General features: G+C 39.9%; 49 protein-coding genes and 2 tRNA genes (1 of these 51 only partly in view). 35 read left to right on the plus strand and 16 right to left on the minus strand.

The features are described 5' to 3' along the window. Window positions 1-406 precede the first annotated feature (406 nt). The 3 genes from FDF36_RS16415 to FDF36_RS16425 are packed head-to-tail and all read right to left on the minus strand — an operon-like array spanning window position 407 to window position 3,062. A complete protein-coding gene (locus tag FDF36_RS16415; RefSeq protein WP_220392076.1) occupies window positions 407-1,504 on the minus strand; it encodes an endonuclease/exonuclease/phosphatase family protein in 1,098 nt (365 codons plus the stop codon). Between the two features lie 3 nt (window positions 1,505-1,507). Beyond that, window positions 1,508-2,407, minus strand: coding sequence for a rhomboid family protein (locus FDF36_RS16420; RefSeq protein ID WP_220392077.1), 900 nt, complete (start codon window positions 2,405-2,407; stop codon window positions 1,508-1,510). After that, the gene (locus FDF36_RS16425; RefSeq protein ID WP_220392078.1) at window positions 2,388-3,062 is read right to left on the minus strand and encodes a rhomboid family intramembrane serine protease; all 675 of its coding nucleotides are present in this window, start codon (window positions 3,060-3,062) and stop codon (window positions 2,388-2,390) included. The genes FDF36_RS16420 and FDF36_RS16425 overlap by 20 nt, the downstream gene beginning before the upstream one ends. A 247-nt stretch (window positions 3,063-3,309) precedes the next feature. On the opposite strand from FDF36_RS16425, the gene FDF36_RS16430 reads away from it, so the two are divergent. Beyond that, window positions 3,310-3,582, plus strand: coding sequence for an HU family DNA-binding protein (locus tag FDF36_RS16430; RefSeq protein ID WP_220392079.1), 273 nt, complete (start codon window positions 3,310-3,312; stop codon window positions 3,580-3,582). A gap of 87 nt (window positions 3,583-3,669) precedes the next feature. After that, a complete protein-coding gene (gene argS, locus FDF36_RS16435; RefSeq protein ID WP_220392080.1) occupies window positions 3,670-5,463 on the plus strand; it encodes an arginine--tRNA ligase in 1,794 nt (597 codons plus the stop codon). A gap of 105 nt (window positions 5,464-5,568) precedes the next feature. Here the strand turns inward: argS and FDF36_RS16440 are convergent, their stop codons facing one another. The 6 genes from FDF36_RS16440 to FDF36_RS21340 all read right to left on the minus strand — a co-directional run bounded on the left by FDF36_RS16440 (window position 5,569) and on the right by FDF36_RS21340 (window position 14,639). Then, window positions 5,569-6,546 (minus strand): DUF4842 domain-containing protein, encoded by a 978-nt coding sequence (locus FDF36_RS16440; RefSeq protein ID WP_220392081.1) that lies wholly within the window; start codon window positions 6,544-6,546, stop codon window positions 5,569-5,571. A 173-nt stretch (window positions 6,547-6,719) separates the two neighbouring features. Further along, entirely contained in the window at window positions 6,720-9,065 is a 2,346-nt protein-coding gene (gene topA / locus FDF36_RS16445) for a type I DNA topoisomerase (protein WP_220392082.1), read from the minus strand. A gap of 120 nt (window positions 9,066-9,185) precedes the next feature. Continuing rightward, window positions 9,186-10,889 carry a TonB-dependent receptor gene (locus FDF36_RS16450; RefSeq protein ID WP_220392083.1) on the minus strand — a complete coding sequence of 568 codons (1,704 nt, stop codon included), beginning with the start codon at window positions 10,887-10,889 and terminating at the stop codon, window positions 9,186-9,188. Window positions 10,890-10,895: 6 nt separating this feature from the next. Then, window positions 10,896-13,904, minus strand: coding sequence for a tetratricopeptide repeat protein (locus tag FDF36_RS16455; protein WP_193683328.1), 3,009 nt, complete (start codon window positions 13,902-13,904; stop codon window positions 10,896-10,898). A 39-nt stretch (window positions 13,905-13,943) separates the two neighbouring features. Next, window positions 13,944-14,465: an NUDIX domain-containing protein gene (locus FDF36_RS16460; protein WP_181999679.1), complete on the minus strand. Its 522-nt coding sequence runs from the start codon at window positions 14,463-14,465 to the stop codon at window positions 13,944-13,946. 48 nt (window positions 14,466-14,513) lie between these two features. After that, window positions 14,514-14,639 (minus strand): hypothetical protein, encoded by a 126-nt coding sequence (locus FDF36_RS21340; RefSeq protein ID WP_005791201.1) that lies wholly within the window; start codon window positions 14,637-14,639, stop codon window positions 14,514-14,516. A 25-nt stretch (window positions 14,640-14,664) separates the two neighbouring features. On the opposite strand from FDF36_RS21340, the gene FDF36_RS16465 reads away from it, so the two are divergent. From FDF36_RS16465 to FDF36_RS16495, 7 genes are all read left to right on the plus strand, one after another. Further along, window positions 14,665-16,323, plus strand: coding sequence for a 6-bladed beta-propeller (locus FDF36_RS16465; RefSeq protein WP_220392084.1), 1,659 nt, complete (start codon window positions 14,665-14,667; stop codon window positions 16,321-16,323). Window positions 16,324-17,215: 892 nt separating this feature from the next. Next, a complete protein-coding gene (locus tag FDF36_RS16470) occupies window positions 17,216-18,358 on the plus strand; it encodes a DUF4221 family protein (protein ID WP_193683325.1) in 1,143 nt (380 codons plus the stop codon). Window positions 18,359-18,525: 167 nt separating this feature from the next. Continuing rightward, on the plus strand, window positions 18,526-19,719 hold the full coding sequence (locus tag FDF36_RS16475; protein WP_220392085.1) for a 6-bladed beta-propeller: 1,194 nt from the start codon (window positions 18,526-18,528) through the stop codon (window positions 19,717-19,719). A 482-nt stretch (window positions 19,720-20,201) separates the two neighbouring features. Then, complete coding sequence (locus FDF36_RS16480) at window positions 20,202-20,561, plus strand: LytTR family DNA-binding domain-containing protein (protein WP_005803941.1); 360 nt, start codon at window positions 20,202-20,204, stop codon at window positions 20,559-20,561. Between the two features lie 169 nt (window positions 20,562-20,730). Then, window positions 20,731-22,041: a 6-bladed beta-propeller gene (locus FDF36_RS16485; RefSeq protein ID WP_220392086.1), complete on the plus strand. Its 1,311-nt coding sequence runs from the start codon at window positions 20,731-20,733 to the stop codon at window positions 22,039-22,041. A gap of 184 nt (window positions 22,042-22,225) precedes the next feature. Further along, the gene (locus tag FDF36_RS16490; protein WP_220392087.1) at window positions 22,226-23,476 is read left to right on the plus strand and encodes a 6-bladed beta-propeller; all 1,251 of its coding nucleotides are present in this window, start codon (window positions 22,226-22,228) and stop codon (window positions 23,474-23,476) included. Window positions 23,477-23,693: 217 nt separating this feature from the next. Continuing rightward, complete coding sequence (locus FDF36_RS16495) at window positions 23,694-24,809, plus strand: 6-bladed beta-propeller (RefSeq protein WP_220392088.1); 1,116 nt, start codon at window positions 23,694-23,696, stop codon at window positions 24,807-24,809. A 60-nt stretch (window positions 24,810-24,869) separates the two neighbouring features. Here FDF36_RS16495 and FDF36_RS16500 read toward each other — a convergent pair whose 3' ends face one another. Next, window positions 24,870-26,219 carry a glycosyltransferase family 8 protein gene (locus FDF36_RS16500; RefSeq protein WP_220392089.1) on the minus strand — a complete coding sequence of 450 codons (1,350 nt, stop codon included), beginning with the start codon at window positions 26,217-26,219 and terminating at the stop codon, window positions 24,870-24,872. 194 nt (window positions 26,220-26,413) lie between these two features. On the opposite strand from FDF36_RS16500, the gene FDF36_RS16505 reads away from it, so the two are divergent. The 13 genes from FDF36_RS16505 to FDF36_RS16565 all read left to right on the plus strand — a co-directional run bounded on the left by FDF36_RS16505 (window position 26,414) and on the right by FDF36_RS16565 (window position 41,616). Continuing rightward, window positions 26,414-26,995 (plus strand): hypothetical protein, encoded by a 582-nt coding sequence (locus FDF36_RS16505; RefSeq protein ID WP_220392090.1) that lies wholly within the window; start codon window positions 26,414-26,416, stop codon window positions 26,993-26,995. Continuing rightward, window positions 26,992-28,221, plus strand: coding sequence for a glycosyltransferase (locus tag FDF36_RS16510; protein WP_220392091.1), 1,230 nt, complete (start codon window positions 26,992-26,994; stop codon window positions 28,219-28,221). Before FDF36_RS16505 ends, FDF36_RS16510 begins: the two co-directional genes overlap by 4 nt. Then, window positions 28,218-29,435 (plus strand): hypothetical protein, encoded by a 1,218-nt coding sequence (locus tag FDF36_RS16515; protein ID WP_220392092.1) that lies wholly within the window; start codon window positions 28,218-28,220, stop codon window positions 29,433-29,435. The genes FDF36_RS16510 and FDF36_RS16515 overlap by 4 nt, the downstream gene beginning before the upstream one ends. Before the next feature lie 292 nt (window positions 29,436-29,727). Continuing rightward, entirely contained in the window at window positions 29,728-31,143 is a 1,416-nt protein-coding gene (locus FDF36_RS16520; RefSeq protein WP_220392093.1) for a radical SAM peptide maturase, read from the plus strand. Continuing rightward, on the plus strand, window positions 31,140-32,255 hold the full coding sequence (locus FDF36_RS16525) for a 6-bladed beta-propeller (protein ID WP_220392094.1): 1,116 nt from the start codon (window positions 31,140-31,142) through the stop codon (window positions 32,253-32,255). Before FDF36_RS16520 ends, FDF36_RS16525 begins: the two co-directional genes overlap by 4 nt. Before the next feature lie 5 nt (window positions 32,256-32,260). Continuing rightward, complete coding sequence (locus FDF36_RS16530) at window positions 32,261-33,508, plus strand: hypothetical protein (RefSeq protein WP_220392095.1); 1,248 nt, start codon at window positions 32,261-32,263, stop codon at window positions 33,506-33,508. Between the two features lie 299 nt (window positions 33,509-33,807). Beyond that, entirely contained in the window at window positions 33,808-35,613 is a 1,806-nt protein-coding gene (locus FDF36_RS16535; RefSeq protein WP_220392096.1) for an aminotransferase class I/II-fold pyridoxal phosphate-dependent enzyme, read from the plus strand. Continuing rightward, window positions 35,610-36,236 (plus strand): LicD family protein, encoded by a 627-nt coding sequence (locus tag FDF36_RS16540; protein ID WP_220392097.1) that lies wholly within the window; start codon window positions 35,610-35,612, stop codon window positions 36,234-36,236. Before FDF36_RS16535 ends, FDF36_RS16540 begins: the two co-directional genes overlap by 4 nt. Window positions 36,237-36,267: 31 nt before the next feature. After that, the gene (locus FDF36_RS16545) at window positions 36,268-36,870 is read left to right on the plus strand and encodes a hypothetical protein (RefSeq protein WP_005811673.1); all 603 of its coding nucleotides are present in this window, start codon (window positions 36,268-36,270) and stop codon (window positions 36,868-36,870) included. Continuing rightward, on the plus strand, window positions 36,861-37,622 hold the full coding sequence (locus FDF36_RS16550; RefSeq protein WP_220392098.1) for a galactosyltransferase-related protein: 762 nt from the start codon (window positions 36,861-36,863) through the stop codon (window positions 37,620-37,622). The genes FDF36_RS16545 and FDF36_RS16550 overlap by 10 nt, the downstream gene beginning before the upstream one ends. Before the next feature lie 140 nt (window positions 37,623-37,762). Continuing rightward, the gene (locus FDF36_RS16555) at window positions 37,763-38,956 is read left to right on the plus strand and encodes a 6-bladed beta-propeller (RefSeq protein WP_220392099.1); all 1,194 of its coding nucleotides are present in this window, start codon (window positions 37,763-37,765) and stop codon (window positions 38,954-38,956) included. An 8-nt stretch (window positions 38,957-38,964) separates the two neighbouring features. Then, window positions 38,965-40,098 (plus strand): 6-bladed beta-propeller, encoded by a 1,134-nt coding sequence (locus FDF36_RS16560; RefSeq protein ID WP_220392100.1) that lies wholly within the window; start codon window positions 38,965-38,967, stop codon window positions 40,096-40,098. Between the two features lie 27 nt (window positions 40,099-40,125). Continuing rightward, window positions 40,126-41,616 (plus strand): glycoside hydrolase family 27 protein, encoded by a 1,491-nt coding sequence (locus FDF36_RS16565; RefSeq protein ID WP_220392101.1) that lies wholly within the window; start codon window positions 40,126-40,128, stop codon window positions 41,614-41,616. A gap of 83 nt (window positions 41,617-41,699) precedes the next feature. Here FDF36_RS16565 and FDF36_RS16570 read toward each other — a convergent pair whose 3' ends face one another. Then, on the minus strand, window positions 41,700-42,404 hold the full coding sequence (locus FDF36_RS16570) for a hypothetical protein (RefSeq protein WP_005797459.1): 705 nt from the start codon (window positions 42,402-42,404) through the stop codon (window positions 41,700-41,702). 123 nt (window positions 42,405-42,527) lie between these two features. Between FDF36_RS16570 and FDF36_RS16575 the strand changes: the two genes are divergently transcribed. Together FDF36_RS16575 and FDF36_RS16580 are read left to right on the plus strand one after the other, a co-directional pair. Further along, window positions 42,528-43,334: an inositol monophosphatase family protein gene (locus FDF36_RS16575; protein WP_220392102.1), complete on the plus strand. Its 807-nt coding sequence runs from the start codon at window positions 42,528-42,530 to the stop codon at window positions 43,332-43,334. A 31-nt stretch (window positions 43,335-43,365) separates the two neighbouring features. Continuing rightward, complete coding sequence (locus FDF36_RS16580; RefSeq protein WP_220392103.1) at window positions 43,366-44,058, plus strand: ComF family protein; 693 nt, start codon at window positions 43,366-43,368, stop codon at window positions 44,056-44,058. Window positions 44,059-44,104: 46 nt separating this feature from the next. Here FDF36_RS16580 and FDF36_RS16585 read toward each other — a convergent pair whose 3' ends face one another. Next, window positions 44,105-44,386 carry a putative quinol monooxygenase gene (locus tag FDF36_RS16585; RefSeq protein WP_005822326.1) on the minus strand — a complete coding sequence of 94 codons (282 nt, stop codon included), beginning with the start codon at window positions 44,384-44,386 and terminating at the stop codon, window positions 44,105-44,107. Window positions 44,387-45,072: 686 nt separating this feature from the next. Beyond that, window positions 45,073-45,312, minus strand: coding sequence for a type II toxin-antitoxin system Phd/YefM family antitoxin (locus FDF36_RS16590; RefSeq protein WP_220392104.1), 240 nt, complete (start codon window positions 45,310-45,312; stop codon window positions 45,073-45,075). A gap of 286 nt (window positions 45,313-45,598) precedes the next feature. On the opposite strand from FDF36_RS16590, the gene FDF36_RS16595 reads away from it, so the two are divergent. The 6 genes from FDF36_RS16595 (at window position 45,599) to FDF36_RS16620 (ending at window position 50,445) form a co-directional block, all read left to right on the plus strand. Beyond that, window positions 45,599-46,825, plus strand: coding sequence for a site-specific integrase (locus FDF36_RS16595; RefSeq protein ID WP_220392105.1), 1,227 nt, complete (start codon window positions 45,599-45,601; stop codon window positions 46,823-46,825). A 71-nt stretch (window positions 46,826-46,896) separates the two neighbouring features. Then, window positions 46,897-47,232 (plus strand): hypothetical protein, encoded by a 336-nt coding sequence (locus FDF36_RS16600; RefSeq protein ID WP_220392106.1) that lies wholly within the window; start codon window positions 46,897-46,899, stop codon window positions 47,230-47,232. A 178-nt stretch (window positions 47,233-47,410) separates the two neighbouring features. Continuing rightward, window positions 47,411-48,049: a hypothetical protein gene (locus FDF36_RS16605; protein ID WP_220392107.1), complete on the plus strand. Its 639-nt coding sequence runs from the start codon at window positions 47,411-47,413 to the stop codon at window positions 48,047-48,049. 123 nt (window positions 48,050-48,172) lie between these two features. Continuing rightward, window positions 48,173-48,667, plus strand: coding sequence for a hypothetical protein (locus FDF36_RS16610; RefSeq protein WP_259281467.1), 495 nt, complete (start codon window positions 48,173-48,175; stop codon window positions 48,665-48,667). 382 nt (window positions 48,668-49,049) lie between these two features. Continuing rightward, complete coding sequence (locus FDF36_RS16615) at window positions 49,050-49,829, plus strand: hypothetical protein (RefSeq protein WP_220392109.1); 780 nt, start codon at window positions 49,050-49,052, stop codon at window positions 49,827-49,829. A gap of 181 nt (window positions 49,830-50,010) precedes the next feature. Further along, window positions 50,011-50,445 (plus strand): DUF1810 domain-containing protein, encoded by a 435-nt coding sequence (locus tag FDF36_RS16620; RefSeq protein WP_220392110.1) that lies wholly within the window; start codon window positions 50,011-50,013, stop codon window positions 50,443-50,445. Between the two features lie 301 nt (window positions 50,446-50,746). Here FDF36_RS16620 and FDF36_RS16625 read toward each other — a convergent pair whose 3' ends face one another. Further along, the gene (locus FDF36_RS16625) at window positions 50,747-51,391 is read right to left on the minus strand and encodes a hypothetical protein (protein ID WP_220392111.1); all 645 of its coding nucleotides are present in this window, start codon (window positions 51,389-51,391) and stop codon (window positions 50,747-50,749) included. Window positions 51,392-51,543: 152 nt separating this feature from the next. On the opposite strand from FDF36_RS16625, the gene FDF36_RS16630 reads away from it, so the two are divergent. The 3 genes from FDF36_RS16630 to FDF36_RS16640 are packed head-to-tail and all read left to right on the plus strand — an operon-like array spanning window position 51,544 to window position 54,560. Continuing rightward, window positions 51,544-51,843, plus strand: coding sequence for a helix-turn-helix domain-containing protein (locus tag FDF36_RS16630; protein WP_220392112.1), 300 nt, complete (start codon window positions 51,544-51,546; stop codon window positions 51,841-51,843). A gap of 1 nt (window position 51,844) precedes the next feature. Beyond that, window positions 51,845-53,509, plus strand: a complete 1,665-nt coding sequence (locus FDF36_RS16635) for a DNA primase family protein (protein WP_220392113.1) — start codon at window positions 51,845-51,847, stop codon at window positions 53,507-53,509. A 52-nt stretch (window positions 53,510-53,561) separates the two neighbouring features. Then, on the plus strand, window positions 53,562-54,560 hold the full coding sequence (locus FDF36_RS16640; RefSeq protein WP_220392114.1) for a BT4734/BF3469 family protein: 999 nt from the start codon (window positions 53,562-53,564) through the stop codon (window positions 54,558-54,560). A 588-nt stretch (window positions 54,561-55,148) separates the two neighbouring features. Here the strand turns inward: FDF36_RS16640 and FDF36_RS16645 are convergent. Continuing rightward, window positions 55,149-55,222, minus strand: a tRNA-Asn gene (locus FDF36_RS16645). A gap of 28 nt (window positions 55,223-55,250) precedes the next feature. Further along, window positions 55,251-55,324, minus strand: a tRNA-Asn gene (locus FDF36_RS16650). 82 nt (window positions 55,325-55,406) lie between these two features. Here FDF36_RS16650 and FDF36_RS16655 point away from each other — a divergent pair. Then, window positions 55,407-56,396, plus strand: coding sequence for an adenosine kinase (locus tag FDF36_RS16655; RefSeq protein WP_220392115.1), 990 nt, complete (start codon window positions 55,407-55,409; stop codon window positions 56,394-56,396). 44 nt (window positions 56,397-56,440) lie between these two features. Next, on the plus strand, window positions 56,441-57,671 hold the 5' portion of the coding sequence (locus FDF36_RS16660) for a S41 family peptidase (protein ID WP_193683310.1). It continues 455 nt past the right edge of the window; 1,231 of the gene's 1,686 nt are visible here — the first part of the coding sequence; it begins with the start codon at window positions 56,441-56,443; its stop codon lies beyond the right edge, outside the window.

A 57,671-nucleotide genomic window follows, 5' to 3' on the forward strand; every position in this document is an offset into this window, starting at 1 on the left:
TAAGGTCCGGATAAGTGTTATTTTTCGGGACAATAGATGTAATTTGAATAACATATAGAGATGTGGGGGAAAAGAAGTAAGCATTTTCCGAAAATGCTTACTTCTTTTGGGGTAAATGCTTACTTCTTTTCCCGAAAAGAAAGGGTCTTTTTGCTCTAAATCCCGGCTCATGTCGACGTAAACCCCGGCTTTCCGGTTCCAATTCACCGTTTTTTCTTCTGTCCGGCTCCTGGTTTGAGACTTTTTTCACCGGGTATGGTTAGCGAATGGCGCTTTTTTCTGTCTTTTTGTTACTGAATCGGATTGCTGGGAAACAAAAGCGCATATTCCGCTTGTTGTGTCCCAGAGGCAGTGCTGATGCGTACAGGGCTGTGTGGATGCTGTCGGAACGAGCTGTTTCCTACGATTAATCGGGGAGCGTGATGTAGCACCAGATAGGATAATGGTCCGAGTCTTTGATCGAATTGTCTACCGTACATCCCGATGCTTTCAGATTCTTGCTGATCAGGATATTGTCGATCCGGAAGTAGAATTTATTCTGGTTGTACGAGATACCCAGTCCCCGTCCCGATTCGGTGAATGCGTCATCCAGATCTTGCGAAATAACCCGGTGGGCATACGATATGGGAGAGTCGTTGAAGTCGCCGCAAACGATGACCGAGGGGTAGGGCGAACGGGCTATTTCCTGAGCAATGGCGCGTGCCTGTGCCGAGCGGATAGCCGAAGCTTCAGCCAGTTTATTGACGAGTTGCCGGATACCGCTTTTCACTTTTCCGGCTTTCGGGTCTTTCAGCATGTCTTCGTATACTACTTTATCTTCGCGGGTAAGCTTGTTCGATTCAAGATGATTGTTTATCAGCAAGACGGTGTCTTTTCCTATTTTTATATCATAAACCATGCTGCCGTTGTAGTTGCTCTGATAGTCGAGCATACGGGCGGAAAGAATAGGGAACTTGGAGTAACAGGCTATCTGGCTGCCGGCTCCCGTCTTTCCCACCTGTTTGATGTGACGATGCGGGTAGTCTTTTAAGGCTTGCCTGATCTCCTTATTGTTGAGGTGTATCTTGGCTGTTTCGGAACCCGCATACTCCTGCATGCAGACAATGTCGGCTTTGCTGTTTTTTATATAGTTCAGAATAGGGTTCTGTCCATTCTCTTTCTTCATGTTGCCGAAGGACATGATGTTGTACGAAAGGAGTTTAATGCTGTTCTCCGGTTGTCCGGACGGCCCCATGTTGATGGGCATATACGTCCTGATCTGCGGATAACAAAGCAGGAATCCTAAAAGAGGTACCAACGCGAGACGGTAGCGCACGATAAGCCAAAAGACCAGAAAGCAGAAGTTGATGACGAGAAAGATGGGGAATGTCAGTCCCAGACACGACTGCACCGGGTGTACTTCAGGGTTGATGTACGGACTGTAAGCTGTCAGCAGCAACATTCCGATAAAGAATGCGTTGACGGCCAGGAACAGAAATAGGGCTAATCTGCCTATATGCTTCATACGTTATCTTTTGCTTGCGTCGAACAAGCTCTTTTTTTCTTCCGTAGTCAGGCTCTCGTAACCCGATTTCTTCAGTTTGTCGAGAATGCGGTCTATTTCGTCCGACTGTGCCTTTTTACGGGCATTGTAGTCGTAATCGTCCTGACGGGTCTTGGTTCCGTAATGCACCTTCATTTTGGGCTTCCGTTTCCAGGTCTTGGCACTGAACAGAGCGGCGATTCCGTCGAGCGCTTTGTTAACCCACGAAGTGATGTCCTTTCCTTTCTTCAAGCTGGCCGCAAACCAGAGTCCTGCCAGGGCTCCGCCTAAGTGGGCGATGTGTCCGCCTGCATTGCTTGAGGTGATAAAAAATAAATCGGTCAGCACAACGATCAGGGCCAGATACTTCAGACGCACATTGCCGAAAAAGAGAAGGCGTACGGGATAATTGGGCTCCCGATAGGCTGTTGCCACTACGATGGCCAGTACCGAAGCCGATGCACCTACCATGGTGGAGTAGGCGGTCATTGGACGAAAATACGGGAAAACATTATAAGAGATCATATAAAGCAGCCCGCCGCAGATTCCACCTACAATATAAAGGCCTCTCAGGTGTTTGCCCGAAAAGAAATAGAGGAACAGCGAACCGAACCAGTAAAGCCAGAGCATGTTGAACAGGATGTGCAGGAATCCTGCATGCATAAACATATAAGTAAAGATGGACCATGGCTGCCACACAAACCGTGTGAAGGATGCCGGCAAAGCTAATAATTCAAAGATTCCTGTTGCACTCCGGTTGAACAACTGCAACAGGATACTGATCAGCGTGGTAACAACAAACACTCCGACGTTGATGAATATCAGTTGAATATAGACGTTCCCCCTACGAAACGCTTCTTTCAGGTCAGTTATAATATGTCCCATTGTTTCTGTTCTTTTTTCTCCAGTACATAATCAGGATAAATCCGAATATCATTCCTCCGAGGTGTGCAAAGTGTGCCACGTTATCACCCGGATTGTTGGCAAAGCCTGCGTACAACTCTATCAGGGCATATCCGATAACGAAGAACTTTGCCTTGATGGGGAAGGGCAACGGGAAGATGAACAACTGCTGGTTGGGGAACAACATTCCGAAAGCCAGCAAGATGGCATATACGGATCCCGAAGCTCCCACTGTAGTCATCATGTTCAGGTATTCACTCATGGGGATAATGCCCGTACCGATGTTTACACTGGTGTATTGTGACAGTTCGGTCGCGTACTGTATGTATTGCACCACCTCCTGAAGTAAACCTGCGCCCACGCCGCAGAGGATATAATAGAATAAAAAACGCTTCGGTCCCCATACTTGTTCAAGAATCCGACCGAACATCCATACCGCGAACATGTTGAAAAAGATATGGCTGAATCCTCCGTGCATAAACATATAAGTGAATAACTGTACCGGATTGAAGTTGTCGGCGAGGAAAAAGTGGAGACCCAGATAATCGGATAAGTCAATCCCGTAGCTTTGTGCTACAAGTTGACCGAGGAATAGGAGGACATTGATAATTATCAGGTTTTTTGTTACAGTTGGCATTCTTTTAATTTGTTAATGTAATTAATGTGATAATGTGTGCATTAGCTCCTTGGCACATGATAATGAACGCAAAAATACGAATAAATTCTGTTCTACAGCAGAAAAATAATCTACTATTAGTTCTTTTTCAACAAATTGATGTGTTTTTTTGATGTTTTTATTTGATATGTTGTTTTGTTACTCTATATTTGTGAGGATTTTAAGGATATCTTTTGTGTAACATATATTAATTAATCATTTACGTATTATGAATAAGGCTGAACTTATTAACGCAATGGCAGCAGAATCCGGTTTAAGTAAAGTGGATTCTAAGAAAGCACTCGACGCTTTCTTTTCTTCGGTAACAAAAGCTTTGTCAGCTGGTGACAAAATCTCTTTGGTTGGTTTCGGTACATTCTCTGTAGCTGAAAGAGCCGAAAGAGCTGGTATCAACCCTTCTACTAAGCAAGCGATCACCATTCCCGCAAAGAAAGTTGCTAAATTTAAACCGGGTGCTGAGCTGACAGAAGCTATAAAATAAGCATTTATAGTTGAAAAGAAATTAAGAGAGGAGACACTGACGCGTCTCCTTTTTTTGTATCTTTGCGCGCAGAATAATAACTTGGATATGAAGATAGAAGATAAACTTGTGGCGTCCGTAATCAGCGGACTCAAAGTGCTTTACGGACAGGATGTGCCTGCCGCACAAGTGCAGTTGCAAAAGACAAAGAAAGAGTTTGAAGGACACCTCACCCTTGTGGTATTCCCTTTCCTGAGAATGTCGAAGAAGGGCCCGGAGCAAACCGCACAGGAAATCGGTGAGTATCTGAAAGCCAATGAACCGGCTGTAGCAGCTTTCAATGTGATCAAAGGCTTCCTGAATCTGACCATCGCGTCGGCTACCTGGATCGAGCTCTTGAATGAGATTCATGCCGATGCACAATACGGCATTGTCTCAGCGGATGAAAATGCTCCGCTGGTAATGATTGAATATTCGTCACCCAATACCAATAAACCTCTTCATCTGGGCCATGTGCGCAATAACCTGTTGGGTAATGCACTGGCCAATATCGTCATGGCGAACGGAAATAAGGTAGTCAAAACCAATATCGTCAACGACCGTGGTATCCATATCTGCAAGTCGATGCTGGCATGGCAGAAGTATGGCGATGGTGAAACACCCGAGTCGTCGGGTAAAAAAGGCGACCATCTGGTAGGCGATTATTACGTCGCTTTCGACAAGCACTATAAAGCTGAGGTAGCGGAGTTGATGGAGAAAGGTATGACCAAGGAAGAAGCCGAGGCAGCCTCTCCGCTGATGAATGAAGCGCGTGAGATGTTGGTGAAATGGGAGGCGGGTGATCCTGAAGTGCGCGCACTCTGGCAGATGATGAATAACTGGGTATACGAAGGCTTTGATGAAACCTACCGTAAAATGGGAGTGGGCTTCGATAAAATCTATTATGAATCCAATACATACCTGGAAGGCAAAGAGAAAGTGATGGAAGGTCTTGAAAAGGGTTTCTTTTTTAAGAAAGAAGATGGCTCGGTCTGGGCTGACCTGACGGCGGAAGGATTGGATCATAAACTGCTGCTTCGTGGAGACGGAACCTCGGTATACATGACTCAGGACATTGGTACGGCCAAGTTGCGTTTTGCCGACTATCCTATTAATAAGATGATTTATGTGGTAGGAAACGAACAGAACTATCACTTCCAGGTATTGTCCATCTTGCTTGATAAGCTCGGATTTGAGTGGGGCAAGAGCCTGGTACATTTCTCTTATGGTATGGTGGAACTGCCTGAAGGCAAGATGAAGTCGCGTGAGGGTACGGTGGTAGATGCTGACGACCTGATGGCGGAAATGATTGCGACAGCCAAGGAAACTTCTCAGGAATTGGGCAAGTTGGACGGGCTGACACAGGAAGAGGCAGACGACATTGCACGTATCGTCGGACTGGGAGCACTGAAATACTTTATCCTTAAAGTGGATGCCCGTAAGAACATGACCTTCAACCCGAAGGAATCTATTGACTTTAACGGTAATACAGGTCCTTTTATCCAGTATACTTATGCACGTATCCAGTCCGTTCTGCGTAAAGCAGCCGAAGCAGGCATTGTGATTCCGCAAGTGCTTCCGGCCAATATCGAACTGAGTGAGAAAGAGGAGGGATTGATTCAGATGGTTGCCGACTTTGCCGCAGTAGTGCGTCAGGCCGGTGAAGACTATAGTCCGTCAGGTATCGCCAACTACGTTTACGATTTGGTGAAAGAATACAATCAGTTCTATCATGACTTCAGCATCCTGCGTGAAGAGAATGAAGACGTGAAACTGTTCCGTGTCGCTCTGTCTGCCAATATTGCCAAGGTTGTTCGTTTGGGAATGGGATTGCTGGGCATTGAAGTACCGGACAGAATGTAAGATATTCTTTGAATTGAATAAAAATATAAACTACGGGATTTCTTTAGTCAGAACAATTGCTAAAGGAGTCCCGTAGTCGTTTTTGCCTCATAAGTTCCGAAGAAATTATTGCAGATCCTGATAGTCCCAGATTTTATGTGACTTGCCATCTTCGCTTATGATGCCACCGGAACAATATTTGTAAACGAGTTCCTTTTGGAAGCTGCCGATGGAACTTGCTTTTCCGTTTATCCAGTCACTAAAGCCGGGGTAAGTCTCAAAAAGACTGTTCTTTTCCTGCGGATAACTGAACGTACCGTTACCACTTGCTACGGCAAGGCCGTAAGGCATATTTTCTTTATTTACCATGTCATAAGCTTTGTAGTCGATATCTGAACTGGCAGCGTACATCCGTTTTCCGTCTACTTCGATAAACCAGGCTACCCATGCTGAGGCCTTTTCTTTTTTGGGCATGGCATAGTTTACTATATCGGTTGAAGCCAGTTTGTAACGTATCGGGTCATTGTCATTGACCGTATTGATGAATCCCTGTTTGCTTCCGAATAAATCGGCTCTGACATCATTGCTGATAATGTGTGTTGAGCCGTCGGATAGGATACAACCCAGTTTGATCGTTTTGATACTTCCTAATGCGATCGGCTGGATCTTTATTGTTTGCCAGGTTTCCTCAGGATGCTGATAAGCGTGATTACTGGCGATATTCTGTACATGGATAATCAAGTCATTATAATCATAATCACCGTTTTGCGTATCTTCAAACATGACTGCCTGCCAGGTCTTGGCGTAAGTGGTCTCGGCACCTTCTTTTAGAACATCATAACTAATGTTGATACCATCTCCCGCACGGGTCGAAACTGCCGTATTTTTAGGTATACGGATGGTGATGGGTTCATTGGCTACGGCTATAGTGTCTTCTCCGTAAGTCACAAAGGTCGTATGCCCTTCTTTGATAGGCACGTTGAAATCTTGGGAGGTTTCGCAGTTTGCCACGCGTGTTTCAATAATCTGAGAATAATCTTTCTCATCTTCGATGCAGGAAGCCCACAATGCAATAGAGGCAACTGCTAAAATGACTTTCTTCATAGATTGTTTGTTTTGTTTGTCCGGCAAAGATATGCAATAAAAGTGATAACTTGCTGAATAATAGCCGGAAAAATAAAAAAAAAGCACAAATGATACAGATGCCGCACACTTCTCGGGGAAGTTGGCAGATTCTGTATCATCCGTGCTTTTTAATCGGGAAGCCTTGATTACGGCTATTTTTTCTTGGCATAACGTCCGCGTTTCGGGGCGCTTTCTGCCTTTTCGCTTTGCAGTTTTATGATTTCCAGACAAGTCTGATAATTCAGGTCGACCGGTACTACGTCTTTGGGAATTTTGTAATTACTTCCTTTATAAGTGATATAGGGTCCATATCTGCCATTAAGGATTTCCATTTCTGCATCTTCATCAAACTTCTTGATATGCTTTTTCGCTTCCGCTTCACGTTTAGCCAGAATTAGTTCGACGGCTTCGTCCAGTGTGACTTCCAGCGGATCGTAAGTTTTGGGCAAAGACACGTATTTAGAATTATGATATACATAAGGTCCGAAGCGTCCGGTACCGATCGTTACGGTTTTATCTTCGAATTCTCCGACTTTGCGCGGCAGTTTGAATAAATCCAATGCTTCTTCCAGCGTGATAGTTTCCATAGACTGTCCTTTCTTCATCTGTGCAAAGCGTGGTTTGTCTGTGTCATCGGCCGTGCCGATCTGTACGACCGGACCGAAACGTCCGATTTTCACCGATACAGGCTTTCCGGTTTTAGGTTCCTCCCCCAAAATCCGTTCGCCTACTTTGTGCTCGGTCTTGGTGGCCAGTGTCGTTTCTACTGAAGGATGAAAGTCCTTATAGAAATCTTTCATAATACTTGTCCATTTCTTATCGCCTTCAGCTATTTCGTCGAATTGTTTTTCTACGTTAGCTGTGAAGTTATAATCCAGGATGTTGGGGAAGTATTCGGTCAGGAAGTCATTGACTACGGTGCCGATGTCCGTTGGCAATAGTTTTGATTTTTCTGCTCCGACAATTTCCGTATGTTTGATATCTGTAATCTGATTATCTTTTAAGGTCAGTATATCGAATGAGCGCTCTTCTCCCGGTTTATCTCCCTTCTCCACATATTCGCGTTGCTGGATGGTAGAGATGGTCGGTGCATAGGTTGACGGACGTCCGATTCCCAGTTCCTCTAACTTGCGTACCAGGCTGGCTTCGGTATAGCGTGACGGGCGTTGTGTGAAACGTTCGGTAGCTACGATTCCCTGATGTTCCAGCATTTGCCCTTTCTTCAGCGGTGGAAGCAGGTGGCTTTCGTCTTCTTGCTCGTTATCGTCATCATACGATTCTTTGTATACGCGCAGAAAACCATCGAATTTGATCACTTCTCCGGTAGCGGTAAATTTATCGTTACCATTGCTGATACCAATGGTTGCCGTTGTTTTTTCCAATTCAGCGTCTGCCATTTGTGAGGCTATGGTACGCTTCCAGATCAGGTCGTATAGTTTTCTTTCCTGAGCCGATCCTTCGACGGTCTGGTTTTCCATGTAAGTCGGACGGATAGCTTCGTGCGCTTCCTGAGCTCCTTTAGTCTTCGTGGCGAAATGGCGTGGATGCACATATTGGTCACCCATCATCTGTGCGATGGCAACTTTGCTTCCTTCTGTGGCATATTCAGACAGATTCACCGAGTCGGTACGCATATAAGTGATTAATCCCGATTCATAAAGTTTCTGGGCAACCATCATGGTCTGTGCTACAGTGAATCCGAGTTTGCGGGCTGCTTCCTGTTGCAGGGTAGAAGTCGTGAAGGGAGCCGCCGGACTTTTCTTTACCGGACGGGTTACGATATCTTCAATAGAGAATGTGGCAGCCTTGCATGACTCGAGGAACTTTTGGGCTTCCTTCTTTGTCTTCAGGCGGCGTGCCAGTTCCGCTTTCATTTCTACCAACTTGCCATCGGCATCCGGTACCAGGAAAACGGCAGTGACACGGTATGAGGCTTCGCTTTTGAAAGCCTGTATCTCGCGTTCGCGTTCTACAATCAGTCGTACTGCTACCGATTGTACCCGGCCTGCAGAGAGCGCCGGTTTCACTTTCTTCCACAGCACAGGTGAAAGTTCGAAACCTACGATGCGATCTAAGATGCGGCGGGCCTGCTGAGCATTCACGAGGTTTATGTCAATGTCGCGCGGCTGTTCGATAGCTTTCAGTATGGCTGTTTTGGTGATTTCGTGAAAAACGATACGCTTCGTATTTTCAGGTTTCAGTTTCAGTACCTCGTAAAGGTGCCATGAAATAGCTTCTCCCTCACGGTCCTCATCGGATGCGAGCCATACGGTTTCCGCTTTGCTTGCTTCCTCTTTCAGTTTATCGACCAGCTCTTGTTTCTCTTCCGGTATTTCATATTTGGGTTTGAAATTCTTTTCTATATCGATAGAAAATTCTTTTTTCTTCAGGTCGCGAATATGTCCGTAACTTGAGAGAACTTTAAAATCTTTCCCAAGAAACTTTTCAATCGTTTTTGCTTTTGCTGGAGATTCGACAATGACAAGGTTTTTCTGCATATCTGTGATATTAAAACATATAAATTGCCCGCAAAAGTAGAAAAAAACGTTTTCTTTACCTTATAATATAGAGAGAATCTGATATTTTTTGCAAAAAAAGACCTTTTTTATAAGAATCTTTTAAAACTGGAAGCTTAGTCCTCCTACAAAATTGATTCCCTCAACCGGATAATACAAGTAGTACTGATATTTCTTATTCAGCAAATTGTCAGCCTTTACATATGCCGAGATTCCCTTGAAAATTTTATATGTAGCTCCCAAGCTCAGATTGCTGACGGCAGGAATACTTTTTCCGTAAAATCCAGTATAGCGTTCGGCTCTGCGGGTATATTGGTAGCCTGTGTTTAGCCAAAGTGCGGGTATCGGATGAACTTCTGCATGAATACCGAAATCAAATTCCGGTTTCATCAACAATACCTCATTGTAACTGAGCGCTTTCGAATCGGTTCCTTTGTTGTCCGTATTCCAGTGATAATAGGTTCCTCCTGCCGAGAGGGCGAATAGGTCTTTGTATTCGTAGCTGGCTTTGATGCCTGCGTAAAAGTTATCCGTATTGGTCTGTCCCAAACCAATGTAGTTTGCTCCCCTTTCTCCATCCCAGGCATCTATCGATTGATACAGATCATCTTTCAGATTCTGGTATCCGCCGAAGATGTCGAACCAGAGGCCCGGTGTCGGACTGGCTTTGAATCCTAATCCGGCATTCAGTTGCTCATAAGTGTCTCTGACTTCCTGTCCCGGATTGAGGTATGGATTGTAAGTCTCCAATCGGCGGAAATCATTCAACTGTCTGCCTCCGGTTGCTTTGGCGTATAGTACGTAACTGTCGGAAAACACATATTGAGCTTTTACGTCCGGAGAGACACGTACTGCTTTTCCATTTCCGAAAGAGAGGTCTACGTTGGCTCCGACATGTACTCTCCAACTGTCATCATTCAATTCGTAGTAGGGATTCAGATCAAGCGTTGTACGGCTCTTGAAAATATTCTTTATCCGGTCTTTATTTTCTTTCAGTTCGTTCCCGTAGATCAGATTGTTCATGGCAAATCCGATAGCTACTGTCTGCTCGTCGCTGATTGAACCGCTTACGGTTGCCAAGGTGCGTATCAGCGTTTCGTTTACTCCTCCGAAGAGCTGACATTGTTGGCGTCCGTATAACATCAGGTTGGTTTCCGCCCGGTATTGCAGCGGTAGGGTTTCGTCAGTCGATTTCACTCCGAAGTGCACATCACCGGAAGTAAACTTCTGCTTCTTGAATCCGTAAGGTTCGTAATTGAAATTGCTCAGGCCGAAATTACCGGCTACGTTCAAATCCAGTTTTGCAAATTGGTGAACATAATCTACGTTTGCCCGTGTGCGGTAATAGAAGGCGTTCCATTTTCGGGTATCACCGAAAGGCATATCTAACTTTCCGTCCATTCCGTCCATCTTGAAGTTTACGTTCAGTTTGTCCTGATCCGAGAGCCGGAACAGATAGTTGGCCAAAATATCCAGATTGCCATAGTTACCGTATCCCAGACGGACGTATCCCGGAATGAAGCCCGGTTGTATTTCCTTGCCGGTGTAAGCTCCTATTGTCCCCATCGGAATTGAAGTGGCAGGCGTAGTAAATGTGGCATATTCCACCTCTTTTTTGCTGACAGTAGGCTCTTCTACTTTAGGTAGGACATTTACTTTGGAAGCATCCATTATGTCCGGGTTATATTGCTGCTCTACCACTACGGTGCGGTTTACAGTCGTATCTTTGGGTTGCGTCTGAGCCAGTATCGAAACAGGCAGCGCGGTAAAAGCAATTCCTAAAAGGATATAATTGTTATATTTCATACTCTGTTACTTATTAAGGTTGTTCAGTCTGCTCTCAATCATATTCTCGATATCATCATCAGCATGGTAATTCTGTTGCAGGCTCAGCAAGTACTGACGGGCATCCAGCTTTTTATCCATAGCTACATATACATCCGACAGGAGGATGAACCCGCGTGCCAGCCAGTAGGCATGTGGTGTACTTTGGTCGATGAAGTTCAGTAACTCTTTCTCTGCGGCTGCATAATTCTGCGTGTTGTACAATTCTTGTGCAACCAGGAATTTTGCTTCCGCGCCATACAGGTTGCGTGTATCTTTTGCCAACTCTTTTAAATCTGCCATGGCTGCCTTATCTCCTTTCTGGTTCAGGTAAGCCTTTGCCCGATAATACAAAGCTTCATTCTTGAGTTCAGGACTCAGTTTGGCTTCGGATAGCAAGGCCGTTGCCGCATGGATGGTTTCCGTATCGTCTTTCAGCAAATAAGCTGCACGGAGCATACCCGTTTCAGCCAGCAATCTTCGTTCGGCAGTGGTTGCTTTCTCTTTCAGCATTTTGTAACTTGCCAATGCATCGGCAAACTGCACTTTGTTGAACTGAACTTCCGCACGCATAATCAGTGCTTCTTCCGAGAACGGATTGTCCGGATATTCAAGCAACTTGCCCGAGTGTTCCAGAATCATATCATAATTTTTCTGTTCCTTACCTATCAGGCAGAGATAATAGTGGGCATTCAGTCCGAATGCTCCGTCCGGGAAAGTCTGCAGATACTTTCCGAAGCTTTCTTTAGCCTGCTCCACCCGTCCGCGCATGTAAATCTTCTCAGCTGCCATGTAGGTCAGTGAATCCTGTTCGCTGGCATCGAAGCGGATGTTGCCCGGCATGGCCGAAGCCAGTGCGGCAAATTCGTCGATGCGGTTCATGTCTACATAGATCGACTTCAGGTCGCGCATGGCCAGACGGGCTTCGTCGCTTCCCGGATATTTCTGTACTACCTGTTTATAAGCGTCGATGGCCTGGTTATAATCTTCATTCTGGTAGTAGAGCAAACCGATTTCCGCTGCTGCCTTGCGGCTGACGGGGCTTTCGGGGTATTTGGCCAATAACTCCTTGAAAGAGGTGATGGCCTGTTGGTTATTATCCATCAGGACATAAGAACGTCCTTTTTCGTACAGAGCACTGATGGCATAGGGTGAAGCGGGATATTTACCTGCCAGACGGTTCAGCCAGGTGATTTTACCTGAATAGTCTTTTTGCAGTCCCGATACCAGTGCGAGTTGGTAAAATGAATAATCTCCCGAGGGAGTATTCATTGCTTCTGCCTGTGAATAATAGTGTTTGGCTTCATCGAAGTTACGCACATCCAGGTAGCAGTCACCGATGCGGTTGTAGGCATCGGCCAGTGCCGTTTTATTTTCTCCTTTCTCCAGGCTGATGTATTTTCGGAACCAGTTTTGTGCTTGTACATAATCTTTTTGATGAAATGCGATATAGCCTAAGTTATAATGTGCCAGGGCATACATTTCGTTATTGGTCTGTTGAGTCAGTTGCAGATAATCGGTGAAGTTACGTTTGGCTTCTTCCATCCGGTTCAGCCGATAGTATGCTTCGCCCCTCCAGTAGAGGGCGTCTGCTTTGGTCTGCCGGTTGTATTGTCCGAGCCCGAGTGAGCGGTCGAAGTAGCCGATGGACTGTTCGAATTGCGTATTGGCAAACGCTTGTGTACCCAGTTGGAATAAGATGCGCTGTTTGGCTTCCAGAATACGTTTGCCGGGATGGGCGATACGGTCGATTGACTTCAGTGCCGCTTCATAGCTCCGCGTATTCATATATACCTCTACCAGATAGCTGCTTACCATCTCGGCATATTCGGAGGTGGGGAATTCATTGAGGAATTTTTCAAAGACAGTCACCGATTCTCCGAAAGCCGAATAAGATGTTTCGTGGATACATAACGCATAATTGTAGGCAGCTTGTTCTTTGATTTTCGGATTTGCGTTCGAAGCGGCAGCCTGTTCGAATGCCATGCGTGCTTTGTTCTTTTCAGCCAGATGCAGATAGGCAAGTCCCATGTGCAAGTAAGCATTCTGTGTCAACGCGTCGTTTTCGGTAGTGACTTCTCCAAGTGTTTCGGCAGCTTTAGAGAAAACACCGGTCTGGAAATAAGACAGCCCCAGCATATAGAGTGCATCTCTTCGGGGTGCATTTTCTTTTTCCAGATAATTTCGGAAAGAGGTGACCGCCTTGTGATAATCTCCGAAATGATAATATGCATCTCCCAGAATCCGGTACATTTCACCGGCGTGTTCGTTTTGCGGATAGGCAGACAGGTAATTCTGGGCCACGATCTGAGCCTTGTCATAGTTCTTCTTGATGGCATAGATTTCAGCAATGTAATAGGGTACCAGGGCTTTGTATTTAGCGTTATCCTGTAATGGGAGAAAGCCTTTCAGTGCTTCATCATACCGTTTCTGCGTGTATCGGATGTATGAGATATAGTATGAGCAGTCATTCGCATACTTGGGACTGCTTGCTTTCAGGGTTTCGAACCAGATGGCGGCCTCTTTGACATTGCCGACTTTCAAGTAGCAGGTAGCCAACTGATAGGTCATGTCATCCCGTTCCTCGTTGCCCAGCAAATCAAGGCGGGAAGAGTTGAACAAGGCGAGAGCTTCATCATAGTTGCCCTGATAAAAATAAGCAGAGGCAATCAGTGCATAAATACGGTTTGCGTGAGGAGTATCCGGATAGGTATCCAGATAGCTGCGCAGTTGCGCGATGGCATTACGGTCTTTCAATTCATACGCCGAGCATACCAACATGTATTCAGCCTCTTCTTTCAGGTTCACGTCCGCTTTCTGGCGGACAAATGTGCGCAGGGGAGGCATTGCGGCCGCATAGTTCTTTTGCAGAAACAGCTCTTTCCCTTCTTTATACAGATTTACGGGAGACGTTATTTTCTCGCTGGTTTGTGCCTGCAGGGCGACAGGCACACAACATGCCACGGCACATATCAATCGTGATATCTTTTTTTTCATAATTCAGAGTTTTGACAAAAGTACTTGTTTTTATGTATTTTACCTCTCTTTCAAGAATCTTTTTAACCCTTTTTTGATAGAGCCCAGTCCGAACTCTTCGGGATTAATTTGGCGCAATGGGACGAAAAACGAGTCCGCCACATCATCCATTGCTTCAAAGTGACTTGTATCTTCCACTTGGCAAAGGAAAAACATGTCGAGCGTATGTACAGGAAACCCGGAATAGATATAAATGTTCGGAAGTGAAAACAGGTAGGTTGCCTTTTTCACTTTTAATCCGGTCTCCTCTTCTACTTCCCGGCTTACTCCTTCTTCACCCGTTTCGTTCATGTCGATGAAGCCACCCGGAAGGTCCAGCGTCCCTTTCGCCGGCTCTTTGGCACGGCGGCATACCAGTAACTCGTCTTTTTCGTTTAAGATCAGTGCCACTGTAGCCGATGACGGGTTGAAATAATAAACGAACCCGCAATCGGTACATTGTTTAGACTTCTCGTTGTGAATCTCAAAAGCGGCAGAACCGCATTTCGGACAGTATTTAAATTGATTAAGTGGATGTTCCATCATTCTATTTGTTTTTGTGCAGGCAAAAATAACGAAAAAGAAGCAGTTTCAGGTGATATGTCCGCCAGTATTGTAGGTTTGATAATATAAAGTGTTGATAAAGAATGGGAAATGACTACTGTAATGTCCGCTTCCTTTTTCTTCTTTTCCTTTTTCTTTCTCTACCTTTGCCATTGATTTATTTATTAATATACAAACTATGAAATCACTTCATTCTCTTTTATTTTGCGGAGTACTTCTTTTGCATGCTTCTTGTTCGGGAATAAAAACATCAGATGAGAAATCTTTGGATGATTGTCCCTTGGTAGCGATCTGGAAACAAGCCGGTACTGACAGTATAGTGGTGTTGGACATCGGGTTGATAAAAGATACCATGCAGATACGGCTCAGCCAGTTGGTAGACGACCTGGAGATTATCAAGCTTGAAACCCGGGATACGGCATTAGTCAAGTCCGGATATATGGCGGTTTCTGACCGGTACATGCTTTTGGGAAGTTATTTAATGCCTTGTAAGTTATTTGATAAGAATGGGACTTTCCTGCGTCAGATTGGCGGGATTGGGCAAGGTCCCGGTGAGTATACCAATATTTATGATGCTCAGATTGATGAAGTGAATAATCGGATTTATATGCTTCCGTGGACTTCAAATCAACTATTGGTTTTTGACTTGGATGGAAATTTACTTCCTCCGATACCTTTGCCGGCCAGAGTTCCTAAAGGAGTGTTCCGGGTAGATACGAAAAAGAATCTATTGACTATGGGCATCTTGCCTTTCCAGGATTTAGGAAATAAGTTTGTGCTTTGGCAACAAGATCTCAAAGGAAATGTGTTGCAATCCATCAGTTCGACTCCTTATTATACTTATGATGATTACAGCAATGAAGTGAGCAGCAACCGGAATGCCGGTTCTTTTGACTTTTTCATCTTTAATTGGTCTGCCGTACAAGATTCCTTGTATCACTATGATGCGAAAGAGAATCGTTTGGTTCCTGTTTTTACCGCCAATTTCGGGACTCAGGATATTCCTAAGCATACGTATACGGAGTTTCCCGGACATTATTGGGTCAACATCATAACAGAGGTTGTTAATGGGCAGGGTATGCCTCCAATGAATGTTTTGATAGATAAGCATAGCCTGAAAGGGACCTATTGTACATTGGTGATTGATGAACTTGGGGGTATTCCGGTCGAGTATCCGTACGACTGTTTTCAGGACGGACGTTTTCTGATGAATCTCGATCCGGGAGATTTGATTGATGAATTGGAAAAAGTCCTTGCTAAACCCGAACGTTTTTCTAAAGAAGAATCAGATCGACTTACAAAATTAAAGAATTCGATTTCCGTTGACGATAATAACTATATTCTGGTCGGTAAACTTAAGTCAAAAGGAGAAAGTCTGATACTTTCTGCTAATCCGGTTCAGAAAATAACGGAGCAGGAACAACAACCGGCAAAAGAGGAACCGGTAAAGACTGCCGTTCAGTCCGAAGTAGCATCGGAGGCGGATACAGTGTGGAGTGTATCTCCTTATTCAGCTATACTTCCTGATGCCATTAATTATTTCCGTACTCATAATAAATATAAAGATTGGGATCCGAAAAAGGGCAAGCGCGTCCTTGTGCGTGGCATCGCAGAAAAAGACGGAACAATTACGGGTGTAGGCATCAGTTATGGATGGGATCTCGATCCTCAGAGCGGGGCTATGAAAAATAAGAGCGAGGGAACTTGTGGGCTGAAAGAGTTGGATGAAGAAGCCTTAAGGCTGATCCGGCAGGCTAAACTTTTACCCGGAATGACAGATAAGAAAATACCGGTCAGAAGTAAATTCGTTATTGTAGTCGATTTCCCTCCTAAATGACGAGTTAATTTCATTTTGTCAAATTTACAATTTGTCCGGTAAGCTCTGTCTGTAACCGGATAAATTCGGATGAAGATTCATGCAGCGCAAAAAACGTGCTGCATTTGGCTTCTGCGTTTGTCTATATTGTAGCTGTTTTGCTGATTGGCGGCTGTTTGGATATGATATTCCTTGATCCGTCTGTCTACTTGTCTCCTGTGTTTGCTATTTGCTGTCTTTCTTCTATCGGTGATTTTTTCTTTTCAGTATGCAACCAGCATCTTTCTTCTCGAATTTGGCCACTGATTTATCCTCCGTTTTTAGCAAGTTAACATCCTGTTGGCAAAGAATTAGTTTTCTACCGACAGGAAGTTAACTTACTCCTTTCATGAAGTTAACTTACCATATTCTGTTTATTCATATCCTGCATGCATGATTATGCCATTTCTCTGGATTTATTCGCTTTTGTTGTATATCATTGCTTTTTTTATTCATTTTCATTTCTATTTCTTGCCGATTCTACCAATGTTCGGTTAGCGGGAAACGGTATATTGCAACTATTTGTCATAGAAACACTCTGTTTCCTTACGTTTCTCTATTTCTTTGGTCGAGCTTTGTCGATTGAGTGTGTGACCGTCTCTATGATTTGTTTAATACCCGCCTGATTACTAATGCTAAATTACGATGTGTTCGTATTTTATTGATTCGTAAATAAATATATGTATTATTCTCGCTGAAAAGTTTGCTTTTATTAAATGCAATCCTTATTTTTGGAGAAATAATTTTAAGCCTTATTTTTTGATAAACAAGCAGAAGAATGAAGCGGAATATATGTTTTTACTTGATGCCTTAGGGGATTGATATGTTGCTCATGAACCCAAAGCTTTGTTGCAAAACGACTAAAACGACTAATATGAAACAGAACACCTTTTTTGTTAATGTATGGACCTTGATGCTGATTCTGGGTCTTATTGCTTGTGGAGAGAAAAAAACGCAGGTGAAAACAGAACTTCAGAGAATAGAAGCTTTTGCATTTGATGTTAATGATGATTATTTACAAAGCTATGCCGGTACTTTTTGCTATTCTACTTCAGCCCGGATCGATGGTAAAGAGTGTCTGATTGTTTATAATGGAAAACTCCATTCCATTGACATTCTGAATCTGACTGATCGCCGGCCATTAAAACAAATAGCTCTGGCTAAGGATGGTCCGGATCAGATACTTGCCCCCAAAGGGATCGGCTATTATAAAGATTCGTTTATCATACTGAATACCGGTGGTTTGTATCGGGTTGGTCAGGATGGAAAAGTGGTGTCTAAGAAACTTCTCAACGATTTTCCGCAGATTAAGGAAGAAGGGTATGGAATAGCCGTTCCCGATCTTACTGTTTACTTTAGCGTGTATAGCTTCTTCGGATTTGATGCTGCGAATGGAAGAGTGGCTTTACCCCTCTACTCTTATAAGAAAGATACTACGGGAGAATATCCGAAGAAAGTGCTGATTGTTTCGTGTGACGATTGGAATATACGGGATGAAGTGGAGATACATTGTCCTGATGTGATAAGGAAAGAGGGAGATATGCAATTACTGGGTTGTGTCAACGTGCTTCCCTACGGTGACCGGTTGATTTATAATTTCCCTGCGTCTTTCAAAGTTTATGTTTACGATCTGTCTGCAAAAAAGAGTAAAGAATATGATTTTCCTTCTACCTTTACAGATCCTTTTTTCCATTTACCGGATATGAACGAAGGGGAACCCGGCTTCGGATGTCTGAAAACCGGTTATTATTTCCCATTGTGTTACGATGCCTATCATAATGTGTTCTGGCGTATTCAGCAGGGACCATTAGATGGTCATGGAGTGGGAGGAAAGCCCTTTTCCGTCATGTGTATATCACCTGATTTTTTGAATAGTGCAGAGTATGTGATTCCTGCCGGTGCATCTATCTATCCCGATTTGGCTTTTACAGATTCTTTGATCTTGTTGCCGTATACGGGAGGTGATAAAATCGGTGAAAACAATATGTGCTTTTATGGACTGCAATATAGAGAATAGTAGTTGTGGAAAGGACTGCTTAGAGGCGTTCCCGTTAATTAATTTAATTTCATAGGGTATGAAACTGTTTATTTCGTCATTGTACTTTATGTGGGCTGCTGAATTTGATCTGTAAAATACAGATCCAAGGTTGTGTTATAATAATGACATCTTAAAATGAATTCTGTATGAAAGTTTTGTGTGTAATTTTTATATGTGTTTTGTATTCATGTATGCAGAATGTTGAGCTGGATAATAAGATAAATGTGGGTGCAGCAATGAATGCTTTGGGAAAGATATCGGCACAGACAATATCTTCTAATGTGAGATATGTAGCATTGGAAACAAATGATAGTAGCCTTGTGGGAGAAATGCCGGATATGAGGGTGTTAGAGCATGCCATACTTGTATCTTCCGTAAATCAATGCCTGAAACTTTTTGATCGATCTACCGGTAAATTTATTCGGGATATAGGTCATGTCGGAACAGACCCGCAGGGATATGCTAAAGATGCTTGGGGAAAAGTGAACTATTGGGTTGATTATGACCAAAACATAATATATGTTTTAGGTTGGGGTAATGATTTAATATTGTATGATTTAGCTGGTAATTATAAAGATAGAATTTGTATAGATGATAATGTACGCTATAATTTGCAGCAAAGCTATCTATATATTACTTATGGTAAACTATGGGGACATAATAAACTTTATATTTCCAATCGGACGTCACCCTTATTTTGTATAGACGAAAACTCTAATCACATTATAGATATAGTAGGTTTACCAGTAGATTTACTTCCTATGGATGATTTGCAATCTGTATCGGAACTTTTAGGGGATTATGCATCTTATGGCGGTGATTTGACAATGGCTTCATTTGCCAATGGTGGAAAGTTTTACACAGCCATTAATAGTCCTTCCTTATGGCGGTTTGAGAATGATATTAGATTAAAACAAACATTCAACGATACGATCTATACGCTGTCAGATAGTAAAATTAAACCTTATTTAATTTTCGAACTAGGGGATTGGACTTGGCAATATCAAGATCGGTTGGAAGAAGGTGGATGTGAAAAGAAAATCATGATTGATTATGCTTTGGAAAATGAGAGATGTATTTATTTTCATTTTCATACAGGGTTCTATACTAAAAATAGGCAGGCTTTTTGTGGACTATATTATAAAGCTGATCATAGAGTTGTGTTGATGTGCGGAGATAGACTGTTGGATACAGTTAATAGACAATCTCTCAGAGTTAGGGGAGTAAGTTCTGATGGCTGTTTTATAGCTCTGCTGCAACCTGATGAGTTGTGTGATGAAGTGAAAAAGAAAACGGGTAGTAAAGAAGAAGACAATCCTATAGTGGTAATATTGGAGTAAAAGAACAAATGTTTTGCGTATGAAAGATTTGTTTCTTGCAAACAACAGAAGTATGATCCTGATATAACATTAAAAATGTTGATTAGAGGGATTGTTCGGACTAACTAATGTAATTCTATTATCTCTGTTTTTATTTCTATTTTTATAAAATTCAAAAGAAGGTATAGACTAAATATTGTCTTTTATAGGAGTGGACCATAAGAAGGTTTTTGGAAGAACCGTTGGCATTATATTGGTGGATATAGAGGACAAAAGTAGGTATAATGGTAAAATTGACTTGTATTACAAGCTTGTAACTGTCCGGGTATTTAGGGTTAAAATCGTGCGCTTCATGTTTATTGTGCTTATATACAGTGGTTTATATTGCATTATTCTTCAATGATTTGTCTGGGTAGATAATTTGCGAATTGGTTCAACATGATTTAACTTTGAACCAAGGAGGGAGGTCCCTTTTTGAGTGATGTAATTCAAATCTGTTAGCCATGGATAAAATAGAGTTTAGAGAAGATAAGATAACGTTTTCATATAAGAAATCTTATGGAGAATGTTTGTATCAGGATTTAATTGCTGTGGAATATAGCAAGCCTTACTGTATATTACAAATAGGAGGTAGGAACAGTATTCTGTTTTTAATAAGCCTACGTGTGATTCTGGAAAAATTGCCTGCCGATTTTCTGCTGATAAATAGAGGAATTATAGTAAATAAAGAGCGTATTGTAGATTGTGTACTTCAGGATGGGGCATATCATATAAAGATGGATAATAATAAAATTTATAGGATTAGCACTCGTAAGCTGGCTACAGTTAAGAAATGTTTTATGGTACAAAATGATACTATTTAGGTTTAGGTCATAAAAGATGTATGGGAGAAAAAAACTGCAAAAAAAGATTATATACTACGAAAATGTAGTATATTGTAGCCGTGAAAACATTTGCAGGGAGATTCTCGTCTCTAATATTGGATAGTGGGGACCTTATGCACAAACAATAAATCTTAATTCAATTGTGGCTATGAAACAGATGTCCTTATTGCTAATCGGCGTATTTGTATTATTGGGATGCAGTTCCAATAAGAAGCAAGAGCCTATATCCAAGTCAGGAGTACCTGTCATTAATCTTTCTGAGGATGTATCGACTGTACCTTCACTTCTTTTGAGTGAGGTGGCGGAGAAATTGGAAATTGTTCCTTTGGAAATGACAGATGAATCTGTATTGAGTGACATTACGGAAATGCAAGTAACTGATCATAATATATGGATAGATCATGGACGCGAATTCTACATTTATCGTTTTTCCCGTACGGGAAAATTTCTGAATAAAATAGGTAGCATCGGACAGGGTCCGGGTGAATATACCAATTATTCAACTTTTCTTGTCGATGAAGATAAAAAAGAAGTGTATATTATAGCCAATACTAACGGCGTTTTAGCATACGATTTTGAAGGAAACTTTAAAAGAAAGATTGTTGATATTCAAATGATTTTGCAGTTGTTTGCATCTCCGTATGATCAATATATCTTGAATAATCAAAAATTCTTTGCTACTCAAAATTTCGGATTGTATAGGCCGATAGATAAAGATTCATTGTGGTCATTCGTTTCTTTGGGCGACGACTTTCAAAAAAAGAAATATTTTAAAAATCCGGCACATGTAGGTAAAGAAGAACAGATTATAGCCAACCGTGCCAATATGGATCGGATGGTTAATTATTGGATGGAGTATCTAACCAGTGTGGATACTTACAATGGTCAATTGACCCTCAAATATCCGGATACCGATACTATTTATTGTTATGATGATGCGACAAACCAACTTTTGCCTCAATATGCAATCTTTACAGATGAAGAAAAAGGGGATTATGAAGCGACTCATTTATGGTTTAAAGACAGAAAGGCTTTCGATTATTTTTCGATCAAGTCCTACTATCCGACTAAAGCTTTCATTTATTTGGTGGGTAGTAAAGGAGAGGAGGTATATACCTATTGCTATAATAAAAAAGATGGAAGTGTTAGATTGCAAAAGCGACAAAGTGCAATAACCGAGCGTGATGTGCCCTGGTTCAGCTTTCCTTTGCGCCAAATGAAACGTGATTTTGTGTTAGATAATGATTTAGGTGGAGGTGATTTTACTGTTGACAGCCGTTCTTCCGGTAAATACTGGATAGATATATTAGAACCCGGTGGTGATGAAAACTGGATTGATATCGACCAAATAAAATCATCTACTGTAATAGATGAGTCCAAGAAAAAGGAGCTAATCCGAGTTCTGGAAAGTGTGACTGAGGATAGCAATCCGATTTTGATGATTGCAACTTTAAAATAGAAGAATTATTATTTTGAATCTAAAGTTTTTTTTCTTCGGTTTGGCCGTTTGAGTTGAAGGAATATATTCAAGAGAAGAAAGAAAAGGGAGGAATTGTGAGTGAGCGTTTGGTTATGCTTAGCGATTCACTGGATGAGGAGCAAAATCCGGTTCTTGTAATTGCTAATTTAAAGAATAGGTGGATATGGAATTTTTTATGCGCATGAAATTGATACTGGGTGTTATGATATTGGGCTTCACGGCTTGTAGTAACAAAAAAACAGTGGATCCTAATCCCGTTGTTCGAGATAATATTATTCATTTGTCAACTGCGATAAAGAATGTTCGAGAGGAAATGATGCTTTCGGAGCTGGTGGATAGTGTCAGTTATATTCCTTTGGAAACGAATCCGAATTGTATGTTAGGTAATTATCAGCGTTTGACCTTTTCTCCCCAATACATATTTTACTTAAACTATTGTTTTGATTGGAATGGGCAGTTCTTGTTCCGTATTGGGAGCCAGGGTCAAGGGGCTTGTGAAGATATCTATGCGCATGTGGCCGAAATAGTATATTTGAATAATCATTTCTATGGGAATGCCTCTAAAATAATAGAATATGATGACCGGGGGAAGTGTACGGGGAAAGAGCTAAGCTGGTTTACCCAGAAAACAATGGACACTGCACCGGTTGGACATTTGGTCAATCAGGTCTGCTTTGCTCCGGCAGGAGAAAACCTGATGTTTTATAATTCTCCGGATACGGTTTATTTCATAAATACGGATTACGAGTTTGTAGCCAAACGCAGTATGATGCCGTGGAACAGGAAAGGGATCGCTCCGTCCATGGGGAGTGTGAAGTATACGAGCTACTATAAAGATACGACCTTATTTTATAATTTTTATACGGATACAGTTTTTACTGTTACCCCCACTTCCCTGATACCTCGCTGGGTGGTGGAGTTGGATGAAGAATTACGGTTTCCTACCCAGTATCTATATGAAGATGGATTATTTTCTGATGCTTTTAAATGTTGGGAATCGGGCAACTTGGAAAATGCAAAAATGATTAAAATGCTGGATCACAAATATATAGTATCCGGTGTTTTTGAAACAGAGCATTTTGTTTTTTTATCTGTCTATGAATATATGGCATACTGGGAGCTGCGTAAACTGCCTAAGCCTCCTCTATTAACAGCCATTTACAATAAACGTACGGGTGAGACATTTGCGGTGAAACAGGTTGTAGATGATCTGGGTGGTATGAAGACCTTCTTTCCTTCTTGGGGGGCGTATAATGAAAAGCTTTTAGCTACCATCTGGCCTTATAAGTTGAAAGAATTTATAGAAGAGGAACAGTCTGCCGGACGGACTGTGGCTCCGCAAATACTGAACTTGATGCAGCGCGTGCGAGAAGATGATAATCCGGTTCTTATAATAGCTCATTTGAAAAAATAGCTTTGTCTGTCTATCGAAATATAGAATGTTGGATTGTTGTTTTAAATATAAATAAGTATGAATAAAGTTCGATTGGCCTTGTATTTGGGTATATTGGTGCATCTGATCGGTTGCTCTTCTTCTCATTCAGAGAAGATTGATTTGTTAGCTCAGGTGCCATCTGATTGTCCGATTGTTCGGTTCTATATCACATTAATCATTTAAAGTTACCGATATTATGAAATCACTTTTATTTTTTTGTTTAAGTACATTTCTCTTTTACTCGTGTAGTAAGAAAGAAAATAGTCTTTATCCTGTAATAGACTTAGCCGATGCTATTGAGAATCCGGTGGAGAAATCTGTATATGATATTGCGGAAAGTGTAGAGGTTGTACAATTAGAGACGAATGATTCGTTACTGATTCCATACGTGAGCCAGTTAATAATGACCGATCAGTATTTTATCATAGGATATGGTAAGAAGTGCTCTCTTTTTTCTCATTCCGGAAAATTTGTTTGTGATATAGCTCAGAAAGGAAGTGGTCCGGAGGAATATACGATGTTGATGAATTTGCTTTATATAAACAATCGTGTTTTGATTACAGACTTAAATAATAAAGTTAATGTTTACTCCTTAAATGGGAAGTTTATTGAATCCTATCAGGCACTTCCGGACATGTTTTCTGCCATTTATCCAATGTCGGACAAGAACTTTATAGGTTTTAAAGCTCAGAGTGGAGGAGATGAAAAAGAACGTCTTGTGTTTTATCGACGGGATGAAAAGAGGGGGGCTATTCCATATCAACAAAACTATCAGGCAAAAAAAGTTTGTTTCTTCCCTCATGAAGCTCAATTTTCATCTTTACATGATAAGTTGTACTTTAAGCAGTTGCTTAATGACACTATTTTCTCTGTGGATACGGTAAAGCACTCTCTTTCTCCTGAATATATAATCGACTGGGGAAAGCTGAGATCTAACGATAGATTGCGCTACTCTTTGGAAAATCCGGACGAAGAATTGTTTTTGCACATGCCATATGTTCCTTTGTTCAGTATGACTGCTAATGGATTAGTCTTAGGGGCTATTACAGTAGACATAGATCAGAAGAAGCAATATTACTTAACTGCATTCTATGATAAGGCAAATCATAAGGCGGATCTTTTCGAACTAAAATTATCAAAAAAAGAGATGGATTATTTTGGTGAACCTACAGGTGAGCTTCCTCCTTATCTGGAGGGTGATACTTTTTTCCCGGAGTATATTTCCCAAGATGGCAATTATTTGATTTCTGTCAGAACTCAACCTTTAAAAGAAGAATTGAATCCTGCGTTGATTGTAGTGAAGCTGAAATAATGAATGTGGTCAGATACTGATAGATTTCTGATTTTTATATAAGTATTAGTAGCTGTGGAACTAATAGCCTGTTATTTGGGACAGGCTATTGCGCATTAATGTCTCTATTGGTGCTTGAGGGATGTTTAGCTCGTGTAACAGGCTAAGAACTAGGTAAACTTCGCATAATACAAGTCGATTAGTTGTATCCGGAAGCAACTCTGCTATCCAATTTATTAGGTGGAAGAGATATTCTTTTATTTTTAAGGCTGTGGGAGTGTTGAAGTTTTCTCTTGTACATAGACGTGAATAGAAATAGTAAGCTAAGCCCGAAACTCCTTTTCTTAATCCGAGGTCAGTCAAAGACTTTTGTTCAATGACTGAATATACAGCGGAGTCTATTTGATGTAGTATTTCATCACTATTGCCTTCGACCAGTTTCTTTTGCAGTAAATATTCAATTCCCGTTCCAATGCCACATAACCCATTCTCATAAGTGATAGGAACAGCCGGAGAACAGTGGTCTATTATCTTGTTCAGTAATTTATCTGCCTCCTCTTCTAATTCTGTATCGTTCGTTTTTGGGCTTAATTGAAAAAGCTCAATCATTCGTTCCATCCACCTTGATAAAAGTTGATCTTTGATTTTGTCCATAGAGCTATTGTATTTGCAATATAGCTCTTTTAATACTTGCCAAGTGTACTCTTGATGCCATGGCTTTATACTTCCGGTATAATGAATGATGATGATGCCGGATAACATTTCAGGGGTATGCAAAGTTTCACTGGTAGTGAAATTATAGATATTGGGAATTAGCTTTATTTTGCCTTTACATATACAGTTAATCGCATCTTGATCCTGATATCGATCCCGGTTTATATAGATTGATGTGTGTTGCAATAGCTTTTCCTGTATTTTATCTTTTCTAAGGTCTTTCAGATTCAACAGCAGTACGCCTGCATTGATGTATACATCCTTTTCTGTTAGTTCCAGTATCTTTCTATAATTGATTCGTCTTATAAAGATATCATCCACTCCTGCACAATAATAACCTTCCAAATCCAGTTCCCACAATGGCTCTATGCTGCCATTAATTACTAAATCTGCATCCAGGTATAGGGCTTTATCCAGATTGGGAAAAAGATCTGCGATGGCATAACGATAAAGAGTGTGTTCGGTGATGTATCCTCCTTTTTTCTTGAGTTGCTTGAATGATTCTGAATCTATTATCTCCCATTGGATAGTTACACAGGTAAATACATTTTCTATTTCCTGAAGGAGCTCTTTGCTTTCTAACGAAATACAATCTGTCAGAATGTATATGCTTATATTCAAAGATCTATTATTCTCAAGAATAGATACTATAGAGGTACAGCAATGGTCAATGTATTCTTCATTGATTGCAAAGAAGATTGGTATTGTGGTTTTCATGCTTGTGTGGTTAAAAAGGATTATTTGTCAGAGGCAAAGGTATCAGTTTTTTAGATATATTTCTGTTTATAAGGATTATTTCTATAGGTATATGACGTTCGGTATAAAAAAAGGCTACGTTCGGTACATTTTTTCTGATAATATTTGGATATGAAGTAAGGTGGGCATACCTTGCAAACAAATCTAATAAAGATATGGATTCACAACTACAACAAATAGCTCAATACTATATGCTTCATGGAAGCTTCCTTCCAAGTTTGGGACTTTTTAATGGCAAGATGGGACTTGTCTTGTTTTTCTTTCATTATAGCCGTTATATACAAAACCCTTTATATGAGGAATTTGCTGGTGAATTATTGGATGAGGTTTTTGAAGATGTTCATGAAGATATACCGATTTACTTTGCGGATGGCTTATGTGGCATTGGGTGGGGAATAGTATATCTGTTTCAGCAAAAATTTGTAGATGGAAATGTGGATGACGTTTTAAAATCTCTTGATAATAAGCTGTTGGAATACAATCTTTTAAAAATGAATAATCATTCTCTGGAAACAGGCTTGCTTGGTATAGCTTCATATATACGTATTCGTTTAATACTGGATATAGGTAGAGAGTCGTTTTTTGATACGGCTTTTCTTCAAGCATTATGTGTAGCTTGTCCTGTGAATTATTCTATACAACAGATACAGGCAGAGATTATAAGAGGGAGTGATGGCGATAATAATTTGTCTTGGAAAAAAGGATTAAAAATAATTTGGGATCAATCTTCGATATGAGGAATATTTATATCATTAATAATTCAAGTGTAGCTTCACAATATGGTGTAGGAACATATGTTGAACAGTTGACAAAAGTGGTAAGAGAGCGTGCGGACTTAAATTTAACAATAGTCCAGATTTGTGCAAATGTTGAAAATATTGAAATGAGAACCAATAATGGTATAAGGCAATTTCTTATTCCTAGTGTTGATGTTCAAGATAATTCTTTTTTGTATGAAAGGTACTGTCGAAATATATCATATATCCTTCAGGAGTATATTGATTTATTTAATATTAATGTATTTCATTTGAATTTTTACCAAGATGTGGCAATTGTAAGATCATTGAGGAGCAGGCAGATAAGATGTATGGTTTGTTTTACCGTGCATTATCTTAATTGGTGTTTTGTTTTAAAGGGAAATAGGACTTATTTCCATTTTATTTTATCTCAAGATGCGACCAAAAGGAGTTTGAAGGAAATAGATGTGTTTGATGCATTTACGGTTGAGAAAGAAATGTTTAATTATGTTGACTATGTTATTTGTCTTTCAAAAAGTACTAAAGAGATCCTGATAAATGATTATCAAGTCCCTATAGCTAAACTCAAATATATAGCAAATGGCTTGCCACATAAGCTATCTGTTCAAGATAATGAATGTGAAAAGGAGCCGGTTCTAGGTAAAAAAGAAATTTTGATATTATTTGTAGGACGCTTGGATCATAATAAAGGGATAGAAGAACTATTGCGAGCCTTTCGCATGGTACAGGATAAAATACAGAATGTACGTTTAGTCATTGTTGGAGATGGTGAATTCGCTACTTATTTGAAACTGTGTGAAAGAATATGGCATAAAGTTTCGTTTGTTGGTAGAGTTGAGAAAGATAAATTGGATTGTATTTATTCTATGGTTGACTTAGGGGTTATTGCTTCATATACAGAACAATGTAGTTATGTAATGATTGAAATGATGATGAGAGGAATTCCTTTGGTAGCAACTTCTGTAGCAGGAGTAAATGAAATGGTTGGACCATCTTATCCTTTTAGAGTTAATATATCTCAGGAAGAGATTTGTTCTATTAATGTTGAGATATTAGCACAGCAGATGATTACTGCTTTGAGCCTGAATTTGTTAGAAAAAAAAAGTATTAAAGATTATTTGGTTAATCGGTATATACAATTATATGGTTTTGACTTATTTAGAAATAAGATGTTGGACTTTTATTTAAATATAAAATCAAAATGAACAAGATTAGATTAGTTTTATATTGTGGTATATTGACGCATCTGATCGGTTGCTCTTCTTCCCGTTCAGAGAAGATTGATTTGTTAACTCAGGTGCCATCTGATTGTCCGATTGTTGAGATGACCAGTGTTTTAGATAGAGAGGACTCCATCTCAGTGAAGGAATTGGTAGATAGCATTTCGTATGTCCAGTTGGATAATTTAGTGAAATTGCCGGTTCGTGCCAGTATACTCAGTATGGCAGTGACTAAAGATTATATTTTCGTATTGGCCGGTAGTGATGCAGGAGTTTTTAAATACGATAGGAAAGGAAAGCTTATAAAGAAGATTATATCCAACGATTATTCGTCTTTAAAATTATGGATTGGAGCTGATGAATTCAAGGAATTGCTTTATCTGAATCAGGAAGGCGGTTCAGAGGGCACTACAGAAGTCTATGATTATGATGGTAACTATCAAGGAAATATTGCTGAATTGTATAATATGCCATATCATTCTCAATATGTACATCGACTGAATGAAAAATTCCTGGCTGCTTTTTCACCATGGTGTATGCCATTGACTGATAAGAATTATTTTGGCGGAGCCGTATTTTCAGAAAAGGGGGAAATGATACATCAGTTGAACTATTTTGTTCCGTCTGACACTTTGGCTTTGTGTAAGGTTAGCTATTATAGTTTCACTTATCAATCAGATGGAAGCATGTTGGTTTGGAATAATGGGGGAAGTGGCAGCCCAATTGTTCAGCCTTATACCACTTTGTATAAGGTAACTGTCGATTCTATTTTTCCGGTGTATCGTTTGTTTAATGGTAATACACGCGATAAAATAGATCATGTTCAAGGAATTGGAGTCAGCGGCAACTCTTTGGCCATAGAAACAGACTCTGGTCTCTATTTATGTTGTTATCATCCAAAGGCTCCACATCCGTGCCCGACTTTATGTTTTATGCGATATGATAAAAAAAATAAGGTTCTTCAAGGAGTTAATTATCCTCCTAATGGTATTTTAGGAGGCTATGTAAACCATTTGAATGGTGATATTCCAATCCGTTTCCAGTATTCGTTTCCTCTTCAAAAGGTTTATGTATCGAGTATTAGTTCTGGCGAAATAGAGCAATTGCGAAAGTCGGGGTATATCAATTCAAATAGTGATGAAACATTAAGGAGTAATAAATCTGGGGATAATCCCATTTTGATATATTATCATTATTAATTATTTAACAAGGAGGTAAATATGAAAAAGCTAAAAGTTTTAAATCTCTCAAAAGGTGAGCAGTTTAAGATTACGGGAGGGGCTGGTAGTTGTACCGGGCCTGGTACTTGTCGCGAAAGTAACTGTACGTGTACAGGTTGGTTAGTAAGTAACCATGCATGGACAGAAACAGATGCAAGTAAAGAAACGCAGATGTCTTCTAACAAGGACGTTTATTCTTGGCAAGGTAACCCTGGAGCTTAGTTTAATGTAGGTGGTAGTTTACTACCACCTCTTTTATGTAAATTATGAAATGAAATCTATTATATTTAAGGATCAATATAATTATTGCTATTTGTATAGCTTTGGTAAGAAAAAACTTCTACAGATAACTCCTGAGGTTTATAATATGCTTGATGTTTATTGGGCTGAAGGGGAATGTTGGGAAGGGGATAGTATAGCTGCGCGAACATGCTCTTTTTTTGAGAAATATGGTTTTTTGGATTTTGACAATATAAAAGTTGGTGCAGGTATAGATGTAGAGGATATAGAATATTCCATTGCAAGTGTACCAGTTATAACATTTGAGTTGACTCAGAAATGTAATCTTGGTTGCAAATATTGTGTGTATGGAGATCTATATGAGACCGAAAAAGATTGTGTTGGGAATGAATTATCTTTTGATGTAGCAAAATCTGTCATTGATTTTTGTTTGAATAAGGGGATGAGAAACCAATTAAGTGGTTTAAAAAGAACTATTACAATAGGCTTTTATGGTGGAGAGCCTTTGTTGAGATTTGATTTGGTACAGCAAATAATATCTTATACAAAAAGTCGGGAATCTGAGTTTCTTACATTTACTTATAATATGACAACTAATGCCGTATTACTAGATAAATATATGGATTATATTGTTGAGCAGGATATTTCTCTTCTTATTAGTCTTGATGGTGATAAGAAAGCTTCTTCTTATAGAACATTAAAAAGTGGGAGACAATCATACGATAGAGTATACTCTAATATTAGAGAGCTAAAAAAAAGGCACTTTGATTTTTATGTTAAGAATGTATCTTTTAATGCCGTTTTACATGATCAAAATGAATTATCGTCATTATTGCATTTTTATCATCACAAATTAAACAAAGTGCCAATGATCTCTACGTTAGCTACTTCTTTTGTAAAAAAGAATGCTTTTGGAACTTTTAATCACATGTATCGTAGATTAAATTCAGAAGCATTATGCCAGCACAATATACCTATTGACGATTATTTAAAGTTGAATCCTTCATTAATTACATTGAGTCGTTTTTATGAAGCATATAGTGGCTATTTTTATAAGACTTTTAAGGAGTTGGTAAATGATTACGAATATGTGAATTATGTTCCGGGGGGAGCCTGTATTCCATTTACTTCTAAACTTTTTGTTTCTGCAGATGGTAAAGTTCATCCTTGTGAGAGAGTTGGTTATAAATATTCATTGGGTTATGTAAATGATAAGAATGAATTTATTCTGAACCTGAAAGAGGTTGTTGAGAGATATAATTCGTATTATGATATTTTACGTCCTAAATGTACTTTATGTTATAGGATTCAGTCTTGTCCCAAATGCTTTTTACAACATGATATAAATTGCGCCCCAGTTTCTCGTAAAGATATGACTTCTTATATATGTGATATGGTTAATGTGTGTCATAAATTTAGAAACCATTTAAAATTACCGGTATTATGAAATCACTTTTATTTTTTTGTTTAAGTACATTTCTCTTTTACTCGTGTAGTAAGAAAGAAAATAGTCTTTATCCTGTAATAGACTTAGCCGATGCTATCGAGAATCCGGTGGAGAAATCTGTATATGATATTGCGGAAAGTGTAGAGGTTGTGCAATTAGAGACGAATGATTCGTTACTGATTCCATACGTGAGCCAGTTAATAATGACCGATCAGTATTTTATCATAGGATATGGTAAGAAGTGCTCTCTTTTTTCTCATTCCGGAAAATTTGTTTGTGATATAGCTCAGAAAGGAAGTGGTCCGGAGGAATATACGATGTTGATGAATTTGCTTTATATAAACAATCGTGTTTTGATTACAGACTTAAATAATAAAGTTAATGTTTACTCCTTAAATGGGAAGTTTATTGAATCCTATCAGGCACTTCCGGACATGTTTTCTGCCATTTATCCAATGTCGGACAAGAACTTTATAGGTTTTAAAGCTCAGAGTGGAGGAGATGAAAAAGAACGTCTTGTGTTTTATCTACGGGATGAAAAGAGATGGGCTATTCCATATCAACAAAACTATCAGGCAAAAAGAGTTTGTTTCTTCCCTCGTGAAGCCCAATTTTCATCTTTATATGATAAGTTGTACTTTAAGCAGTTGCTTAATGACACTATTTTCTCTGTGGATACGGTGAAGCATTCTCTTTCTCCCGAATATATAATCGACTGGGGAAAGCTGAGATCTAACGATAGATTGCGCTACTCTTTGGAAAATCCGGACGAAGAATTGTTTTTGCACATGCCATACGTTCCTTTATTCAGTATGACTGCTAATGGATTAGTCTTAGGGGCTATTACGGTAGACATAGATCAGAAGAAGCAATATTACTTAACTGCATTCTATGATAAGGCAAATCATCAGGCGGATCTTTACGAACTAAAATTGTCAAAAAAAGAGATGGACTATTTTGGTGAACCTACAGGTAAGCTTCCTCCTTATCTGGAGGGTGATATTTTCTTCCCGGAGTATATTTCCCAAGATGGCAATTATTTGATTTCTGTTAGAACTCAACCTTTAAAAGAAGAATTAAATCCTGCGTTAATTGTAGTAAAATTAAAATAGTAGATATGGCTGAATATTTGTGTTTTTATAATTTTGTGCATATTTCTTTAAGCCAACATACGGCATTGCTTTATAACACTATAAATGGAGCTCACATGACAGTTTCTAATTTGTTATTGGTAGAAAAGCTTCGTCTGTTAGAAGAATGTTCGGATCTATCGTTTTATGGTATCAGAATAGATGCTGATATTGCTGAAGTGATCGATTTTCAGGAATTGACTAAGTTCGTTTTAGAATCGATATCTGGTAATATTCTGTCTTTAGATAGTGAACATATGCCAATACATATAGTTCCTTCTTTAAAAGTTTTAAATGAACAAGTACCTGGAGCTATTAATAGAAAGGTTGTTCAAGAAAAAATCTTTACAGAAAATGATCGTCAAAAATCTTACGTGCATTATAATGAAAATGTTTTTCAGATATCTTTTTTTATAAATGCTTCATGTAATGATAAATGGGAGGGGTATCCTGAGGCATATAGACAATACATGTTTCCTGAAATAGGAAAGAATACTGAATTAAGCTTTGAACTGATAAAAACGATTGTTGAGTGTAATTTTCCTAATTTATCTCAGGTTAATTTAATTATTGGGAATGTTGGAGATAATAACATTGTAAATATAAATAATCTGATAAAGATGCTAAAGGTGAAAACAAACTTGGTTGTCTACATCCTGATTGATGAATTTAAGAAAATAGCTCTTTCTGAAGATAAATCTGTTGATATAACTTATGTTGTTTGGACTAATTCTTATGATAACTTATGCAAGTTAGGAGATTATTCAAAGTTTAAGCAGCTATTTTTCCAATTTTTAATATGTGATGATCGTGAATTGAAAGAATTAGAGTCTTACTCTGATTCTCAAAATTGTTTTATATGCTTTTATTATACTGGCAATAATAAAGAGTTTTGTGTTGAAAATCTTTCTTTTTCAATAGATGATCTTTTCAATAGAAGGCATGAGGAAAAACAGCTTTTGGCTAATTCAGCTCTTGATTCTAATCACTTTGGGCATTTAGTTATTTTATCTAATGGTGAAGTCTATTCAAATGTAAATAAACCAAGTATCGGTAGACTTCCTTATGATAATGTATATGATTTATTAATTAGAGAATTTTCTCAATACAGACATTGGTTTGTTACAAGGAAAGATATTAAACCGTGTTCTGATTGTTTGTTTTCTGTTCTTTGTTCCTCTATAACAGACGTTGAATATTGTCTTAATACATATAACTTGTGTGATGTTAAATGAAATTGTTTTTTTCTTACTATCTTCAGTTGGATGTCATGGGGTGCACCCCTTCTGGTTTTCGCATAATTTCGAAACATCATGGTAAGAGCTATCCTAAACATACTTTCCATGCGATGATGTTTCTTTGTTATTCAAGAAGAAACTTCTATGTAAGTGATAGTTTTTTTATTCGATCGTTGATAGGTAGAGAGATATGTGATACTGTTTATTATTAGGAATGGGAGATAGCGAAGAAGTGGATTGTGTTATCGGTTGTATGAAGAGTTAGCCGGAGTTAAGAACTTAATAAGAGGCCAGATATGCAGGCTATTATATTGGCAGCAGGAATGGGTAGGCGTTTGGGAGAATTGACCCGGTACGACACTAAATGTATGATTGAGGTGAACGGTATCCGGATCATAGATCGGTTACTGGCAAACCTGGCAGTCGCAAGACTATCGAGGATTGTGCTTGTGATTGGTTTTCAAGGTGACAAACTACGGGCGTATCTGGGAAATGAATATTGCGGAATTCCTATTTATTATCTGGAAAACCCTTACTATGCACATACCAATAATATTTATTCTCTGTTTCTGGCACGGCACCACTTAGCGTCTGATGATACTTTATTGTTAGAATCGGATATTGTTTTTGAGAAGAGAATACTTGAAAGAGTGCTCGAAGAACCGTATCCGGATGTAGCAGTAGTAGACCGTTATAAGAGTTGGATGGACGGGACTATGGTGACTGTGGATGAAAAGCAGTTTATTGTGGACTTTGTATCTAAACATACTTTTTCGTACGAAAAAACTTCTACTTATTTTAAGACGGTGAATATCTATCGTTTTAGTAAGGAGTTTTCTGTAGGTAAGTACGTACCTTTTCTGGAAGCCTATTGCAAATGTTTTGATAATAGTGCATATTACGAACAAATACTGGCCGTTTTGTCTTTGTTGGATAAAGCCGGGCTGAAGGCTTTGCCGCTTGAGGGTGAAAAGTGGTATGAGATAGATGACATGCAGGATTTAGATATTGCCGAAACGCTATTTGGTAAGAAAGAAGGGCTTTTGTCCGGTTACCAAAAACGTTATGGAGGGTATTGGCGTTTTCCTTTCTTGTTTGATTTTGCTTATCTGGTGAATCCACATTTCCCGACAGAAAGGATGCTGGAAGAACTGAAGGCTAATTTTGATAAACTGCTTAGGCAATACCCTTCGGGGAGTTATGTAAACAGGCGATTGGTGGCGAAGCACTGGAACATTCCTGCGGAGGCTGTCGCGGTGGGGAATGGCGCGGCAGAGTTGATAAGAAAGCTGATGGAGTTGCTTTCCGGTAGAATGGGGGTGATTCTTCCTACATTTGAAGAATATCTGGTGCGTGATGACCGGATAGAGACTTTCTTGCCGTTGGGGCCAGGTTATCGCTATACCGTAAGCGACCTGAAAACATTTTTTGAGGATAAGGGAGTGACTTCATTACTGTTGCTGAATCCGGATAACCCCTCCGGAAATAGTATCCCTTACGAGGATTTGATTTCATTAGCGGGATGGACTCAGGAGCGTTCGATACGGCTGATTGTGGATGAGTCTTTTATTGACTTCTCGGAGGGAGGAGAAGAAACTTCTCTGATTGATGACAAGATACTGAAGGAGTATAATCATCTGGTGGTGATAAAGAGCCTGTCTAAGTCACATGGAATTCCCGGATTACGATTGGGAATTGCTGTTTCCGGTGACCATAAATTAATGGATGAATTACAGCAGAAACTTCCGGTCTGGAATATAAACTCTTTGGCGGAGTACTATTTACAGATTCAGGACAAATACACCATCGACTACCGGCAGGCATGTGCCCGCTTTAGAGAGGAAAGAACGCTCTTTTTTGAAGAACTTCAGGAGGTAGGCTATTTAGCGGTATTTCCTTCACAAGCAAACTTCTTTTTATGTGAAGTGACCCATAAGTACAGCGCCCGAGAGCTTGCGGAAGTTTTGCTGAGAGAGCATGATATTCTGGTAAAAGACTGTAGTTTGAAGAGGGGAATGTATGGAAAGCAGTATATTCGTATTGCTATCAGGAGTAAAGAGGAAAACCGGTATTTGGCCGGAATATTAAAATATAAATTATGAATATAGATATAAAGGAGGCACATCGGAGGATGCTTTATTTATTGCAGTCTTTCGATACTGTCTGCAAGAAGCACGATATTGATTATTGGCTCGATTATGGTACACTGCTGGGAGCTATCCGACATCAGGGGTTTATACCTTGGGATACAGATACGGATGTGGGGATGTTAAGGAGTGATTATGCACTCTTTCTGGAGAAGGGTGTACCGGAACTGCCTCAGGATATTTTTTTTCAGACTCCGGAAACAGAACCGGCCATGGCTCCATGGAGCTGGTTGGTTGAGGCGCGGTTGAGAGATCGGCACAGTCGGTATGTTCCGGATAAAAAGACTCCGGCCGAGCCGATGCAGTTCGGTGGATTACAGTTGGATCTTTTCATCTATGATTGGGATGGTAAGTATGAGAATGCTTTGTCGAACAGTTTTGAACGGAATTTGAGTGAGAGCCGTATTCATTTGCGGCTGGATGAGGTGGAATATCTGGATACTACACGATTTGAAGGAGTGGAGTTTCCGGTTCCGTCAGGATACGATGCTTATCTGACCCGTTGTTATGGAGATTATAGAACGTTTCCCCCGGAAGAGGAAAGGCAAATTCCGGAAGTGGTTGCCTGGTCGGTGTAATAAAATGATTGATTACGTCAATAAAGAAAATATGGAAAGCGTAAGAGGGATAGAAAATCCGGGGATGATGGGAGAAATGGGAAAAATCATCGGATTCTATCGTCTTTATCGGCAGACGGCTGAAGAAGAGTGGGAAGAGAAAGCAGAAGTGTTGCTGGATGAGGTGATGGAGAATTGTTCTTTGGAACTTCCGGTGACTTATGGTGACGGTTTGTGCGGAATAGGTGTCGGAATTGAGTATCTGTTGCAGGAGGGCTTTGTGGAAGGGGATGCCGACGAGATTCTATGGCAGATCGATTGCAGGGTATTTAACACGATTAATAGTAGGGCGATCGGAACTTTAGGCATCGGGAAAGGTATTTGTGGTCTCGCTTATTATCTGTATTACCGGTTGTCCCGGAGGAAAGGTGAGGAAGACATCAAGGTGCTACGAATGAAAGAGCATTTAATTTACCTGATTGACTGGATAGCAGACTCACTGCCCGGAGTCAGGGAAAGTTCACTTTTCGAAGAGGTGTTTTTTATTCTTTGCCTGTTGCATCGGTTGGATGTATTCAATGCAAAAGTCGAGAAACTGATGGAGTACTGTGAGAAGGGCATGATTACATCTGGAAGGGAGGCGGTATGGATCTGACAAGAGAGGTTAGCATTGTCATCCCCTTGCGGGTAGATAATCCGGAGAGGGCGGAGAATCTTCGGTTTATCCTTTCTTTGCTGCTACAGCAGACAGAGGTGTCTGTGGATATTCTTGAGGCGGATACGGAGCAACGTTTTTATTTGTCTGAGACGTGTGAGAGGTTACGCTATCGGTTTGTGAAAGATGATGATCCGGTGTTCTACCGGACACGTTATTTAAATATATTGTTGCGATCGGCTAAGTTCCCGATTGCAGGTATCTGGGATACGGATGTGATTATTCCGCCGGTTCAGTTGAGAGAAGCGGTCGGCAGGATTTGTTCGGGCTGTGTGATGTGTTTCCCGTATGACGGGCGTTTTATCTTTCTGAATGAAGCTATGAGTGATAGAATCCGCAAGGACGTATCAGTGTTGGAAAAGGTGGATGCTACTTCAATAGGGATGAGACCTTCGGTGGGAGGAGCTTTTCTTGTGAACAGGGTTGCCTATCTGCGGGCAGGCGGAGAGAATGAAGCGTTTTATGGTTGGGGTCCCGAAGATGCCGAAAGAGTAAAACGCCTGGAAATATTAGAGTTGCCCATTACGCGTGTAAAAGGACCGTTATATCATCTTCATCATCCGAGGGGCATCAATTCGGGTTTTGATATGGGGGAGCGGGATAAACAAAATTTAGAAGCATTGTTAGCTACTTGCAGAAGGAGTAAGGCGGAGATGCTAAGGTGGCTTGGACAACCAACCTTTCCGGACTGACTATACTAAGTTTATATGATATTTGATTGTCGGATTTATAATGGGGAATAAAAATAGATTGATTTTAAGTGATTTTTCAAATTGAAGAAGTATCTTTGTATATACACTTCCCTAAAAACAATATTAAAGAGACAATCATTATGAAAAACACAATATTATTGTTGAACAGCTTGTGGCTGTTCGGGCTGGTAGCTTGCCAGCCGAAACCTGTCGCTTCTTTATCCGAATGTCCGGTTGTCAATATCCGCTCTGCTTTGCAAGAAGAGGCTCCGATCTCCATGAAGGAAGATGTGGAGAGTATAGAATACGTTCCTTTGGAAACGACTGATTCATGTCTGATAAGTAATCTGCTGAATCTGCAGGTGACGACGGATTACATGTTTATGTATAACGGAAAGACTGAAGAAGTGTTGCAATTTGATCGAAAGGGTAAGTTTATACGTCGGGTCGGCCGCCAGGGAAATGGGCCGGGAGAGTATAGTATGATAAGTGAACTTGCGGTTGATGATAGCAATAAAGAATTATCTATATTCCAGTATGGAGGGGATGCATTGGTGTATTCGTATGACGGAACTTTTCTACGGAATGATACAACGGTGAAGCAGGCCGGTGGAATGTATGTCTTTGCGGATGGGAAGAGAGCATTGAAAGGATTGGTCATGAAGCCCTTTGAACAAGCACCATGGGCAGGCGCATTGCAACAGGCTGATGGTTTGCTGTTAAAGTCTAAGTCTCTTTTTCCACAAGGACTCTCTCAGGACGTTTGTTTCATGAAAGAAATCTGCTTTTCTCCTTCTACAGAAGGGGTGCTGCTGTTTACTGCATGCAATGATACGGTGGCCGGGATTTACGCTAATGGAATAGAGCCGGCTTATGTTCTGAAACGGGAAAACCCGACTGAATATTATATGGATATTGCCAATATTAATAAATTCAGGGATAATACAGTTGAAACGGATCAGATTATTGGAGTCTATGATCTGTTCGAATCTCCTCACTATCTTTACTTGCGTCTGTACAAAGGAGATGCTATTTTTATACAAAGATTCGATAAGAAGACCGGTGAACTGAAATCGCAGCGTATTCCGGATGATTATTTGGAATGTAGTGCTGCCATTCCAGGCGGCAATGTAATTGGCATCGATAATGATATAGATGGAGGGATACCTTTCTGGCCGGAGTATGTAATGGCGGATGGGGGACGCGTACAAGTGGTGAATGCTGATATTCTTTTAGCTTTACGTGAAAAAGGATATCTAAAGCAGGCTCCTGATGTATTGAATATCGGGGATGAAGCCAATCCGGTAGTGATTCTTTATACATTTAAAAGATAGGAGGTATTATGAAATCATTTACATTTTGCATTTTATTAGCCCATGTGTTGGCATTTCCACTATTTGCTCAGAAGAATGTAGCTGCCGTCACGCTGAATTTGGCAAAGGCTGTTACACAAAGTCCTAAGACGGTATTAATGAGTGAACTGGCATCTGATGTACGTTATTTCCCTTTAGAAACTACTGATAATTGTCTGCTGGGGAATGAATGTAGTATTATTTATGCCGGAAACTCGATTATTGCGGGTGACGCACAGACCAGAAGTTTTTATCGGTTCGATAAAAATGGTAAGTTTATGAATAAGATAGGCCGGCAAGGACAGGGGCCTGAAGAATATGCGGTAGGATTATTGTTTTTTACTGACCCTAATAACCAAAAACTGTATGTTCAGGATTTCCAGGATATAATCTGTTATGGCTTCAATGGTAAATTTCTCCGTCGTATACCGGCCCCTCACCTGAATATGGGTACCGGAGCTGTAGACGGTCAGGGATCTATTCTCTATTGTGATAATAATTATTTTATGAGAAAGGATAATCCCCAACAATTGTTCCTTATCGATGAAAATGGGAAGAAACTAAAGATCTGGAAAGGATATATGGAACCTGGAAAGAAATATGGTGTTAACCTATCTACCCGCGATGTAATGTATCGTTATGGGGGTGATATTTACTTTAAACCTGCGTTGGAGAATCTGATTTATAAAATTGATGCCAACAGAAAAAAGACATTGGCATGGAAATTTGATTGTTCGGGGAAGGATGTGGATGTATCTGCCAATGAAATAGATCCCGGAAAACGTTTTCAATCAATTGCAGTACAACAGGTTTTTGAATCAGACCGTTATTTCTTTGTGCTTTATGTCCTGAAGAATGAAAGTTTTGTGGGATTGTATGATAAACAGAAGAAGAGTTTTTCAAATGTGATTATAAAAGATGATTTGGCGGCAGGATTTGATTTTACTCCTCCCGGAACAGGGTTGGGAAATCAGTTGGCAAATGCCCGGATGGTAGGTTATCTGAGTAAAGGTAAACGCTATTCGAAAGCTTTACTGCCGGAAAGAAAAAAAGAACTGGATGAATTGATAAACCGGTTGGATGAAGAGGATAATCCGGTAATGGTTGTTGTAACATTAAAATAAAATCTATATAAAATTCTTTTTGAACGTATGAAAATTACAAGTTATGTTTCTTTTTTATATTGCTTATGTCTGATGCTGGCGAGCCCGACAGTACAGGCGAGCGAAGTGCGAACCGCTATTTTTGAGGGGAAACCGTGTATTAATCCCCCTCATGTGGTGGGAAACTATCCTGCTACCCCTTTTTTGTTTTATATTCCCACCTCCGGAGAACGACCGATAAAGTGGCATGCTGAAAATCTTCCCAAGGGATTGAAGCTGGATAAAGAAACGGGGATAATCAAGGGAAAAGTAATAGAAAAGGGAATGTACAAAGTAATGCTGAAAGCTGAGAATGCCCTTGGAATTGATACACAGGAACTACTGATTAATATAGGAGATGAGTTGTTGCTGACTCCTCCGATGGGGTGGAACAGTTGGAATACATTCGGACGTCATCTGACAGAGGAGCTACTGTTACAAACTGCAGATGCAATGGTAGAAAACGGAATGCGTGATTTGGGGTATGCTTATATTAATATCGATGACTTTTGGCAGTTGCCTGAAAGGGGAGCCGACGGTCATATCCAAATTGATAAAACAAAGTTCCCGAGAGGCATCAAATATGTGGCCGATTACTTGCATGAGCGAGGATTCAAACTTGGAATTTATTCGGATGCCGCTGATAAAACTTGTGGTGGGGTTTGTGGCAGTTATGGATATGAAGAAATTGATGCACGGGATTTCGCATCCTGGGGTGTTGATCTTTTGAAGTATGACTATTGCAATGCACCTGCCGGAAGAGTAGAAGCCATGGAAAGATATGAGAAGATGGGGAGGGCATTGAGAGCGACCGACCGTTCTATCGTCTTTTCAATTTGTGAGTGGGGACAGCGTGAACCTTGGAAATGGGCGAAGAAAGTCGGCGGACATTTATGGCGAGTATCCGGTGATATTGGCGATTTGTGGAATCGTTCGACAGACGAAAAGGGAGGCTTACGTGGCATTTTGAACATTCTTGAAATAAATGCACCGCTTAGTGAATATGCAAGACCCGGCGGATGGAATGATCCGGATATGCTTGTTGTGGGGATTGGCGGAAAAAGTAAGAGTATCGGTTATGAATCGGAAGGTTGTACGAATGAACAATATCAGTCTCACTTTGCTCTCTGGTGCATGATGGCTTCTCCATTACTTTGTGGTAATGATGTACGGCAGATGAATGATAGTACGTTACAAATACTTTTGAATAAGGATCTGATTGCTATCAATCAGGACCCGCTGGGCATTCAGGCAGAGCGTGCCATTCGTGCCGATCATTATGATGTCTGGGTGAAGCCGTTGAGTGACGGAAGCAAAGCAATAGCTTGTCTGAACCGGATATCCGGACCCGTAGACGTGGAGTTGAATGTAAAGACGGTAGAAGGATTGTCATTGGATCGGGTATATGATGTTATAGAAGGCAGCCTTGTGGCTGAGGCTTCTACCGGATGGATCGTAAAGCTTGCTCCCGGTGAGTGTAAAGTGTTTATATGTAAATAAGATTGATTGTAAAATAGGGCTATCCGGTAAAATTGGCGGTACCGGATAGCCCTTTCTTCATAGTCAGGTTTATATTGGGTTGGTTATTTTAATCGTATGGTTGGGCCTATCTTATAAGTATTTTCCCATTGCCGGGTAGCAGCATTGTAACTTCTGTCGGTACCCAGATTCAGGTCGAGACCATATTCTTTCCTTTCCAGGAGGTTTATCCGGAATGAAGCGCCGTAATGGGATTGTGGAGATAACGGGAAACCTTGTACACCGGAGTTGGGATTACAGTCCAGCCGGTATTGTCCGTAAATATAAGCGGTCAGCCAATTATTCAGACGATAGGTAAGGTCCGCGTTAAGGGTGAAATCATTAAACATCCGTCCGTTAGAGCGGTATTGATAGGCATTGCCACCTATCCGGATAGCCAGTTGTCTGTTAAGACGATATACCAATCTGCCACCTGCCATATTCTGAGTACCTACTCCCCGGAGTGAATAACTGGAACCGTATAATTCGTATCCGAAATAGCGGGAATTGAACAGTCGGTACTGCTGCTGATTAAAATAACCGGTGAAGACGGGATCCAGATAGGAGAATTTTTTTCTCAGTTCGTATTGTTTGACTAACGGCATACTGTTATTGAAAGCAGGGTTGGTTTCTGACAAAGTATTCTTTATTTCGGGTAGTTTGAAGATTTGAGGGGTTTTCATTTCTTTGTGCAGTGTAAAGGCAGGTATGGGCGTTTCGTTGAATGTTTGCGCATAAGCAAATCCGTTGCCGCAAATGATAAATAGCATTGTCAATCTGAATTTTTGCATAGTTAAGTCTTTTATGTCTTTTAGACGCAGAGATATGCCGAATGCTGCAATGTTTTTTCAAAAGAATCATTTATCTTTGCCGAAATACGTTAAAAGTCGAATATGGAACTGGAACTTCAACAACTTACTACTGAGGTGCGCCGGATAGCAACCGAAGCGGGGAATTTTCTGAGAAAAGAACGGCAGAACTTTAGCCGGGAGAGTGTAGTAGAGAAGCATGCGCATGATTATGTATCATATGTCGATAAGGAATCTGAGAGGCTGTTAGTGGGGCAACTGTCTGCTCTGTTGCCCGAGGCTGGGTTTATTGCCGAGGAAGGTTCTGGTGTTTATAAAGATGAGGCATATTGCTGGGTAATTGATCCGTTGGACGGAACAACTAATTATATTCATGACAATGCTCCATATTGTGTCAGTATTGCCCTCCGGAGTCGTACGGAGCTACTTTTAGGTGTAGTATACGAAGTTTGCAGGGATGAGTGTTTTTATGCCTGGAAAGGTGGGAAGGCTTGGATGAACGGAGATGAACTGCATGTCTCGAAAATAGAAAACATTGAAGAGGCGTTTGTAATCACTGAACTTCCCTATAACCATCGGCAATACAAACGGACGGCAGAATATCTGCTGAAGCAATTGTATGGAGTGGTAGGGGGAATTCGGATGAATGGTTCGGCTGCGTCGGCTCTTTGCTATGTGGCTGCCGGACGTTTTGATGCTTGGGCAGAAGCATTTATTGGGAAATGGGATTATTCGGCTGCGGCGTTGATTGTATTGGAAGCGGGTGGAAAAGTAACTGACTTTTATGGAAATGGACATTTCATAGAAGGGCATCATATAATCGCTACTAACGGTCCTTTGCATCCTGTCTTTCAGCAGTTGCTGAAAGAAGTTCCTCCGTTGGATATGTAGTTTCGGTCATTGATCAAATAGAAAACACATCATGAATACTTGGTTCGACTCTTTTTGGTCTCTTTTGTTCCCACGTTGTTGCGTGGTTTGTGGAGCTCCGCTGTCGAAAGAAGAGGAGTGCTTGTGTATTCGTTGTAATATGAACTTGCCCCGTACCGGATTTCATCTGCGAAAGGATAATCCGGTTGAGTGTCTTTTCTGGGGACGTATTCCGGTTCTTGAAAGAGCTTCTTCCTTTCTCTTTTATCGTAAAGGTAGTGATTTCAGACGTATCTTGCATCTGCTGAAATATAGTGGATACAAAGAACTGGGCGAAGTGATGGGACGCTATATGGCGGCAGAATTAGTTTCTTGTGGCTTCTTTGATCATGTGGATGTGATTGTTCCTGTACCTTTGCATAAGGAAAAACAGAAGTTAAGAGGATACAATCAGAGTGAATGGATTGCACGTGGTATAGCTTCTGTGACGGGGATTCCGCTGAATGCGGAGAGCGTGATACGGGAAAAGAATACAGAGACTCAAACCCGCAAATCGACTTTTGAACGTTCGGAAAATGTGGAAGGTATTTTCAATTTGTGTGATGTAGTCTGTTTCCAAGGGAAACATGTACTGATTATTGATGATGTGCTGACTACCGGATCTACAACTGTGGCCTGTGCATCTACGCTTTTTGAAGTTGAAGGAGTACGGATCAGTGTGTTGACATTGGCCGTGGCCGAATAGATGAAGTGATAAATATGAGGGTGCATTGAAGCACCCTCGTATCTATTTAAAAAGTTTCAATTATCAAATCGGATGCCAGCATTTCCTTGATTGCCTTTCCAAAAGCCTGGAAATGGGGGGATGCCGCATGTATATCCATGGCATGCTGGTCTTTGTACTCTTCGTAGAAAATGAAAGCTACGGGTTGTGACGGGTTTTGATATAAGTTATAACTAATATTACCCTCTTCTGCCCTTGTACCTTTGATTAAAGCATCAGCCGCCTGTAGAAATGCTTGTTCTTTGCCGGGTAGCACTTCCACACGTGCTACGATTGTTTTCTTCTCCATAATGATAATCTATAATTAAGATGATTCTCGTTCCGCAAATTTACGTATAAATGGTGATACTCTCCTTTTCATTTTGAATAAATTTGTAGGAATCACTTGTCTCTTACTCACAATGTAAAAACAGCAAAGGTTCGCCGTAATGACGAACCTTTGTTTGCTCTTCCTCTTGGACTTGAACCAAGGACCCTCTGATTAACAGGCGCAAATCGGTTATTATCAGTAGGTTATATATGTTTTCATGTGGGCTTAAAAGGGCTGGTTTACAGGCTCTTATAAGCTGCCTGTTTAGGCATCCATATCATCGGTTACCCTTCATTCTTAGAATGTGTGTGCAAAACGGGTGTAACGCCCATTTTGGGACGAATATATAGCCTAAAGATACTGGGCGCAATTATGATTATTGCCAATGTAGAAAATGAAGTAGGTGTCTTCTAATTTTCTAAAGAATACATACCAAGATGTATTGTTATTCCTCTTAAATACCACATAAGATAAGTCCTGCCCATATCTATCGAAATATTTCGGTGCAGGCTTCTTAAGCTTGGTGTGTATGGATGACTCGATTTGTTCAAATATCCAGTCTACATAATCGTATGCAACATCTTTAAAACCAAAATACTCTTTATCGTAAAGAATGTCAATCAGTTCATTCAAGTATTCGGTTACATTTTTGTGATAAACTACCTTCATTTATTTTCTGAGAACAATTTATCAATGTGTTGATGCACTCGCTCCCTGATTTCTTGTCCGGTCAGAAACTCTCCGGATAATAATTGAGTATTAATGTATATATCGGTGGGCTTCATCGGGGTGATTGAATAAGCCTTATCACGACCCCGTTGAACTATAATTTGCTCACCTCTATCGGCTCTATCCATATACTCGGCTTGCTTGTCTCTAAATTCTCGACTACTTATTACTAACATACTATTAAAATTTTAATGCGTATCAATCCGGTACGACTCTGGTACAAATATAGCAATATCTTTTAGATAAAGGTGCAGAAATCACCATATTTATTTCTTAAATAGATTTTTTGAGGTAATCTCAAATATAAAGGCATTCAATATGGATATGAAATAAAGATTTTAAGCTGTTTTATAAAAGATAATTCAAAACTCCTTTAGAATAGGATTACTTACAAGCTTTGCATGCTTATTTTGCCGGTCGTTTTTGGATATATAGGATAGTAATAATTAAACCCCAATTACTATGTTTACATATTCCAAAGATGGTATTACAGTTAGTGCATGGCTCGATACCCGAAAGATTAATGCACAAGGAAAGTATCCGGTTAAAATCCGGGTCAATTATAAGCGTGTGAGAGAGTATTTTCTCACCGGTAAAGAGTTGTCTAAAGACGAATGGGACAGCCTGCCGGAACAGAGAAGCCGCTATTACAAAGATATTCGGGAGGATGTTCAAAGCAGCTTTGAAGTCGTGAAAACGAACGTTGAGGCACTTGCCGAACGGGGAGACTTTTCTTTTCAGCTTCTCAAAACGCGCATGGGCAAGAACTTAGGCGATACGCTTAACGCAGCCATTCAGGCTAAAATTGATGTGCTGGCGGAAAACGACCAAATCGGCACGATGTCAACTTACATAAGCGCATTGCGTTTTGTGAGTGAGTTTGCAGGTGACAGAATACCTTTTAACGCGGTGACACCCCAGTGGTTGACTAAATGCGAAACGTATTGGCTCAAATCCCAGAATCTGACAACTATCGGAATTTATATGCGTAACATTCGTGCGATAATGAACGATGCAAAGAAAAACGGCATCATCAAGGAAAGCCAATACCCTTTCGGCAAAGGTAAATACGAAATCAAGACCGGCGAATCTCGTAAAAAAGCATTGACTCTCGAACAAATCGGAAAGATAAGCCGCTTTGATGATGGTTTGGAGGGCACGGTGAAATACCGGGACTTATGGATGTTCATCTACTTCTGTAACGGGATTAATGTTGCGGATTTACTGAAACTTAAATTCTCAAACATTGAAGATGGAGAAATTAGTTTCATCCGGCAAAAAACAGAGCGGACATGTAAGACCCCAAAGATAATTCGTGCCACGCTTATTCCTGAAATGAAAGAAATTATCAATCGCTGGGGAAATCCATACCACCCGGATAATTACATTTTCCCATATTTGAAAGGAAATGAAACGGCTTTGGAGCGGAAGAAAATTACTCAAGACGTAACAAAGCGTATCAACAAGCGAATAAAACGGATTGCTCAGGCTTTGGGAATCGATGATAAGAGAATCTCAACTTATACCGCGCGCCATTCATACGCAACGGTGTTGAAAAGAAGCGGTGCAAACATCTATTACATTTCTGAAAGCATGGGGCATAGTGACTTGAAAACGACCGAACATTATCTGGCTGATTTTGAACCGGACGAACGGCGGAAAAATTCAAAACTTCTTGCTAATTTCTAATCCCAAACACTTATAAATTATCAATTTATGGGATATATATACCAGTATATAACCCATAAAATTGATAGTTTATGAGAGGATTAAGAAACCGTATTGAAGCGATTATTGAAGAAGTGAATCATGAGATTCGAGTGGATTTAGGAATTGAACAGCTTAACCCTGATTTAAAAACGATTGATACCTTAGATGTTTCGGATGTTGAAAAGACACCGGAACACGAAGCGGAAGAATCGGAAGAAACCAAAGCTTTTGAGAAAGTTCTGGATGAAATCTGTGCATCTTTTGACGAGGAAACTTTTACGGAGGAAGGAGAACCGGAAGATGAAACAAATGATGAACTGGAAGAAGAACCTGATTCGCAAGAATCGCCGGATAAAGCTTTGGCGGAAATATTGAATAATTTGTAACAATTGAGCAAAGGGGGCATTAATGTCTCCTTTCTTTTTTGATAAGAAATACTGTGAATAATTGTATTATATTCAGATGGTTAGTTAAATGTGCTCTCAAAAAGAGTTAATTTGAAGAGTTTGCTTATAAATCGTGGCAGAACTGGATATATACGGTATAACCAATTAATTAAATTGCATGAAAGAAAAAATATGGACAACAGAAATGCTATTAGATTGTATATTCCGTTCCGGGATTAAAACATCGTGGCGAATTAAAGAGAACCAATCATTGGAACATGAGCATGCAAAAATCGTAGCTCTATTGAAAGCCTTTGATTTATATGTAGTAGAAAGACAACAGGTTCTTGATAAACATTATAGTATAATATGTGATGAATATGCTTTTAATATAAGCGATTTTCTTAGAGGGAACTTCATCAAATATCGAAGTAAAAAAGATGCTGCTATTTTATTGAAGGAACTTGTTGATAGCAAGATAATCAAACCAATACAACAGCAACAGCAGAAAAAAGATGTTTGCTTCTTAGTTCGTGAAATATTTAAGAACCTGACCGATTCTCGGATGGGCATACAGCAAAGTATTAATAGTATTCCACGCTATTGCACTATTGAATCTTTGGTTTTATCCAATACACTGGCCGTGTTGGAGCAACAGGCAAAAATAATTGATTCTGCCCTATTGAAGATAATCGGATATAAGAAACCAGTACCCGAAAAGGTGCTGATAATGAAATATGATTTTCCAGTACCAATGCCTGAAACCGGATTGCTTACCAGTTTCAAGACATTGGAAGAAATATTGGATGCTTTATAAATGCAGTGTAGCGTCACAGTGTGGCGCTATCTCATGCTTATTTTGAAAGAATTGCCAATTTCTGGCGAAATAATAAATTTAAATAAAGACTTTATGGTAACAAATGATTTAGAAAAAGATTTTATGGGAAAAGCATTAGAAGATGCGGTGTGGAAAACGTTGTCGAATGAATTTGCTTGGAACGAAGCTTTGATGCAGAAGTATAGAGACAAAATTGATTGGAAAGAAATTTCGAATAATAGTAATATGTGTTGGAGTATTTCCATGCTTGAAAAGTTCCAAAGGTTGATTGATTGGGATGTTCTATCCAATTCATCTGTGAAGCATCTATTCACTCAACCTTATTTGGAGAAATTTGCGGAGTATTGGAATTGGTCGAAGTTGTCAGAAAACCGCTCGATTGAATTTACCCATAAACTGATTGACCGCTTTGCTGATAAATGGGATTGGAAGAAACTGATTAATAATTGGGGCACAGATAATTTGTATAATGAAGAATTTCTTATTAAATTCAGTAAATACATTCCGGGCGCAGAATTACAATCGTCCCGATTATGGTTGGTTATTGTAGAATTGAAGGCCGAAGAATTGAAGTCGGATATTCTCGCTAATATATAACTGCATTAATGAGATGGAAATTATATGTATGATGCAATAGAAAACTAATTTTGCAACTGCAACAGCCCATTTAGAGCAGAAACGCTTGAAATGTTCTGAATAATAGCTATATTTGCCGAGTCGATTAGTAATAACCGGCAGACATATAGAATCAAACATTGAAAGTGTTTGGCTTGTCTCTTTCAAGTGAAATCTGGTAAATTTTAATGGAAGGAGGATAAGTTGACTGCTCTCATGCCTTATAGGCGTGGGCTGTTGCTTATTTTACTTCCACGGCTTACCAGAGCCTCACTTGATAAAGTAAGTCAATGGTTCCACGCTTTCTACATTATAAAACTCTTCTTTCAGGAACCGGAGAGGAACAAAAAACAACTTTATATTTATGTTACGAACTAATTTTTTGAAAACTGCATTCGCGAGCATGCTCGTTGTATGCGCAATGGGATTTTATTCCTGTAGTTCTGATGATGGAGAACCCGAAACCCCTCCAACAGAATCATCAATTGTAGGTAAGTGGGATGTTCAGTCTAACACTCGTGCAACCGGAGATACTAAGTATGGTTCATTTGAGTTTACTGCTGATAACAAGTACATTATTACTCAACCGGCAGTTGCAACCAATGGCGATAAATATATGCTTGTTATTTTCGGTGATTATGTGGTTGGAAAAAACGAAAGCAATGATTTTACTCTGAATCTGAAAGAGTTTGGAACAATCAAAATCAGCATAACTGAGAATCATGCAAGTATCACAATTGACGGTGTTGTTTATGTAGCCGTCAAATCCCAAGATATGGATTTGTCGGATAGCGATAAAAAACTTATTGGTACTTGGAAAATTTCTTCTAAATATGGTAGTGAAGATGATTCTAAAATTACCGATGAAGGAACATGGACTTTTACATCTGCTGGAACTTATGTAATTGCAAGTCCTGATGGTGAGGTTGAGAATGGTACTTGGAGTATGAAATCGAATAATGTTGTATCGGTAACATATCAAAGTTATTCTATGAGTATTCCCGACGGTGGCAGTCAATCAGAAATTACAGTAGAATATACTACAGATGATTTGACTATCAGTAAACTCACAAGCAATGAGTTCATATTAGAAGAACCTGATGATATGAGTGATGATACAATTCTTGTTTTTGGGGAAAAATAATTTGGTATTTTAATATTATGTGTAATGGGTGTTCAGGTTTAATCTGAACGCCCATTTTTGCTTAATGGCTTACGCAAACCGCATATTAAGATATACACTGCGTCAAAAACATAGAATCGAGTATCTTTGTTTCTCGTTTAAAGTCAATGTAACCAGTTGTGTAACGCATTATAATATTGATATGGAATATAATTTAAACCGTTTTGTTGAGGCTCAGAACAACGTATATGAGCAAGTAGTAAAAGAACTCAGGCAGGGAAGAAAAACCTCGCATTGGATGTGGTATATCTTCCCGCAAATAAAAGAGCTGGGGTATTCTTCAACCGCAATGTATTATGCGATAAGCTCTTTGGATGAAGCAACGGAATATCTTAATCATCCTGTATTGGGTTATCGGTTGACTGAATGTTGCCAAATACTCTTAAGGTTGGAGAACAAAACAGCCGAAGATATTTTGGGTAATATCGATGCCATGAAATTAAAATCATCAATGACCTTGTTTTCTCTGATATCCGATAATCCCGTTTATAATCAAGTCCTCGCCAAGTACTTTAACGAGATGAAAGATAATGCAACTTTGAGGATAATCGAATCGGGTGGTTTCGGGTCAATTTAAAGACTTCGGAATTTGAAATAGGCATATTGCTTAGGTAGCGGGGGTATAACGAGGACAAGGAGACCGAAACGGCCTCCTTGTCTTGTTTCTGGGTGTTATAGTTTGATAAGGTGTAGAAAGTGAAGTGAGTGAATGAAGTGAAGTTGTTTTTTAAGACTTTTTTATATCCTATATATAGCCCTTATAAGAGGACTAAAATGTTCTATAAAAGTAGTTCACTTCATTCACCTGCTTCACTATATTACTATACAAAAAACGAGGTTATCTGCTTGGGTCGCCTCGTCTTATTTTTGGGTAACGGTTAGAGGTAGAAGTAATCGTCATCGAAACGTACAATATGAAATTCTTTATCGAACGGCTTATCATTATATTCTTCAGTATGATGCTGAAAATATCCATTACCACCGACGTTACCCTCGCCATCATCTAATTTTATAGTAGGCCCTTGCATCCCATCTGATGTGTCAACGGCAAATCCGGGAGTCAAAAAGATTCTCCCAACTTCACTTTTCATATTTACACTTTTAAGAACCTCAAATTCAAGTTCTCCTCTATATTTCAAAACACAATATTTGTCTTTCCAGCCTAAAGTAAAAATCTGACCGTTTTCTAATTTTGAAACATCAATATCTACATTGTAGAAAATGTTTGTCGGAGTTTGATTAATTCCTTCATTATTCAGATGGTCTTTATATTCTTGCCAATTCTCAAAACCAACTATCTTAACAAGGTCATTGATTACATTGTCTGTCATCTTTATATAATCTTTATCTTTTGGTATATAGTTTTTAGACCATATTCGATTTAACTGTGGAAGACTTATCCCATCTGGATATGAGTCATCTATAAATTTAGCAATATACCCTCCGGTTTGACCAGACAGATGTAACTTTGTTTCTATCTCTTGCTTCAATCTTTTAAATTCTGTGATATAAATTTTTGCCATGATTATAACCTTTTTAAAACAAGTACAAAAGTAGGTCTTTTTTTCGTGATAACAAAATGATAAAAACATGAGAATGTGATGATTCTTAGTGATTTACGAAGAAGGCTTATATTTGCAACATCAAAAAACAAATAATCATTAAAACAAGAAATATGGCTACAGATTTTAATAACATGCCGATTCAGATTGACCGGATTCTAAATGAACTCCAAGCAATCAAGAACATAGTATCGAAACTCGAAAAGCCGGAAGAGATTCCGAAGCGGCTGACAGTCGAAAAAGCTTTAGAGTTCTTGGCGGCTCACAGTTTCGAGATGAGCAAAAGTAAGCTTTACAAGAAGATTGCGGCGAGAGAAATACCGCACTACCATTTCGGTAACCGGGTAATCTTCGATACAGAAGAGTTATTAGCGTGGTGCGAACAAAATTTAATTTATAAAAAAGTAAAATAATATGGAAACTAACAAAATAATGGATAACGAAGCTATAAACGAGAAAGTAAATATAGACGATGTTGATTTCGATATTCTCGCACAGAATGATAAAATGTATAATAGCATTCTGAAATCACAGAGTGTGGCTTACATCACCAGATTGACAAGGGTTATAAGTCAGATTGATGCTTTAACAAAATTGATCGAAAGTACGGAAGAACCTGATTATGCTATGATTTACTATGGTGACAATGAAAAAGTATTAAAGAGAATTAAAGAATTAAGGCATTTAATTGAGATAACTTCTGATTACGAAAAGAAACAAAAGTACACTGATGATTTAAGCAAATTTGAACCTGATTTAGATGAAAAATATGCGATACTTATAGATGTCATGCTAAAAACAGCAGAAGACATAGGGCTTGGTTTCGGAATAAACAACACGTTCCCATACTTTTATAATGGCACCTATTGGGAAGCAACGATCGAAGAATTTGCAAAAGAAATAATAACATTGATTGCTCAAAATTGTGGCTTCAACTATTATAAGGTTCGTCTGGTTAAAAATATCACAAAGTTATATAGACAATTTTGTGCCTCCGGCTATATTCCAGAACCCGATAAGGAATTGGGAATAGTGAAAATCAATCTTAAGAATGGGCGGCTCACTATAAAAAATGGAAAGCCTAAATTCGAAAAAAATAAATTTTCAAGTAAAGACTTTTTTAAGTATCAATTAGGTTTTGACTTTACCCCGGAAGCTAAAGCAGACAAATTCTTTAAATACCTTAACCGAGTTTTGCCAGAAAAAGAAGCCCAAATGGTTTTGGCTGAATACTTGGGCTACATTTTCACCAACGTAAAAATGGAAAAATGTGTTGTACTTGTTGGGCCTGGACATTCCGGGAAATCAGTTTTACATGATATTGTCAATGCCATGTTCGGTATTGAAAATGTCTCCTCTTATACGCTGAACAATCTTTGTGACCCCAGCGGATATTATAGGGCACAGTTAGGCAATGTTTTATTGAACTATTGTTCGGAGCTTGGGGGAAAAGGTTGTAATCCTGATATGGTGAAACAGTTAATCAGTGGGGAACCTGTATCATGCAGGTCACCTTATGGAGCTCCACTGATTCTTCGAAATTACTGTAAGTTCATGTTTAATACTAATCTTATTCCACAAGATACCGAAAAAACTAACGCTTATTTTCGACGATTCATATTTATTATTTTCGATCAAATTATTTCAAAAGAGGAGAAAAATGACAATCTGGCAAAAGAGATTATCAAAGAAGAAATGAGTGGAGTTTTCAACTGGGTATTAGACGGGCTGGATAGATTCATGAAAAATGGAAATTTCACAGAATCGAAGCATATAAATGATGCTATGGAAGAAATCAAAAGAGATGCAGATAGTGCCCGCGAATTTATGGAGGACAGTTATACTACATCACTCGACAAACATGAAGAATTAAAAGAACTTTATGGCGAATATCGTGCTTTTTGTGCTGATAATGGTTATAAAAGTTCATCGAATAGGGAATTTTCCAGACGACTAAAAGAAATGGGTTATGTGGTTGAAGGTGGACATACAAACAACCAAACTTGGGTCTTTTGCAAGAGAAAAGGAGATTTGGAAGATTCTGAAATAGATGCTGTAATTCCTGATAGTATGAAATAATATATTAACCGAGACAGCTTTTAACCGGGCTGTCTCATAAAGCAATTTTAAAATGAAAGAATATAAAAAAATCTCAGTGTCACTGTTTAGAAAACATGATGAAAACAAACCCTGTGGAAGCATTAATATTTTGGTTTGGCTATTACAAGAACCGGATTGCTTGCAAGTAATTAATCAAATCCGTTCCACTACGGATAAAGAAACGATTCGGCAATTGAAAAGTAAATTGCCCTGTATAACAATGAGCGGTACTTTTTCGGAAAGAAACAGCGGTAATTTGGTACAGCATTCCGGCTTAATTTGTATCGATATTGACGGAAAAGATAATCTCCATATTACTGATATGGAAGATTTGAAACGTACATTGTCAGAACTGCCGCATGTACTTTATTGCGGATTGTCTGTAGGCGGAAGAGGTGTGTTTTGCCTGATTCCAATTGCTGACCCCAATAAGCATAGAGAGCATTTTTACTCTCTTGAAAAGGACTTTCAGGAAATGGGTATTAAGGTTGATTCTGCATGCAAAGATGTAACGCGTCTCCGGTATCGTTCGTATGACCCGAAGCCTGTAATAAATATCAATGCGACTGTTTATGAGAAGCTTGCAGATACTTCAAGTGTTACCCGAATGCCACGAAAGGTTCAAAACAGGACAACTACACGTGTGCCTAATAATGCTGATATTCAGCATGTAGAAGAAAGTATAATGTCTATTGAAGATTATTTTCTCAAGCCAATGGTTGATGTGAATAGCAATAAACCGATTCAAGTTATGGCTAAGAATGCTGCGCAAAAAGTTAAAGAATTTGTGGCTTATATTGTTGGTCACAAAGTCGATATAACTGACTTGTATGACGACTGGTTGGATATATGTATTATCATTACTCAAACATTTCGTGAAGATGGGCGAGAATTATTTCATTCAATAAGTAAATTTTATCCCAATTATACACCAGAAGAATGTGATAGGAAATATGATGATATTCTAACTCACCAATACAAGAGAAAAGTTGACCGATTGTATGAAATCGCAGCAAAATACGGGCTATAAAGCCATTTGCTAAGAAGTGTAAAATGAAGAAGTGAATTAAGTGAACTACTTTTATAGAACCTTTTTAAGATTATAAGCCTATTAATAGGATATAAAAAGTTCTATTAAACAGCCTCACTTAATTCACTTCTTCATTTGCAAATATTAGTTTTCGCTCGTATTGTTTTTATACTCGTACCGGTAAAGCACTTGCCAGAACGCCATAAATTACCATTCTTGAGTACACCCCCAAAAATATTCGAGTGTAGGTCTATTTAGTTGGCGTGAAATGGCAGGCGACCCCCATACCACAATGAGAGAATTGCACGCCATTGCACACGATTTGCACACGCTTAGGTTTAAGGTGTTGTATTCCAGTAGTTTATACAATATCAGATTCTTTGAAGTAACCAGGAAACGATACACACCGGTACTATTTACCCCAAAAAGCCCCAACATACCATCCTTGAGATATGCCCGAACTATGTTCAATAGAGATTATATTACTGGTGTGATTTGATGTACTATATATGGCAAAAGCGTGTGCAAACCGTGTGCAACAAAAAGAAACAGCCACTTACGTAGTCTTGTAAGTGGCTGATTTCTAAGCTCTTCCTCTTGGACTTGAACCAAGGACCCTCTGATTAACAGTCAGATGCTCTAACCGACTGAGCTAAGGAAGAATTTAGCAACTGAGAATTTGAACTTTCGCTCTTCCTCTTGGACTTGAACCAAGGACCCTCTGATTAACAGTCAGATGCTCTAACCGACTGAGCTAAGGAAGAATGTTTTGTTTTTCTCAATTGCGATGCAAAAGTAATAGGATATTTTGAAATATGCAATATCTTTGCAAAAAAAATTAGTGAAATGGATAAAATAATTGGATTGGGCAACGCCCTGGTAGACGTACTTGCAACCCTGAAAGATGATACACTCCTTGATGAAATGGGATTACCCAAGGGAAGCATGCAACTTATTGATGATGCTAAGTTACAGCAGATTAACGAACAATTCAGTCAGATGAAAACCCACTTGGCGACCGGTGGAGCAGCGGCAAATTCCATACTTGGACTCGCCTGTCTGGGTGCCGGAACCGGTTTTATCGGAAAAATCGGAAATGACGCTTATGGGAACTTTTTTCGGGAGAATCTGCAAAGAAATGGCATCGAAGATAAATTATTAACGTCTGATCTGCCGTCGGGAGTTGCTTCTACTTTTATTTCTCCGGACGGAGAACGTACTTTTGGTACTTATCTCGGTGCTGCTTCTACGCTGAGAGCCGAAGATCTGACACTGGATATGTTCAAAGGTTATGCTTATCTGCTTATAGAGGGATATCTGGTGCAGGATCACGATATGATTCTTCATGCCATTGAGTTGGCAAAGGAAGCCGGTTTGCAGGTTTGTCTCGATATGGCAAGTTATAATATCGTAGCGGGCGATCTTGAGTTCTTCTCCTTATTAATAAATAAGTATGTAGATATTGTTTTCGCCAATGAAGAAGAGGCAAGGGCGTTTACTGGTAAAGAAGACCCGAAGGAAGCCCTTGAACTGATCAGTAAGAAATGCAGTATCGCTATTGTAAAGGTAGGTGGAAATGGCTCTTACATCCGTAAGGGGACGGAGGAGATCAAGGTAGAGGCCATTCCTGTAGAGAGAGTGATTGATACGACGGGAGCAGGTGATTATTTCGCTGCCGGATTTCTGTACGGGCTGACTTGCGGCTATTCTTTAGAGAAATGTGCAAAGATTGGTTCAATTCTCTCCGGAAATGTTATACAGATAGTTGGAACTACGATTCCTTGCGAGCGTTGGGATGAAATAAAGTTAAATATTAACGAAGTTCTGTCAGAGTAAGCAGGCAATGAGTTACTTTTACGTCTCATTTTAACGAAAAGTGTATGAAAAAGTTTCTGAATAGACGAAATGGTGTCCTGTTGGCAGCCGCGTTGGTTGTCGTAGCATTCTTTAGTTTCAAGAGCGGTGACGACCGCAATTTCCAGATTGCTAAGAATCTGGATACCTTTAATTCTATCGTCAAAGAACTCGATATGTTTTACGTAGATACGCTCGATCCGAATAAGACGGTTCGTGAGGGGATCGACTATATGCTCTCGTCACTCGATCCGTATACGGAATATTATCCGGAGGACGACCAAGCTGAACTGCAACAGATGTTGAACGCCTCGTTCGGAGGTATCGGATCTTTAATCACGTACAACCAGAAACTGAAACGTTCGATGATAGCCGAGCCTTTTGAAGGAACCCCTGCTGCTAAAATCGGACTGAAGGCAGGCGATATCCTGATGGAGATAGACGGAAAAGATCTGGCGGGAAAAAACAACCAAGAGGTGAGCCAGATGCTTCGGGGTGCAGTAGGCACGAGCTTTAAGTTGAAGGTAGAACGTCCGGACGAAAAGGGTGGCACCCGGCCGTTGGAGTTTAATATTGTACGTCAAACCATCCAGACTCCGATGATTCCTTACGATACCATCTTTAATAAGAATGTAGGTTATATCAATCTGAGCACCTTCTCCGGTACTCCTTCCAAAGATTTTAAGAAGACATTCCTGAGACTGAAGAAAGAGGGCATCACCTCGTTGGTGATCGACCTGCGCGGAAACGGTGGCGGACGCCTGGAAGAAGCGGTAGAGATTGCCAATTTCTTTTTGCCTCGCGGCAAGGTGATCGTGACTACTAAAGGAAAGACCAAGCAGGCCAGCAATACGTATAAGACATTGCGTGAACCGCTGGATCTCGATATTCCTATTACCGTATTGGTAAACGGAGGTACTGCTTCCGCATCCGAAATCCTTTCGGGAGCTTTTCAGGATTTCGACCGAGCCGTGATTGTAGGGAGCCGTACGTTTGGAAAGGGATTGGTGCAGACTACCCGTCCGTTGCCTTACGGAGGTGTGATGAAACTCACGACCTCTAAGTATTATATCCCCAGCGGACGTTGCGTACAAGCCATCGATTATAAACACCGCAATGAGGACGGCAGTGTAGGCATCATCCCCGACAGCCTGACTACCGTATTCCATACGGCAGCCGGACGTGAAGTTCGCGACGGTGGAGGTGTGATGCCGGATATCGAAGTGAAACAGGAAAAGTTGCCTAATATCCTCTTCT

The sequence above is a fragment of the Bacteroides fragilis genome (assembly GCF_019583405.1).
GTDB lineage: Bacteria > Bacteroidota > Bacteroidia > Bacteroidales > Bacteroidaceae > Bacteroides > Bacteroides fragilis_B.

Coding starts and splice junctions, on each gene's coding strand:
- FDF36_RS16415 (WP_220392076.1), bottom strand. CDS start 1,504: ATGAAGCATATAGGCAGATTAGCCCTATTTCTGTTCCTGGCCGTCAAC.
- FDF36_RS16420 (WP_220392077.1), bottom strand. CDS start 2,407: ATGGGACATATTATAACTGACCTGAAAGAAGCGTTTCGTAGGGGGAAC.
- FDF36_RS16425 (WP_220392078.1), bottom strand. CDS start 3,062: ATGCCAACTGTAACAAAAAACCTGATAATTATCAATGTCCTCCTATTC.
- FDF36_RS16430 (WP_220392079.1), top strand. CDS start 3,310: ATGAATAAGGCTGAACTTATTAACGCAATGGCAGCAGAATCCGGTTTA.
- argS (WP_220392080.1), top strand. CDS start 3,670: ATGAAGATAGAAGATAAACTTGTGGCGTCCGTAATCAGCGGACTCAAA.
- FDF36_RS16440 (WP_220392081.1), bottom strand. CDS start 6,546: ATGAAGAAAGTCATTTTAGCAGTTGCCTCTATTGCATTGTGGGCTTCC.
- topA (WP_220392082.1), bottom strand. CDS start 9,065: ATGCAGAAAAACCTTGTCATTGTCGAATCTCCAGCAAAAGCAAAAACG.
- FDF36_RS16450 (WP_220392083.1), bottom strand. CDS start 10,889: ATGAAATATAACAATTATATCCTTTTAGGAATTGCTTTTACCGCGCTG.
- FDF36_RS16455 (WP_193683328.1), bottom strand. CDS start 13,904: ATGAAAAAAAAGATATCACGATTGATATGTGCCGTGGCATGTTGTGTG.
- FDF36_RS16460 (WP_181999679.1), bottom strand. CDS start 14,465: ATGGAACATCCACTTAATCAATTTAAATACTGTCCGAAATGCGGTTCT.
- FDF36_RS21340 (WP_005791201.1), bottom strand. CDS start 14,639: ATGGCAAAGGTAGAGAAAGAAAAAGGAAAAGAAGAAAAAGGAAGCGGA.
- FDF36_RS16465 (WP_220392084.1), top strand. CDS start 14,665: ATGAAATCACTTCATTCTCTTTTATTTTGCGGAGTACTTCTTTTGCAT.
- FDF36_RS16470 (WP_193683325.1), top strand. CDS start 17,216: ATGAAACAGAACACCTTTTTTGTTAATGTATGGACCTTGATGCTGATT.
- FDF36_RS16475 (WP_220392085.1), top strand. CDS start 18,526: ATGAAAGTTTTGTGTGTAATTTTTATATGTGTTTTGTATTCATGTATG.
- FDF36_RS16480 (WP_005803941.1), top strand. CDS start 20,202: ATGGATAAAATAGAGTTTAGAGAAGATAAGATAACGTTTTCATATAAG.
- FDF36_RS16485 (WP_220392086.1), top strand. CDS start 20,731: ATGAAACAGATGTCCTTATTGCTAATCGGCGTATTTGTATTATTGGGA.
- FDF36_RS16490 (WP_220392087.1), top strand. CDS start 22,226: ATGGAATTTTTTATGCGCATGAAATTGATACTGGGTGTTATGATATTG.
- FDF36_RS16495 (WP_220392088.1), top strand. CDS start 23,694: ATGAAATCACTTTTATTTTTTTGTTTAAGTACATTTCTCTTTTACTCG.
- FDF36_RS16500 (WP_220392089.1), bottom strand. CDS start 26,219: ATGAAAACCACAATACCAATCTTCTTTGCAATCAATGAAGAATACATT.
- FDF36_RS16505 (WP_220392090.1), top strand. CDS start 26,414: ATGGATTCACAACTACAACAAATAGCTCAATACTATATGCTTCATGGA.
- FDF36_RS16510 (WP_220392091.1), top strand. CDS start 26,992: ATGAGGAATATTTATATCATTAATAATTCAAGTGTAGCTTCACAATAT.
- FDF36_RS16515 (WP_220392092.1), top strand. CDS start 28,218: ATGAACAAGATTAGATTAGTTTTATATTGTGGTATATTGACGCATCTG.
- FDF36_RS16520 (WP_220392093.1), top strand. CDS start 29,728: ATGAAATCTATTATATTTAAGGATCAATATAATTATTGCTATTTGTAT.
- FDF36_RS16525 (WP_220392094.1), top strand. CDS start 31,140: ATGAAATCACTTTTATTTTTTTGTTTAAGTACATTTCTCTTTTACTCG.
- FDF36_RS16530 (WP_220392095.1), top strand. CDS start 32,261: ATGGCTGAATATTTGTGTTTTTATAATTTTGTGCATATTTCTTTAAGC.
- FDF36_RS16535 (WP_220392096.1), top strand. CDS start 33,808: ATGCAGGCTATTATATTGGCAGCAGGAATGGGTAGGCGTTTGGGAGAA.
- FDF36_RS16540 (WP_220392097.1), top strand. CDS start 35,610: ATGAATATAGATATAAAGGAGGCACATCGGAGGATGCTTTATTTATTG.
- FDF36_RS16545 (WP_005811673.1), top strand. CDS start 36,268: ATGGAAAGCGTAAGAGGGATAGAAAATCCGGGGATGATGGGAGAAATG.
- FDF36_RS16550 (WP_220392098.1), top strand. CDS start 36,861: ATGGATCTGACAAGAGAGGTTAGCATTGTCATCCCCTTGCGGGTAGAT.
- FDF36_RS16555 (WP_220392099.1), top strand. CDS start 37,763: ATGAAAAACACAATATTATTGTTGAACAGCTTGTGGCTGTTCGGGCTG.
- FDF36_RS16560 (WP_220392100.1), top strand. CDS start 38,965: ATGAAATCATTTACATTTTGCATTTTATTAGCCCATGTGTTGGCATTT.
- FDF36_RS16565 (WP_220392101.1), top strand. CDS start 40,126: ATGAAAATTACAAGTTATGTTTCTTTTTTATATTGCTTATGTCTGATG.
- FDF36_RS16570 (WP_005797459.1), bottom strand. CDS start 42,404: ATGCTATTTATCATTTGCGGCAACGGATTTGCTTATGCGCAAACATTC.
- FDF36_RS16575 (WP_220392102.1), top strand. CDS start 42,528: ATGGAACTGGAACTTCAACAACTTACTACTGAGGTGCGCCGGATAGCA.
- FDF36_RS16580 (WP_220392103.1), top strand. CDS start 43,366: ATGAATACTTGGTTCGACTCTTTTTGGTCTCTTTTGTTCCCACGTTGT.
- FDF36_RS16585 (WP_005822326.1), bottom strand. CDS start 44,386: ATGGAGAAGAAAACAATCGTAGCACGTGTGGAAGTGCTACCCGGCAAA.
- FDF36_RS16590 (WP_220392104.1), bottom strand. CDS start 45,312: ATGTTAGTAATAAGTAGTCGAGAATTTAGAGACAAGCAAGCCGAGTAT.
- FDF36_RS16595 (WP_220392105.1), top strand. CDS start 45,599: ATGTTTACATATTCCAAAGATGGTATTACAGTTAGTGCATGGCTCGAT.
- FDF36_RS16600 (WP_220392106.1), top strand. CDS start 46,897: ATGAGAGGATTAAGAAACCGTATTGAAGCGATTATTGAAGAAGTGAAT.
- FDF36_RS16605 (WP_220392107.1), top strand. CDS start 47,411: ATGAAAGAAAAAATATGGACAACAGAAATGCTATTAGATTGTATATTC.
- FDF36_RS16610 (WP_259281467.1), top strand. CDS start 48,173: ATGGGAAAAGCATTAGAAGATGCGGTGTGGAAAACGTTGTCGAATGAA.
- FDF36_RS16615 (WP_220392109.1), top strand. CDS start 49,050: ATGTTACGAACTAATTTTTTGAAAACTGCATTCGCGAGCATGCTCGTT.
- FDF36_RS16620 (WP_220392110.1), top strand. CDS start 50,011: ATGGAATATAATTTAAACCGTTTTGTTGAGGCTCAGAACAACGTATAT.
- FDF36_RS16625 (WP_220392111.1), bottom strand. CDS start 51,391: ATGGCAAAAATTTATATCACAGAATTTAAAAGATTGAAGCAAGAGATA.
- FDF36_RS16630 (WP_220392112.1), top strand. CDS start 51,544: ATGGCTACAGATTTTAATAACATGCCGATTCAGATTGACCGGATTCTA.
- FDF36_RS16635 (WP_220392113.1), top strand. CDS start 51,845: ATGGAAACTAACAAAATAATGGATAACGAAGCTATAAACGAGAAAGTA.
- FDF36_RS16640 (WP_220392114.1), top strand. CDS start 53,562: ATGAAAGAATATAAAAAAATCTCAGTGTCACTGTTTAGAAAACATGAT.
- FDF36_RS16655 (WP_220392115.1), top strand. CDS start 55,407: ATGGATAAAATAATTGGATTGGGCAACGCCCTGGTAGACGTACTTGCA.